The organism is Flavimobilis marinus (assembly GCF_900113055.1).
Taxonomy (GTDB): domain Bacteria; phylum Actinomycetota; class Actinomycetes; order Actinomycetales; family Cellulomonadaceae; genus Flavimobilis; species Flavimobilis marinus.
The window spans coordinates 399,006-456,425 of sequence record NZ_FONZ01000001.1; the positions used below are offsets into that span (position 1 = coordinate 399,006).

Annotated in this window: 52 protein-coding genes and 3 tRNA genes (2 of these 55 running past the window's edge); 39 read left to right on the forward strand and 16 right to left on the reverse strand. The window is 69.5% G+C overall.

Features of this window, described 5'->3' with window-relative positions:
- From BMZ30_RS01785 to BMZ30_RS01795, 3 genes are all read left to right on the forward strand, one after another.
- A protein-coding gene (locus tag BMZ30_RS01785) for a type I restriction endonuclease subunit R (RefSeq protein ID WP_093374508.1) crosses the window boundary here: on the forward strand, positions 1 to 713 show its 3' end. Its footprint begins 2,476 nt before the window's first position; only the last 713 of its 3,189 coding nucleotides appear in the window; its start codon lies off the left edge, out of view; the stop codon is at positions 711 to 713.
- Positions 714 to 812: 99 nt separating this feature from the next.
- Positions 813 to 1,883: a hypothetical protein gene (locus tag BMZ30_RS01790; RefSeq protein WP_093374510.1), complete on the forward strand. Its 1,071-nt coding sequence runs from the start codon at positions 813 to 815 to the stop codon at positions 1,881 to 1,883.
- A gap of 77 nt (positions 1,884 to 1,960) precedes the next feature.
- Positions 1,961 to 2,335: a hypothetical protein gene (locus BMZ30_RS01795; RefSeq protein WP_143073106.1), complete on the forward strand. Its 375-nt coding sequence runs from the start codon at positions 1,961 to 1,963 to the stop codon at positions 2,333 to 2,335.
- A gap of 218 nt (positions 2,336 to 2,553) precedes the next feature.
- Here the strand turns inward: BMZ30_RS01795 and BMZ30_RS13980 are convergent, their stop codons facing one another.
- Together BMZ30_RS13980 and BMZ30_RS13985 are read right to left on the reverse strand one after the other, a co-directional pair.
- Positions 2,554 to 2,724 carry a fibronectin type III-like domain-contianing protein gene (locus BMZ30_RS13980; protein WP_373296810.1) on the reverse strand — a complete coding sequence of 57 codons (171 nt, stop codon included), beginning with the start codon at positions 2,722 to 2,724 and terminating at the stop codon, positions 2,554 to 2,556.
- 6 nt (positions 2,725 to 2,730) lie between these two features.
- The gene (locus BMZ30_RS13985) at positions 2,731 to 2,877 is read right to left on the reverse strand and encodes a hypothetical protein (RefSeq protein WP_373296809.1); all 147 of its coding nucleotides are present in this window, start codon (positions 2,875 to 2,877) and stop codon (positions 2,731 to 2,733) included.
- A gap of 80 nt (positions 2,878 to 2,957) precedes the next feature.
- On the opposite strand from BMZ30_RS13985, the gene BMZ30_RS13990 reads away from it, so the two are divergent.
- A complete protein-coding gene (locus tag BMZ30_RS13990; RefSeq protein WP_177191246.1) occupies positions 2,958 to 3,095 on the forward strand; it encodes a hypothetical protein in 138 nt (45 codons plus the stop codon).
- 3 nt (positions 3,096 to 3,098) lie between these two features.
- Here the strand turns inward: BMZ30_RS13990 and BMZ30_RS01805 are convergent, their stop codons facing one another.
- Positions 3,099 to 3,290 (reverse strand): HepT-like ribonuclease domain-containing protein, encoded by a 192-nt coding sequence (locus BMZ30_RS01805; protein WP_093374514.1) that lies wholly within the window; start codon positions 3,288 to 3,290, stop codon positions 3,099 to 3,101.
- Complete coding sequence (locus BMZ30_RS01810; RefSeq protein WP_219810169.1) at positions 3,287 to 3,796, reverse strand: helix-turn-helix domain-containing protein; 510 nt, start codon at positions 3,794 to 3,796, stop codon at positions 3,287 to 3,289. Before BMZ30_RS01810 ends, BMZ30_RS01805 begins: the two co-directional genes overlap by 4 nt.
- A gap of 65 nt (positions 3,797 to 3,861) precedes the next feature.
- Here BMZ30_RS01810 and BMZ30_RS01815 point away from each other — a divergent pair, with 65 nt between their 5' ends.
- Together BMZ30_RS01815 and BMZ30_RS01820 are read left to right on the forward strand one after the other, a co-directional pair.
- Positions 3,862 to 4,632, forward strand: a complete 771-nt coding sequence (locus tag BMZ30_RS01815) for a DsbA family oxidoreductase (protein ID WP_093374516.1) — start codon at positions 3,862 to 3,864, stop codon at positions 4,630 to 4,632.
- Between the two features lie 71 nt (positions 4,633 to 4,703).
- A complete protein-coding gene (locus BMZ30_RS01820) occupies positions 4,704 to 8,072 on the forward strand; it encodes a DEAD/DEAH box helicase (protein WP_177191247.1) in 3,369 nt (1,122 codons plus the stop codon).
- A gap of 101 nt (positions 8,073 to 8,173) precedes the next feature.
- Here BMZ30_RS01820 and BMZ30_RS01825 read toward each other — a convergent pair whose 3' ends face one another.
- Positions 8,174 to 8,926, reverse strand: coding sequence for a glycosyltransferase family 2 protein (locus tag BMZ30_RS01825; RefSeq protein ID WP_229828319.1), 753 nt, complete (start codon positions 8,924 to 8,926; stop codon positions 8,174 to 8,176).
- 72 nt (positions 8,927 to 8,998) lie between these two features.
- Here BMZ30_RS01825 and BMZ30_RS01830 point away from each other — a divergent pair, with 72 nt between their 5' ends.
- From BMZ30_RS01830 to BMZ30_RS01860, 7 genes are all read left to right on the forward strand, one after another.
- Complete coding sequence (locus BMZ30_RS01830) at positions 8,999 to 10,687, forward strand: long-chain-fatty-acid--CoA ligase (protein WP_093374520.1); 1,689 nt, start codon at positions 8,999 to 9,001, stop codon at positions 10,685 to 10,687.
- A gap of 61 nt (positions 10,688 to 10,748) precedes the next feature.
- Positions 10,749 to 11,615 (forward strand): MYG1 family protein, encoded by an 867-nt coding sequence (locus tag BMZ30_RS01835; RefSeq protein ID WP_093374522.1) that lies wholly within the window; start codon positions 10,749 to 10,751, stop codon positions 11,613 to 11,615.
- Between the two features lie 95 nt (positions 11,616 to 11,710).
- A tRNA-Thr gene (locus BMZ30_RS01840) sits at positions 11,711 to 11,782 on the forward strand.
- Between the two features lie 87 nt (positions 11,783 to 11,869).
- Positions 11,870 to 11,946: transfer RNA gene (locus tag BMZ30_RS01845), tRNA-Met, on the forward strand.
- An 87-nt stretch (positions 11,947 to 12,033) separates the two neighbouring features.
- Positions 12,034 to 12,204, forward strand: coding sequence for a 50S ribosomal protein L33 (rpmG, locus tag BMZ30_RS01850; protein ID WP_093374524.1), 171 nt, complete (start codon positions 12,034 to 12,036; stop codon positions 12,202 to 12,204).
- 22 nt (positions 12,205 to 12,226) lie between these two features.
- Positions 12,227 to 12,721, forward strand: a complete 495-nt coding sequence (locus BMZ30_RS01855) for an FAS1-like dehydratase domain-containing protein (RefSeq protein WP_093374526.1) — start codon at positions 12,227 to 12,229, stop codon at positions 12,719 to 12,721.
- Entirely contained in the window at positions 12,718 to 13,155 is a 438-nt protein-coding gene (locus BMZ30_RS01860) for a MaoC/PaaZ C-terminal domain-containing protein (protein WP_093374528.1), read from the forward strand. Before BMZ30_RS01855 ends, BMZ30_RS01860 begins: the two co-directional genes overlap by 4 nt.
- Before the next feature lie 22 nt (positions 13,156 to 13,177).
- Here BMZ30_RS01860 and BMZ30_RS01865 read toward each other — a convergent pair whose 3' ends face one another.
- Complete coding sequence (locus tag BMZ30_RS01865) at positions 13,178 to 14,236, reverse strand: LacI family DNA-binding transcriptional regulator (RefSeq protein WP_093374530.1); 1,059 nt, start codon at positions 14,234 to 14,236, stop codon at positions 13,178 to 13,180.
- Positions 14,237 to 14,337: 101 nt separating this feature from the next.
- Here BMZ30_RS01865 and BMZ30_RS01870 point away from each other — a divergent pair, with 101 nt between their 5' ends.
- From BMZ30_RS01870 to BMZ30_RS01885, 4 genes are read left to right on the forward strand one after another with little or no spacing between them, the layout of a single operon-like run.
- Positions 14,338 to 15,660, forward strand: a complete 1,323-nt coding sequence (locus tag BMZ30_RS01870; protein ID WP_093374532.1) for an MFS transporter — start codon at positions 14,338 to 14,340, stop codon at positions 15,658 to 15,660.
- Positions 15,657 to 16,871 carry an MFS transporter gene (locus tag BMZ30_RS01875; RefSeq protein ID WP_093374534.1) on the forward strand — a complete coding sequence of 405 codons (1,215 nt, stop codon included), beginning with the start codon at positions 15,657 to 15,659 and terminating at the stop codon, positions 16,869 to 16,871. The genes BMZ30_RS01870 and BMZ30_RS01875 overlap by 4 nt, the downstream gene beginning before the upstream one ends.
- Positions 16,868 to 18,013 carry a UDP-N-acetylmuramate dehydrogenase gene (locus BMZ30_RS01880; RefSeq protein ID WP_093374536.1) on the forward strand — a complete coding sequence of 382 codons (1,146 nt, stop codon included), beginning with the start codon at positions 16,868 to 16,870 and terminating at the stop codon, positions 18,011 to 18,013. The genes BMZ30_RS01875 and BMZ30_RS01880 overlap by 4 nt, the downstream gene beginning before the upstream one ends.
- Before the next feature lie 47 nt (positions 18,014 to 18,060).
- Entirely contained in the window at positions 18,061 to 19,323 is a 1,263-nt protein-coding gene (locus BMZ30_RS01885; protein ID WP_143073107.1) for a phosphotransferase, read from the forward strand.
- Positions 19,324 to 19,549: 226 nt separating this feature from the next.
- Here BMZ30_RS01885 and BMZ30_RS01890 read toward each other — a convergent pair whose 3' ends face one another.
- From BMZ30_RS01890 to BMZ30_RS01900, 3 genes are read right to left on the reverse strand one after another with little or no spacing between them, the layout of a single operon-like run.
- Positions 19,550 to 20,221 (reverse strand): response regulator transcription factor, encoded by a 672-nt coding sequence (locus tag BMZ30_RS01890; protein ID WP_093374540.1) that lies wholly within the window; start codon positions 20,219 to 20,221, stop codon positions 19,550 to 19,552.
- The gene (locus BMZ30_RS01895; RefSeq protein ID WP_093374542.1) at positions 20,206 to 21,756 is read right to left on the reverse strand and encodes a sensor histidine kinase; all 1,551 of its coding nucleotides are present in this window, start codon (positions 21,754 to 21,756) and stop codon (positions 20,206 to 20,208) included. The genes BMZ30_RS01890 and BMZ30_RS01895 overlap by 16 nt, the downstream gene beginning before the upstream one ends.
- Positions 21,753 to 22,796, reverse strand: coding sequence for an adenosine deaminase (locus tag BMZ30_RS01900; RefSeq protein WP_177191248.1), 1,044 nt, complete (start codon positions 22,794 to 22,796; stop codon positions 21,753 to 21,755). Before BMZ30_RS01900 ends, BMZ30_RS01895 begins: the two co-directional genes overlap by 4 nt.
- Before the next feature lie 208 nt (positions 22,797 to 23,004).
- Here BMZ30_RS01900 and BMZ30_RS01905 point away from each other — a divergent pair.
- The 8 genes from BMZ30_RS01905 to rplL all read left to right on the forward strand — a co-directional run bounded on the left by BMZ30_RS01905 (position 23,005) and on the right by rplL (position 27,968).
- Positions 23,005 to 23,077: transfer RNA gene (locus tag BMZ30_RS01905), tRNA-Trp, on the forward strand.
- 109 nt (positions 23,078 to 23,186) lie between these two features.
- On the forward strand, positions 23,187 to 23,459 hold the full coding sequence (gene secE / locus BMZ30_RS01910) for a preprotein translocase subunit SecE (RefSeq protein WP_093375651.1): 273 nt from the start codon (positions 23,187 to 23,189) through the stop codon (positions 23,457 to 23,459).
- A gap of 62 nt (positions 23,460 to 23,521) precedes the next feature.
- Positions 23,522 to 24,259, forward strand: a complete 738-nt coding sequence (nusG, locus tag BMZ30_RS01915) for a transcription termination/antitermination protein NusG (RefSeq protein ID WP_093374546.1) — start codon at positions 23,522 to 23,524, stop codon at positions 24,257 to 24,259.
- 72 nt (positions 24,260 to 24,331) lie between these two features.
- Complete coding sequence (gene rplK, locus BMZ30_RS01920) at positions 24,332 to 24,763, forward strand: 50S ribosomal protein L11 (RefSeq protein ID WP_093374548.1); 432 nt, start codon at positions 24,332 to 24,334, stop codon at positions 24,761 to 24,763.
- 92 nt (positions 24,764 to 24,855) lie between these two features.
- A complete protein-coding gene (gene rplA / locus BMZ30_RS01925; protein WP_093374550.1) occupies positions 24,856 to 25,572 on the forward strand; it encodes a 50S ribosomal protein L1 in 717 nt (238 codons plus the stop codon).
- A gap of 326 nt (positions 25,573 to 25,898) precedes the next feature.
- Positions 25,899 to 26,666, forward strand: a complete 768-nt coding sequence (locus BMZ30_RS01930; protein ID WP_093374552.1) for a hypothetical protein — start codon at positions 25,899 to 25,901, stop codon at positions 26,664 to 26,666.
- 308 nt (positions 26,667 to 26,974) lie between these two features.
- The gene (gene rplJ, locus BMZ30_RS01935) at positions 26,975 to 27,505 is read left to right on the forward strand and encodes a 50S ribosomal protein L10 (protein WP_093374554.1); all 531 of its coding nucleotides are present in this window, start codon (positions 26,975 to 26,977) and stop codon (positions 27,503 to 27,505) included.
- A 73-nt stretch (positions 27,506 to 27,578) separates the two neighbouring features.
- On the forward strand, positions 27,579 to 27,968 hold the full coding sequence (gene rplL, locus BMZ30_RS01940; protein WP_093374556.1) for a 50S ribosomal protein L7/L12: 390 nt from the start codon (positions 27,579 to 27,581) through the stop codon (positions 27,966 to 27,968).
- A gap of 536 nt (positions 27,969 to 28,504) precedes the next feature.
- On the opposite strand, the gene BMZ30_RS01945 is transcribed toward rplL, so the two are convergent.
- From BMZ30_RS01945 to BMZ30_RS13845, 7 genes are read right to left on the reverse strand one after another with little or no spacing between them, the layout of a single operon-like run.
- Positions 28,505 to 29,599, reverse strand: a complete 1,095-nt coding sequence (locus tag BMZ30_RS01945; RefSeq protein ID WP_093374558.1) for a hypothetical protein — start codon at positions 29,597 to 29,599, stop codon at positions 28,505 to 28,507.
- Positions 29,600 to 29,654: 55 nt separating this feature from the next.
- Entirely contained in the window at positions 29,655 to 30,734 is a 1,080-nt protein-coding gene (locus BMZ30_RS01950; RefSeq protein WP_093374560.1) for a TFIIB-type zinc ribbon-containing protein, read from the reverse strand.
- 43 nt (positions 30,735 to 30,777) lie between these two features.
- The gene (locus tag BMZ30_RS01955) at positions 30,778 to 31,869 is read right to left on the reverse strand and encodes a hypothetical protein (protein WP_093374562.1); all 1,092 of its coding nucleotides are present in this window, start codon (positions 31,867 to 31,869) and stop codon (positions 30,778 to 30,780) included.
- 49 nt (positions 31,870 to 31,918) lie between these two features.
- Positions 31,919 to 32,788, reverse strand: coding sequence for a type II secretion system F family protein (locus BMZ30_RS01960; protein WP_093374564.1), 870 nt, complete (start codon positions 32,786 to 32,788; stop codon positions 31,919 to 31,921).
- 7 nt (positions 32,789 to 32,795) lie between these two features.
- Positions 32,796 to 33,644 carry a type II secretion system F family protein gene (locus BMZ30_RS01965; RefSeq protein WP_093374566.1) on the reverse strand — a complete coding sequence of 283 codons (849 nt, stop codon included), beginning with the start codon at positions 33,642 to 33,644 and terminating at the stop codon, positions 32,796 to 32,798.
- 10 nt (positions 33,645 to 33,654) lie between these two features.
- Positions 33,655 to 34,893 (reverse strand): TadA family conjugal transfer-associated ATPase, encoded by a 1,239-nt coding sequence (locus BMZ30_RS13840; protein WP_093374568.1) that lies wholly within the window; start codon positions 34,891 to 34,893, stop codon positions 33,655 to 33,657.
- Positions 34,890 to 35,981: a P-loop NTPase family protein gene (locus BMZ30_RS13845; protein WP_093374570.1), complete on the reverse strand. Its 1,092-nt coding sequence runs from the start codon at positions 35,979 to 35,981 to the stop codon at positions 34,890 to 34,892. Before BMZ30_RS13845 ends, BMZ30_RS13840 begins: the two co-directional genes overlap by 4 nt.
- 187 nt (positions 35,982 to 36,168) lie before the next feature.
- On the opposite strand from BMZ30_RS13845, the gene BMZ30_RS01980 reads away from it, so the two are divergent.
- The 14 genes from BMZ30_RS01980 to tuf form a co-directional block, all read left to right on the forward strand.
- Entirely contained in the window at positions 36,169 to 37,062 is an 894-nt protein-coding gene (locus tag BMZ30_RS01980) for a hypothetical protein (protein WP_143073108.1), read from the forward strand.
- 91 nt (positions 37,063 to 37,153) lie between these two features.
- Positions 37,154 to 37,375, forward strand: coding sequence for a Flp1 family type IVb pilin (locus BMZ30_RS01985; protein WP_093374574.1), 222 nt, complete (start codon positions 37,154 to 37,156; stop codon positions 37,373 to 37,375).
- A gap of 29 nt (positions 37,376 to 37,404) precedes the next feature.
- Complete coding sequence (locus tag BMZ30_RS01990) at positions 37,405 to 38,106, forward strand: TadE family protein (protein WP_143073109.1); 702 nt, start codon at positions 37,405 to 37,407, stop codon at positions 38,104 to 38,106.
- Between the two features lie 4 nt (positions 38,107 to 38,110).
- Positions 38,111 to 40,756, forward strand: a complete 2,646-nt coding sequence (locus BMZ30_RS01995; protein ID WP_143073110.1) for a hypothetical protein — start codon at positions 38,111 to 38,113, stop codon at positions 40,754 to 40,756.
- A complete protein-coding gene (locus tag BMZ30_RS02000; protein WP_093374580.1) occupies positions 40,756 to 41,376 on the forward strand; it encodes a hypothetical protein in 621 nt (206 codons plus the stop codon). Before BMZ30_RS01995 ends, BMZ30_RS02000 begins: the two co-directional genes overlap by 1 nt.
- Positions 41,373 to 42,170 carry an A24 family peptidase gene (locus BMZ30_RS02005; protein ID WP_093374582.1) on the forward strand — a complete coding sequence of 266 codons (798 nt, stop codon included), beginning with the start codon at positions 41,373 to 41,375 and terminating at the stop codon, positions 42,168 to 42,170. The genes BMZ30_RS02000 and BMZ30_RS02005 overlap by 4 nt, the downstream gene beginning before the upstream one ends.
- Positions 42,170 to 43,495 carry a WG repeat-containing protein gene (locus BMZ30_RS02010; protein WP_093374584.1) on the forward strand — a complete coding sequence of 442 codons (1,326 nt, stop codon included), beginning with the start codon at positions 42,170 to 42,172 and terminating at the stop codon, positions 43,493 to 43,495. Before BMZ30_RS02005 ends, BMZ30_RS02010 begins: the two co-directional genes overlap by 1 nt.
- 8 nt (positions 43,496 to 43,503) lie before the next feature.
- The gene (locus BMZ30_RS02015) at positions 43,504 to 44,937 is read left to right on the forward strand and encodes an FHA domain-containing protein (protein ID WP_177191249.1); all 1,434 of its coding nucleotides are present in this window, start codon (positions 43,504 to 43,506) and stop codon (positions 44,935 to 44,937) included.
- Between the two features lie 186 nt (positions 44,938 to 45,123).
- Entirely contained in the window at positions 45,124 to 48,633 is a 3,510-nt protein-coding gene (gene rpoB / locus BMZ30_RS02020; protein ID WP_093374588.1) for a DNA-directed RNA polymerase subunit beta, read from the forward strand.
- Between the two features lie 125 nt (positions 48,634 to 48,758).
- A complete protein-coding gene (locus BMZ30_RS02025; protein WP_093374590.1) occupies positions 48,759 to 52,640 on the forward strand; it encodes a DNA-directed RNA polymerase subunit beta' in 3,882 nt (1,293 codons plus the stop codon).
- 442 nt (positions 52,641 to 53,082) lie between these two features.
- The gene (rpsL, locus tag BMZ30_RS02030; RefSeq protein WP_093374592.1) at positions 53,083 to 53,457 is read left to right on the forward strand and encodes a 30S ribosomal protein S12; all 375 of its coding nucleotides are present in this window, start codon (positions 53,083 to 53,085) and stop codon (positions 53,455 to 53,457) included.
- Positions 53,457 to 53,927, forward strand: a complete 471-nt coding sequence (rpsG, locus tag BMZ30_RS02035) for a 30S ribosomal protein S7 (RefSeq protein ID WP_093374594.1) — start codon at positions 53,457 to 53,459, stop codon at positions 53,925 to 53,927. The genes rpsL and rpsG overlap by 1 nt, the downstream gene beginning before the upstream one ends.
- Before the next feature lie 89 nt (positions 53,928 to 54,016).
- Entirely contained in the window at positions 54,017 to 56,119 is a 2,103-nt protein-coding gene (gene fusA, locus BMZ30_RS02040) for an elongation factor G (RefSeq protein WP_093374596.1), read from the forward strand.
- A 132-nt stretch (positions 56,120 to 56,251) separates the two neighbouring features.
- On the forward strand, positions 56,252 to 57,420 hold the 5' portion of the coding sequence (tuf, locus tag BMZ30_RS02045; RefSeq protein WP_093374598.1) for an elongation factor Tu. It continues 22 nt past the right edge of the window; 1,169 of the gene's 1,191 nt are visible here — the first part of the coding sequence; its start codon is at positions 56,252 to 56,254; its stop codon lies beyond the right edge, outside the window.

The following is a 57,420-nucleotide window of genomic DNA, read 5'->3' on the forward strand; positions in this document are numbered from 1 at the left end:
GGATGGGCAAGTGGGACGCCGAGGACCGCCAGGCCCGCGGCGAACCCATCCCCGACGAGGTGCAGCGGCTGCTGAACCAGCTCGTCGCAGGTGCCGTCGTCTCGAGCGAGGTGCTCGACATCTACGGCGCGGCAGGGATGCCCCGGCCGTCCCTCAGCGAGCTCACGCCCGACTTCCTGGCGCGCACCCAGAGCGCCGAGCACCCACACCTAGCGATCGAGGCGCTGCGCAAGCTCGTCATGGAGGAGTCCCGGTCCGTCACGCGGCACAACCTGGTGCGCCAGCGTGCGTTCTCCGACCGGCTGGTCGAGCTGATGACCCGGTACACGAACCAGCAGCTGACCTCCGCAGAAGTCATCGCCGCCATGATCGAGCTCGCCAAGGAGATCGCCCACGAGGCCGACCGCGGCAAGACATTCGACCCACCGCTCGACGAGGACCAGCTCGCCTTCTACGACGCGGTCGCGGCCAACGAGTCCGCGGTCGACGTGCAGGGCACGGACGTGCTCGCGCAGATCGCCCGTGAGCTCGTCGCCGTGATGCGCCGCGACGTCAAGACGGACTGGACGGTCCGCGACGATGTCAAGGCCAAGCTCCGGTCGTCGATCAAGCGCCTGCTCGTGAAGTACGACTACCCGCCGGACAAGCAGCCCGGGGCGATCAAGCTGGTCATGGAGCAGATGGAGACGATGGCGCACCGGATGGTGGCGTGATGAATCAACGGGCGGACGCGGTTGTCGGCCCGCAACTGATCGATGGCCTCGGACGTCGAACGTAACGTCGGCTGAAGGCTCCGAACTTGGAGGAAGACCGTGCAGAACGAATACGTGGTGCCCCGCCTGTACCCTTTCGACCCGGCCCTCGACAGGCTCGACCGCCAAGCGCTCATCTCTCTCGCTGTGACGACCGGGGTGGGCTACGCCCAAGAAGAGCTTCGGGAGTTGACGCGCAACGAGATCATCGACGCCATCATCGGCGCGCGTGTCACAGCCGAAGAAGAGGCCGAAGACGATCCGCAGGCCTACGAGCCGCGACTCGTGGCCTCGCCGACGCTTCCTTCCGGTTTCGAGATGGCCCCAGGGCGTTCGCTCCACGTCGTCTGGCACGACGACTGGCCTCACGCGGCACTGGCTCTCGCTCTGGACGACCCTGACGACAGCCTTGGCGCTGCGGAGCGCGAACGGGACGGTGACGTGGTGATGCGCATACTGGCCTCGAACCCGCCGGTTGTGGCTGCGCTGGAAGCAGGCGATGAGCGCCTCCCACTCGTGCGTCCGCTGTCGTGGCGGCAACTCTGCGAGCGGGCAGACGTGGACCTGCCAGACGGCTCACAGCGCGTCCCGGTGCGCGCGGCGAGAGCACTCCTTGCCGCCCTTGCAGACGAGATTGAGCGGCCCGGCGGGTTCTTTCTCGTTGCCGGGGACTGTCGAGCAGCCGAGCCCGCGACCGCCGTCGATGTTGCGGTGGTGCTGCAGCGCGCAACGCCCGAAGAGGCGCTCACCTGCGCCATGTGTGATGTCGAGTTGGATTCTTGGGAACTGCACTACTTCCGAGGTGAGCTTCGCGACATACAGCTCGATATCCAAGACCAGGTCGACGATGCCGCTGCACTCTGCGTTCGCTGCCACCGGTTGTCGCACAGCACCTCGCTCGAGGACTTCAGGAGAGCGCTGCTGTGGCCGCGGTGCCCGCAGTGCGGATCGGACGACGTGCGCGGCATCCAATACGGACTTCTCACCGTCCCGCCCGACCCAGAACGGTGGGTCATGGGTGGATGCGTCATGGGAGTGGTGAACCCGCGATGGCACTGTGACGGTTGCGAAACCAGGTTCGGGATCTTCGTCGCAGGACCGCTCGGGCCGCAGGACCCGAGGCGGTACTGAGCGGCGTCAGCAGACGCGCACGGTGCGGCGATCGCTCGACCCTGGGCAAATAGTCCGAGCGCTGCCATGCTGGGCCAATGACGTCACTTCGCCCCACGGGCTATCGCAATTACACCGCTGACGGCACCTACTGGACGGTGCGTAAGTCTGGAGACACGTTCTGGGTGCTGCGCATCGACCCCAGCGGCGGCGAATACACGACGGTGGAGGTGTGGGGCGGTTACCACCGAGCCGGAGCCGCCGGCGGCGCTGCAGCACAACTGGCCTACGGGCAGGCGATGCACGACGCGGGTGAGCGGTTTCGCTCGCTGCTTCACGACTCCCTCGAAGATGCAGGGCTCGGGGTGCCTGCCCCGTCGAAGCCGGCAGTTCCCCCCTCGCAGGCTCCCAAGACCGTCCACAGCGACGAAGAGCTCTCCGACGACGACCTGACGGGCGAGACTCCGAACTGACGGACACCCGCGGTGCCCGCGACTTCGTCAGCTGGTGCGCGACTTCGTCGGCTCCAACCGACGAAGTCGCGACCGAACTGACGAAGTCGCGGCCCGGACGCGGCCGGACGCGGCCCGCCCAGCTGGGGTGCTGGGCGGGAGGTCCTCGTCGCGTGACTACGTCACCGTGAAGTCGGCGCGCAGCAGCACCTCGTCTCGGGACGACGGCCGACGAGCAGCTAGAACGCGCCCGGCTCGACGATTCGTCGGCCGGCGGCGTCGACGATCGTGCACGCCGACGCCGGGATCTCGAGCTCGACGTGTACCGACTCGCCCGGAGCGACCGACACCTGGCGGTAGCCCTTGAGCTCCTTGTCCGCCCACCTCACCGACGTGACGACGTCGGACACATATACCTAGATCGTCTCGAGCGCGGGTCGCTCCCCGGTGTTCGTCACCCGCGCACGCCCGTCGTCGGTAGCAGTCACGACCGGTGTCTCGACGACGAGGTCGGAGTACTCGACCGTCGTGTGGGAGCGGCCCTCGCCGAACAGTGCTCCCATTCAACGGTGCCGCGTGGGCGGCCGCTACCGCCGATGCGTACAACGCCGTGAAGCATGCGAACAGGACGCTCCCTGACCCGGTGGATCTAGCGAATCGGTGGCGCGAGAGCGTCCTCGTCTTCCGGATCTGGCTCGCCCTCGAACTGGGCGTCGAGCCGGACGCTCTGAAGGCCAGGGTCGAGCGTGATCGCCAGATCCACCCGTACGTCGCTGGCTAAGCGTCAGCCTTCGAGTTCGCGCCTGATTTGCTCAGCGGCTCCGCGCAGCTGCTCGAGCGGCTCCCCGACAGTGGCCCAGACGATGTCGGCGTCCAGCTTGTAGTGAAGGTGACCGATGAGATCCCTCATGCGCGCGATATTTCGCCACGGGACGTCGTCGTGCACGGCCGTGAGGCCATCCGACAGCGCCTTCACAGCGGCACTGCTTCGGTGAGAGCCCGTGCCGCCACGTGCAGGGCCAGCGCGCTACGCGGGGCGACGTCGACCTTCTCCCGGAGCAGCGTCTCCAGCTCGTCCTGCAGCTCGAGGATCGGCATCAGGCCGCGCGTACGTACGTCGATGTCGACGAGCAGATCGATGTCTGACGTCGGGCCGTCGGTCCCCGCGGCCACCGATCCGAAGACCGCGAGGTTCGCAGCACCGTGCCGGTGCGCTGCGGCGAGAATCGCCCGCCGGTGGCGACGCAGCTTGGCCATGCGTTCGCTCCGTACGTCGAGTGATCTGGCCTGCGGGCGAACTGTCAGTTCGAGGCCGAAGCCCATCGCGGCGAACAGTCGGTCCAGTGTCTCGACGGACGGTGAGGCGACACCTGCTTCGTAGCGAGAGATCGCGGGCTGCGATGTACCTGCGCGACGGGCGAGCGTGCCCTGGCTCATGCCTGCCCGCGATCGGGCGTCCCGAATCAGTGCTGCGGTGTCCATGACACGATCATACTGGTACAGGTATGACGGTGGAATAGGTGTCGTCGCGCAGCGTTGCACCCACCATGAACCCCCGTATCAAGGTCGACGTGTGGTCCGACATCGCCTGCCCGTGGTGCTACATCGGCAAGCGCCGCCTGGAGAAGGCGATCACGCTCACGGAGGCAGACATCGACGTCGAGTACCACTCGTTCGAGCTCGCCCCGGACACCCCGCACGACTTCGAGGGCCCGATCGCCCAGTTCTTCTCGGAGCGCAAGGGGGTCTCTCCGGCGCAGGCCGAGCAGATGTTCGCCCAGGTCACGCAGATCGCCGCGGGCGAGGACCTCGCGTTCGACTACCCGGCGGTCCGGCACACCAAGACCCTCAAGGCTCACGAGCTGCTGCACCACGCCAAGGTCAAGGGGCTGCAGTACGAGATGAAGGAGCGCCTGCTCAAGGCGTACTTCACCGAGGGCGTTCCCGTGGGGCGCCTCGACGAGCTCGTCCGGCTCGCTGAGGAGGTCGGCCTGGACGGCGCCGAGGTCCGCACGGCCCTCGAGGCCGGCGACCACGCCGACGACGTCGCCGCCGACATGGCCCAGGCCCGCGCCTACGGGATCAACGGCGTGCCGTTCTTCGTGATCGACGGCCGCTACGGCGTCTCCGGCGCGCAGGAGCCAAGCGTCCTCGCGTCGGTGTTCGCCCAGGCGCTCGCGGAGCGCGGCTCGCTCGTCACGCCGGAGGCGACCTCGGGCGCTGGGCACGACCACGCGGACCACGCGGAACATGACCACAGCCACGACGTCGACGACGACCTCTGCGCGGACGGCACCTGCGCCGTCCCGTCCCGCTGAGCCCAGCGCCGGGGGCGCCGCACGCACAGCCCGCGCGGGCGGCGTCAGCCGCGGATGCTTGAATGGTCGCCGTGCTCACTCCCGACGACGTCTCCCGCCTCGTCGGACGAGTGACGTTCGAGCGCGGGCTCGAGTACGCGACGCGGGGGAACGTGGCCTCGGTTGCGCACAACGCCGAGGGCTCGACGATCGTCGGCCAGGTGCGCGGCTCGGGCGGCAAGCACTACGTAAGCGTCGTGCACATGACCGGCCCGGGTTCGGACGCCGTACCGCGGTTCGGCCAGTGCTCGTGCCCGGTGCAGCTCGACTGCAAGCACGTCGCGGCGACCCTGCTGTCCTACATCGACCGGCAGACCGCCCGCGCGGGCGGGAACCGGCCCGCGGAGTCGGAGTGGGAGACCGAGCTCTCGGCGCTCCTCGCCCCGGCCGAGGCAGCGCCGGCCCCGACGTCGGACCTCCCGCGGCCCTTCGGGCGCGCCCGCGAGCTCCAGACGACGCCCGTCGCGCTCCAGCTCGAGGTCCTCGCCGCCGCCGAGCCTGGCCGGTACGGGCGGGGCACCCGCGTGGCCGAGGGCCCGCGCCTGGGCATGCGTCCCGTCACGCTCGGCTCCAAGGGCCGCTGGGTGCGCACCGGCATGGGCTGGGACCGCGTGGCCAACCGCTACCACTACGCCGACCGCTTCCCCGAGGCCCACGTCGACCTGCTGCGCACCATCCGCGCGCTCGCCCGCTCGGAGACCGCCTACAGCCAGCCGCGCTACCTGTACGCGGACGACATGCCCGGCACCGCGCTGTTCGGCGTCCTCGACGAGGCCCAGCGCGCCGGCCTGCCGATCGTCGGCTCCGACAAGGACCAGCGCGAGGTGACGTACGTGACCGAGCCGGCCCGGACGCGGCTGGACCTCACGCGCTCGGGCGACGGACTCGCGCTCACGGCGACCGTCGACGTCGGCGGCGGTCTCGCCCTGCGTGACGTGCGCGGGGACGGAATCCTCACGCGCGAGCACCTCTCCCTCCTCGGACCGGCACCCGCGGGCGCGTTCGTCTGGTCGGGCGACGTCGGCCGCGCCGTCGAGAGCCCGATCACCCTCGTGCGGTTCGCCACGCCCCCCGACGCGACGGTCGAGGCGCTGCTGCGGCGCGACGGCCCGCTCGTCGTCCCCGCGCCTGACGAGCAGCGCTTCCTCGTGCGTGCCCTGCCGGCCCTGCGCGGACGCGTCGACGAGCTCCGCATCGACCCGTCGATCGACGCGCCGGCGCCCCCGCGTCCGGTGCTCTGGCTCGCCGTCGCTCGCGAGGCCGGCCACCGTACGCACCTGGCCTGGCAGTGGCGCTACGTCGCAGCCGAGGGCGATGAGCCCCTGCTCACCGTCCCCCTCGGCAGCCCGACCGACGACCTCCTGCGCGACACCGCCGCAGAGCGAGCGCTGCTGGCGCGCGTGTCCGACGACGTGCCGCGCCTGCGCGACGCGCTCACCTCGGGTCGGGCACGACTGACGCTCGAAGGGCTCGACACCGCGGCGTTTTTCACCGACGAGCTCCCCGCGCTGCAGGCCCTCGCCGACGCCGGCCCGGACCTCGGCGTCACTGTGACGGTCGCCGACGACGCCCCGGACGACGTCGAGTACCGCCTCGTCGAGGACATCGAGGTCAGCGTCTCCACCCTCGCGCGCGAGGGTGACCGCGACTGGTTCGACCTCGCCGTCACCGTGCGCTCGGGCGAGCAGACCATCCCGTTCGGCGAGATCTTCCGCGCCCTCGCGCGCGGCGAGACGTACCTGCTGCTGGTCGACGGGCGCCACTTCTCCCTCGAGGACGAGCGCTTCACGCGCCTGCGCGAGCTCATCGAGGAGGCTCGCGCCCTGCAGGACACGATGGGCGGCACGCTGCGCGTCAACCGGTTCCAGGCGGGCCTGTTCGACGAGCTCGAGGGCCTGGGCCTCGTCGGGTCGCAGGCCGACGACTGGCGGTCCGCGGTCGGTGCGCTCGCGGGCGGCGGGACGGTCGCCTCCGTGCCGCAGCCACCGAGCCTGCGCGCCGAGCTGCGCCCCTACCAGCAGACCGGCTTCGACTGGCTCGCGTTCCTGCACGCCCACCGACTCGGCGGGGTCCTCGCGGACGACATGGGCCTGGGCAAGACCCTGCAGGGCCTCGCGCTGATCCAGCACACCCGCGACCAGGCGCTCGCGGAGGGACGCGTGGCCGCGCCGGTGCTCGTCGTCGCGCCGACGAGCGTCGTCGGGAACTGGGTCGCCGAGGCCAAGGTCTTCACCCCGGACCTGGCCGCGACAGCGATCGCCGAGACCCGGGCGCGCCGCCGGACCCCGCTCGCCGACGCCGTGCGGGGCGCCGACGTCGTCGTCACGTCGTATGCGCTGTTCAGGCTCGAGTTCGACGCCTACGCAGAGCTCGAGTGGTCCACGCTGATCCTCGACGAGGCGCAGTTCGTGAAGAACCACCAGTCGGTCGCGTACCAGTGCGCGCGCCGCCTGGACGCGCCGGTGAAGATCGCGATGACCGGCACGCCGCTCGAGAACAACCTGATGGAGCTGTGGTCGATCCTCTCGATCACCAGTCCCGGCCTGTTCCCGAGCCCGCGACGGTTCGCGGACTACTACGCCAAGCCGATCGAGAAGGAGCACGACGACGCCCGGCTCGACCAGCTCCGTCGTCGGATCGCGCCGTTCATGGTGCGCCGGACCAAGGAGGAGGTCGCCACCGACCTCCCGGTCAAGCAGGAGCAGGTCACCGAGGTCACGCTGAACTCGCGGCACCGCAAGATCTACGACCAGTACCTGCAGCGCGAGCGGACCAAGGTGCTCGGCATCATGGACGAGTTCGCGGACCGCCGGTTCGAGGTGTTCCGGTCGCTGTCGGTGCTGCGGCAGGCGAGCCTCGACGTGAGTCTGGTCGACGAGGCCCACGCGGGGGTGCCGTCGTCGAAGATCGACGTGCTGTTCGAGATGCTCGAGGACATCCTCGCCGAGGGCCACAGCGTGCTGATCTTCTCCCAGTTCACGCAGTTCCTGAAGCGCGTGCGGGACCGGCTGGACGCCGACGCCGTCGGGTACGCCTACCTGGACGGGCGCACCCGCAAGCGCGCCGAGGCGATCGCGCGCTTCACGTCGGGCGAGGCCAACGTGTTCCTCATCAGCCTCAAGGCCGGCGGGTTCGGGCTCAACCTCACCGCGGCGGACTACTGCATCCTGCTGGACCCGTGGTGGAACCCGGCTGCCGAGGCGCAGGCGGTCGACCGCGCCCACCGGATCGGCCAGAAGCGCAACGTCATGGTCTACCGCATGGTCGCGACGCAGACGATCGAGGAGAAGGTCATGGCGCTCAAGGCCTCCAAGTCGGCCCTCTTCTCGAGCGTGCTCGACGGCGGCGCGGCGGGCGGCGCAGGCCTCACGGCAGAAGACGTCACCCAGCTCCTGACCTGACCCCCGCACACCCCGCTGAGTGCGTGATTTTGGCGGTGTCTCGGGCCGAAAACACCGCCAGAGTCACGCACTCACCGGGGGGGCGAGGTGCGCGGCGGCGATCAGGCCGGGCGGCGCCCGGAGGAGAGCGCCGTCTGCCACCGCTCCCACGGGGGCGAGACCGCCCAACCGAGCCGCAGCGTCCGGAACGCGCGCCGGAACCGCCTCCGGGTCTGGGCCCACCCGCGCAAGCACCGCCCCGAGGCGCCGACGGCGAGGCTCCGGTCGAGCACCGTGCGTCGCCGCGGGCCCAGGGCGAAGGACAGGGCGAGGTCGTCGTGCACCTCGGGGTCCTCGCGGTGGACCTGGTCGCGAACCTGCGCCCAGACCTCCCTGCGGACAGCCATCGCCGAGCCCCACAGCGCCGGGTGCCCCAGCGCGGCATGGCAGAGCACGAAGTAGGAGCCGAGGTAGAGCGCGGCCAGGGGACGCCCCAGCCCGCGCGGCAGGTCGTAGAAGTGCCCGACGCCGGTCACGGCGTCCACGGTCGGGTCCGCCATCGCGCGGCTCACCTTCGCGACCCAGTCGGGAGGGACGAGCGAGTCGGCGTCGAGGCGCGCGATCACGTCACCGCGGGCCGCGTCGTACCCGGTCGACGCGGCCGCCGGGATGCCCACCTGGTCCTCGCGGACCACCCGTGCCCCGTGGCGCAGCGCGACGGCGGCCGTGTCGTCGGTCGAGGCGTTGTCGACGACGACCACCTCGAACGGAGGCTGCGTCTGCGCCGCCAGCGCCCGCAGGCACGCGTCGAGCGCGGGGGCGTCGTCGCGCGCCGGGATGACCACCGAGACGGTGGGCGCTGGGGTCGGGATCACGGCCTCCTCCTTCGTCCTGCGCGACGCTACCGGTCCCACCGGGCGCCGGCTCGCAGGGTGGAAGATGGACCCATGACGCAGACCGAGCAGCAGCCCTGGGTGAAGAACTACCAGCCGGGAGTCCCGGCCGAGATCGAGCTCCCGACCGAGTCCCTCGTCGCGATGTTCGAGCACGCCGTGGCCGAGGGTGGCAGCCATCCCGCGACGGAGTTCTTCGGGCGTCGCACCACGTACACGGATCTCGGCGACCAGGTGGCTCGCGCGGCCGAGGGGCTGCGGCGGCTCGGCGTGCGCGCGGGGGACCGCGTGGCGCTGATCCTGCCCAACTGCCCGCAGCACGTGGTGGCCTTCTACGCGGTGCTGCGCCTGGGCGCCGTCGTCGTCGAGCACAACCCGCTGTACACCTCCCGCGAGCTGCGGCACCAGTTCGAGGACCACCAGGCCCGCGTCGTCATAACCTGGGACAAGGCGGCGGCCGCGGTGCAGGCCTTCCCCGCGGACGTCAAGCTGGACCACGTCGTCTCGGTGAACCTGCTCAAGGCGTTCCCCGCCGCCAAGCGGATCGCGCTCGGCCTGCCGATCAAGAAGCTGCGCGAGACCCGGGCGTCCCTGACGTCGAGCGCACCCGGCACGGTCCCGTGGGAGACGCTGCTCGACCACGCTCCGCTGCCGACGAGCCACCCGCGGCCGGGCGTCGACGACCTCGCGGTCATCCAGTACACCTCGGGCACCACGGGCCGCCCCAAGGGCGCCATGCTCACGCACTACAACCTCTACGCGAACGCCCTGCAGGGCGAGGCGTGGATGCACGGCGCGGAGTACCGCAAGGAGATCTTCTACGCGATCCTGCCGATGTTCCACGCCTTCGGCATGACGCTCTACCTCACGTACGGCATCCACAAGCAGGGCCTGCTCGTGCTGTTCCCCAAGTTCGAGCCCGGCATGATCCTCGACGCGATGAAGAAGTCCCCGGCCACCGTGTACTGCGCCGTGCCGCCCATCTACGAGCGCACCGCGCTCGCGGCCAAGGAGCGGGGCGTGTCGTTGAAGTCCTGCCGGTTCTGCATCTCCGGCGCGATGAACCTGCCCGACCACGTCGTCGAGCTGTGGGAGTCGATGTCCGGCGGCCTGCTCGTCGAGGGGTACGGCATGACCGAGTCCTCGCCGGTCGCGCTCGGCAACCCGTTCCACCCCACGCGTCGCAACGGCACGATCGGCGTCCCCTTCCCCTCGACGCTGATGAAGGTCGTCGACGTCGACGACCCGACCCGCGAGGTGGCCCCGGGCGAGCCCGGCGAGCTGCTGCTGCACGGGCCGCAGGTGTTCCAGGGCTACTGGAAGAACCCCGAGGAGACCGCCAAGACCTTGCTGCCCGACGGCTGGCTGCGCACGGGCGACATCGTCACCGTCGACGCCCACGGCTTCACCACGATCGTGGACCGCGCCAAGGAGCTCATCATCACCGGCGGCTTCAACGTCTCCCCGTCGGAGGTCGAGTCGGTGCTGCGGCAGCACCCCGACGTCGTCGACGCGGCCGTCGTGGGCAAGCCGCTCGAGCGCGGCGGCGAGATGGTGGTCGCCGCGGTCGAGCTGGAGCCCGGCACGACGCTCGACGAGGACGCCGTCCGTGAGCACTGCCGGGCGCTCCTGGCGGCGTACAAGGTGCCGCGCCGGGTGGTCGTGATCGACGACATGCCGCGGTCGCTGCTCGGCAAGATCCTGCGGAAGCAGGTCCGCGACGAGGTGCTGCCGCGGCTGTGACGGACCCCTCGCGGGCGGCGGCGATTCTGCCCGCCCGCGTTCGGGTGCGTACGCTCGAGGCGTGAAGATCGCAACGCACGACGGCAAGTTCCACGCCGACGACGTCTTCGGCGTCGCCCTGACCCGGCACCTGTTCCCGGACGCGGAGGTCGTGCGCACGCGCGACCCGGGGGTGCTCGCGGAGGCTGACCTCGTGCTCGACGTCGGGGGCGTCTACGACGTCGCGGCGCTCCGGTTCGACCACCACCAGCTCTCGTCCGGGGCGCGCCCCAACGGCATCCTGTTCTCGGCCTTCGGCCTGCTCTGGCAGCACTACGGCCTCGAGTACTGCGACGGCGACAAGGACGTGTGGACCAAGATCGACGCGCGCCTCGTCTCGGCGATCGACGCGGTCGACAACGGCCAGTCCCTCGCGCAGACGACCGACTTCCGGGTCGCCCCCATCGACATCTCGCAGGTCCTCGGGCTCCTCAACCCGATCGGCGACGGCGAGGACTTCGACGAGCAGTTCTTCCACGCGGTGGACCTCGCGACGATCCTGCTCGCGCGGTACAAGGCGCGGTACGCGGCCGAGATCGCTGCGGAGAAGGAGTTCGTCCGCCTCTACGGCGAGAGCCCGGACAAGCGCAGCGTGGTGCTCGACAAGTTCCTGCCGCACGGCGGAGCCGCGACGGCCCAGCCGGAGCTGCTGTTCACGGTGTTCCCCGGCGCGACGGGCAACTGGAACCTGCAGACGGTCCGGCCGTCTGGCTCCGAGTTCGGCTCGCGCAAGCTCCTGCCCGAGGCCTGGCGCGGGCGGACGGGCGCCGAGCTCGCGGAGCTCACGGGCGTCGCCGACGCGGTCTTCTGCCACAAGGGTGGGTTCATCGCCGCCGCGCAGTCGCGCGAGGGTGCCCAGGAGCTGCTCCGGCAGGCGCTCGAGGCCTGACCGGGCGGCGTCGCTGACGCCGCCAAGGGCCCGGGAGCCGCACCAGGGTGCCGATTTCGTAACTCCGGCACTCAGCAGGTAAAGTTCTCGGCGCTGCCCCCGTAGCTCAGTGGTAGAGCGCAGTCTTGGTAAGACTGAGGTCATGGGTCCGATTCCCATCGGGGGCTCTGTTGGTGCGCGACGCCGGGTCGTGCGAGGATACTTCTCGCGCGTCTCGACGCGACATCGATGCGATGCCGTCAGGCATCGAACGCGGCGGGGTAGCTCAGCTGGTCAGAGCGCACGACTCATAATCGTGAGGTCGCGGGTTCGAGCCCCGCCTCCGCTACCAAGAACGACATTCGTCACGCACGTCGGCCGGCGGCGTGCTCACACAGTAGGCAATGCGCCCCCGGCGGGCGCGAGAGGTGGCAAGACCGTGGCTAGCAAGTCGCAGGACGTCCGTCCGAAGATCACGCTCGCATGCGTGGACTGCAAGGAGCGGAACTACATCACCAAGAAGAACCGCCGCAACGACCCGGACCGTCTCGAGCTCGCGAAGTTCTGCCCGCGCTGCGGCAAGCAGACCTCGCACCGCGAGACCCGCTGATCCAGCTCCGCACTCGCTGATCGTGCCGCTGAACGCCGCCTACGCGGGCCGTCAGTATGCTCCGGACGCCCCGTACGTCGTGGGGCGCGAGAAGATCCGCGAGTTCGCCGATGCCGTCGGCTCCACCCACCCCGCGCACCACGATGTGGCCCATGCGCGGGGTTTGGGCTATCCGGACGTCGTCGCACCCCCGACCTTCGCTGTCGTGATCGCGCAGCGCACCGAGGCGCAGCTCATCACGGACCCGGACGCCGGGATCGACTTCTCGCGGGTCGTCCACGCCGACGAGCGCTTCACGCACCACCGGCCGCTGGTCGCCGGCGACCGGATCACCACGGTGCTGCACGTGGACCGCGTGATCGAGCGCTCGGGTCTGGCCATGGTCACCACCCGCTGCGAGCTCTACGCGCTCCCTGCGGAGCTGCCCGACGACGTCGCGCCCGTGGACGTGACGTCGCTCACCGACCACGTCGCCACGGTCACCTCGACGCTGGCGATCCGGGGGGCCGACGCATGAGCCGCCCCGAGCTCGCCGACCTCGTCGTCGGCCAGCAGATCGGTACGCACGAGGTCCGTCTCGACCGCGCGCGCCTGGTCCGGTACGCCGGGGCGAGCGGCGACCTCAACCCCATCCACTGGGACGAGGCGTTCGCCACCCGCGTCGGGCTGCCCGGCGTCATCGCCCACGGGATGCTCACGATGGGCGCCGTCGTCACGAGCGTCGTCGACTGGGTGGGGGACCCGGGCGCTGTGCTGGACTACCAGACCCGCTTCTCCGCGCCGGTGCCCGTTCCCGCTGCCGGGGACGTCACGGTCGCCGTGACGGCGACGGTCGGCGCGCTCGAGCCGGCGGACGACGAGGCCGCACACGGCGTCGCCCGCATCGACCTGCTCGCGACGTGCGACGGGCAGCGCGTGCTGACCAAGGCGCAGGTGCGCGTCCGCCTCTAGGCCTCCGCGACGCCGGGTGCGATCAGGGTGCCGGTGGCGCCGTGGTGGTCCCGAGCACGAGCTCCACCGGCAGCACGACGCTCTCGGGTGTCTCCCCGGCGAGCAGCGCCTGCACGGCGCGCGCGATGGCCGCGCCCTTCTCGGCGAGCGGCTGGCGGACCGTGGTGAGCCGGTCGCTGCCCAGCCAGGGCAGGTCGAGCCCGTCGAAGCCGGCGACGGAGAGGTCCTCGGGCACGCGCACGCCGCGTTCCCGCGCGGCGAGGATCGCGCCCGCGGCCAGGAGGTCGGACTGGGCGACGACGGCGGTGGGGCGGGTCGCGGGGTCCGGGAAACGCTCGAGGAGGGCGAGCATCGCGGCGTGGCCGTTCTCGACGAGCGACGCCTCCGTCTCGTAGGTCGCGACGACGTCGACGCCCGCGTCCTCGAGCCCCTCGAGGCGATGCTTGGTCGGCGTCCAGTCCGCCATCGCGCGGCGCTCGGTGTCGACCCAGCCGGAGCACCGGTGCGAGCTCAGCGGCAGCGTGATGGTGGCGAAGCGTCGGTGCCCGAGGTTCGCGAGGTGCCGGGCGAGCTCGGCGACGCCGGCACGGTCGTCGATGCCGACCACGGGAGCGTCGTCGAGCTGGATCCCCTCGCCGACGACGAACGGCGTGCCGCGCCGGCGCAGGGTGGCCACGCGGGGGTCGTCGCGGTGGGTGCCCCAGATGAGCACCGCGACGTCCATCACGGCGGTCTCGAGCAGGGGGTCGACGATCTGCGAGCCGGCGCTCGGCACGAGCAGGACGCCGAGCGAGGCGGCGCCGAGCGTCGAGACCAGCCCGTCGAGCACCTGCACGGAGACGGGGTCGCGGAAGCTGCGCTTGAGGTGATCGCCGACGACGACGCCGATGATGCCGGAGCGCCCGGACCTCAGCTGCCGGCCCAGCGGGTTGGGCCCGGCATAGCCGAGCTCGGCGGCGGCGGTGTGGACCCGCGCGCGCGTGGCCTCGGCGATCGGCCCGGCGCCCGAGAAGGCGAGGGACGCCGTCGATACGGAGACACCAGCGTGGCGCGCGACGTCGGACAACGTGGGCCGGGTCATATCGCCTCCCTGGGATTGACTGCCGGGCCAGCCTACCGGCAGACTTGGCACGCTCGGTCGAATCGATTCGAGAACCCCCCGCACCTTCTCCTGGAGCCGCTATGTCCCTGGACACGCACCGCCGGTCGACGGACCCGCACGGCGCCGTCGACGCCGCGACCCTCGCCCGGGCGCGCTGGACGCTGATGGGGCTGTTCGGGCTGCTGGGGATCGTCGTCTCGAGCTGGCTGTCCCGGCTGCCTTCCGTGCGCGAGCAGCTGGGCCTCGACACGGGCGAGCTCGGCGTGGTCCTGCTCGTCGGCGCGTGCGGGTCGCTCGTGACCGTCACGCTCGCGGGGCCCGCCCTCGCGCGGTTCGGCGGGCTGCGCACGCTGCACGCCGCGACCGTCGGCTTCGTCGCCGCCTTCGCGCTGCTGAGCGTCGGCGTGGCCCTGGGTTCGCTCCCGCTCGTGGCCGCGGGGATCTTTCTCAACGGCGCGTCGTTCGCGCTGAACAACGTCCCGCTGAACGTCGAGTCCGCGGGCATCGAGCGGCGCATGGGCCGGACCGTCATCCCGCAGTTCCACGCCTGCTTCAGCATCGGGGCCCTCGCCGGCACGCTGGTCGGCGCGGCGTGCTCCTGGGGCGGCGTCTCGGCGGCCGCCCAGTACGCGGCGAGCATCGTCGTCATCCTCGTGTGGCGGCTCGTCGCCGTGCCCCACGTCGTGCTCGACACGCGCCTGAGCCCGGCAGGCCCCACCGACGTCGTCGAGCGCGTGAGCGCGCGACTGCGGCTGCGCTCGGCACTCAGCGCATGGCGGGAGCGGCGCACCCTCATGCTCGGTCTCGTCGTCATGTCCGCCGCCCTGTCCGAGGGGGCGGCGAACGACTGGCTCGCGATCGCGGTCGTCGACGGGTTCGGCCGCACCGAGGCGGTCGGTGCCCTCGTCTTCGGGGTGTTCGTCGGCTCGATGACCGTCTTCCGGATCGCGGGAACCGGCCTCATCGACAAGCACGGGCGCGTCCGCGTGCTGCGCTGGTCGGGCCTCGTCTCGATCCTCGGGCTGGCGCTGTTCGGCCTCGCCCCGCGTCTCGAGCTTGCCGCCGTCGGCGTCGCCCTGTGGGGCTTCGGCGCCGCCCTCGCGATCCCGATCGGCATCGCGGCGGCCTCGGACGACCCCCTCCGCGCCGCGGGACGCGTCTCGGTCGTCTCGGCGTTCTCGTCGATGGCGTCCCTCGCGGCGCCGCCCCTGCTCGGCCTCGTCGCGGAGGTCGTCGGAGCCCGTACCGCCCTGACGCTGATCATCGCCGGCCTCGTCGTGAGCGTCGCCGTCGCCGGGCAGGCCGAGCGAGAGCCGGTCGTCCGCACGGGACGGGCACGCAGCGACGACGACGGCGGTCACGACGTGCCCGCGCAGCGACACCTCGAAGGAGCCCCCGCATGACGAGCACGGCCGCTCTCCCGCACGCCCGGATCCAGACCGCGGCCTGGGCCGTGTTCGCGATCTTCGTCCTTAACGGGTTCAACTTCGCCTCGTGGGCGTCGCGGCTGCCCGCCCTGCGGGATGCGCTGCAGTTCTCGGAGTCCGCGATGGGCGTGCTGCTGCTCTCGCTCGCGGTCGGGTCCATGGTCGCGCTGCCGATGTCCGGCTGGATCATGCAGCGCCTCGGCGCGCGCCGCACGGTCCTCGTGTTCGCCGCCGTGAACGTGGTCGGTTACCTCGCCGCCGCGACGGCGATCGAGCAGGACTCCACGCTCGCGCTGCGGATCGCTCTGTTCCTCGCGGGCGCCGGTACCGGCGTGTGGGACGCGGCGATGAACCTCGAGGGCGCCGTCGTCGAGCAGCGGCTGGGCCGCTCGATCATGCCACGGCTGCACGCCGGGTTCTCGCTCGGCACGATCATCGGCGCCGGGGCCGGCGCGGCGATGGCGTGGCTCGAGGTCCCGCTCACGCTCCACCTCGCCGTGGCCGTCGTCGCGAGCTTCGTGGGCGTCGTCGTCTCCGTGCGCCGCTTTCTGCCCGAGGAGGTCGTGCTCCCGTCGGCGCAGCCCGGCGAGGACCGGGAGCGCACGAGCGTGTTCAGCGCGTGGCTCGAGCCCCGGACCTTGCTCATCGGCCTGGTGGTGCTCGCCGCAGCGCTCACCGAGGGCGCCGCCAACGACTGGATCTCGCTCGCGGTGGTCGACGGGCTCGACCAGGACAACGCCGTCGGCGCCGTCGGGCTGACGGTCTTCCTCGTGGCGATGACCGGAACCCGGCTCGTCGGCACCGCCGTGCTCGACCGCCTCGGCCGCGTCGCGGTGCTGCGACTGGCCGGCGGCCTCGCGTTCGTCGGGCTCGCCCTGTTCGCGCTCGTGCCGAACCTGCCGCTCGCGCTCGTGGGCGTCGTGCTCTGGGGCATGGGCGCGGCGCTCGGCTTCCCGGTCGGGATGTCCGCCGCCTCCGACGACCCCGTGCGCGCGGCCGGTCGTGTGAGCGTGGTCTCCACAGTCGGCTACACCGCGTTCTTCGTCGGTCCGCCCTTGATCGGGCTGCTGGCCGAGCACGTGGGCTACCGCCACGCCCTCCTCGTGATCCTCGTGCCCATCGCGCTCGGGCTGCTCGTCGCGGGCGCCGCCCGCGAGCAGGCGGGCCCGGCTACGGTGGACCGGTGACCGACACCGCCGCACCGCACGACACCGCCACCACGTTCGCCGACCTCACGACGCTGCGCGTCGGTGGCCCGGCGCGCCAGCTCGTCCGTGCCGCGACGGAGGCGGAGCTCGTCGACGCGGTGCGCACCGCGGACGCGGCCGGCGAGCCGGTGCTCGTCCTCGGAGGCGGCTCGAACCTGCTGGTCTCGGACGACGGCTTCGACGGCGTCGTGGTCCAGGACGCCCGCACGGGGGTGCGCGTCGAGGCGCAGGACTCGTGCGGCGGAGCGAGCCTCTCCGTCGTCGCCGGGCACTCCTGGGACGAGCTCGTCGCCGAGGCCGTCGAGAACGGTTGGGTCGGGCTCGAGGCGCTCTCGGGCATCCCCGGGACCGTCGGGGCGTCGCCGGTGCAGAACGTCGGCGCGTATGGCCAGGAGGTCTCGGGCGTCATCTCGTCCGTCCGGGTGTACGACCGTGCGGAGGGCCGTACCCGTCTCCTGGCCCTCACCGAGCTCGGGTTCGGCTACCGCACCTCGGTGCTCAAGCGCAGCACCCACGTCGCCGACGACGAGGGCCGCACCTGGCGCCCGACGCCCCGCTACGTGGTGCTCGAGGTCGCGTTCCAGGCGCGGCTGGGCTCGCTCTCCGCGCCGGTCGGGTACGCCGAGCTCGCCCGGACCCTGGGCGTCGACCTGGGTGCGCGTGCCCCCATGTCGCAGGTGCGCGAGGCCGTCCTCGCGCTGCGCGGCAGCAAGGGCATGGTGCTCGACGCCGACGACCTCGACACCTGGAGCGCGGGCTCGTTCTTCACCAACCCGGTCGTCCCCGCAGCCACCGTGCTGCCCGACGGCGCGCCCCGGTACCCGGTGCGCGGCGTGCGCCCGGAGACGACGACCGGCCCCAGCCTGGGCGCGGTGGACGAGTCTGTGGTGAAGACGAGCGCCGCCTGGCTGATCGAGCAGGCCGGCTTCACGCGGGGCTATGCGGTCGACGCCGCCGCACGGGCCGCGCTCTCGTCCAAGCACACCCTCGCCCTCACCAACCGCGGGGGAGCGCGCGCGTCCGACCTCGTCGCGCTGGCGCGAACGGTGCGGGACGGCGTGCGGGACAGGTTCGGCGTGACCCTGGTGCCGGAGCCCGTGCTCGTCGGCGTCGAGCTGTAGGCGCGGAAGATCGCCCGCGCCGGTGCTGGTGAGAAGGGCTGCGCCCGGTGTCTACTGAGCGGGTGGAGATGACGGGGGAGCGCCAGCGCGACCGGCGGGAGGTCGCGCGCGCCCAGCAGGAGAGCGCGGACATCGCGTGGTTGTCGGGGCCGGAGGCTCACGACGCGCTCGACGCTGCCCTGCGCACCAGCAGCGCGCGGCTCGCCGCGGCCGACGTGCACGAGGTGCACCACCGGCCCGGTGCCGGCGTCACGATCGGCTACGACGCCCGGGTGCGGGGCCCCGGCGGCGAGGAGCAGGCCGAGTACCTCCTGGCGACGACGGCGCACGTCGCCCCGGAGCTGCTGCGGGAGGGAGTGGTCCGCCTCGAGCGCGGCGACCGGGTGCTGCACGTGTGGCGCCACCCGGAGGACCCCGTGCTCCCCGGCCTCGCGCTCGCGTCCGACGTCGACGTGGCGACGGCCCGGACCGGACTCGACGCGGACCCCGGTGACGTCGTGCTCGAGCTCATCGGGTACCGGCCGATGCGTCGCGCGGTGCTCTCGGTGTCCAGCGGGCAGCGCCGCCTCTACCTGAAGGTCGTGCGGCCCGACCAGTTGGAAGGGCTGCGCGCGCGGAACCGTTTCGCCGAGCCCGCCGGCGCCCCGCCTGTGCTGGACGTCTGGCCGGAGTCGGTCCTCGTCTTCCCGCAGGCCGAGGGCGAGCCGCTGCCGGAGCTGCTCGCACGCGACGGCGCAGCGGAGATCGATCCGCGTGATCTGCTGCGCACGCTCGACGCGATCGAGCCCGGAGCGCTCGAGCTGCCGCTGCGGCGGCCGTGGGCAGAGAGGTCACGTCACTACGCCGACGCGGCGTGCAACGTGCTGCCGGGGGAGGTCCCGCGCATCAGGGCGCTGCAGCGCGACGTCGAGCGGGCTGTGAACGGCCTGGCGGCGGGGCCGATGGTCCCGACCCACGGGGACTTTCACGCGGCGAACGTCCTGACGGCGAACGGCACCGTCTCGGCGCTCCTGGACGTGGACACGATCGGTCCGGGTCGCCGCGTGGACGACCTCGCGTGCCTCATCGGCCACCTCACGGTCCTGCCGTGCCTCGCGCCCGAGGTCTACCCTCGCGTCCCTGCGACGATCACGGCCTGGCTCGCGGTTTTCGACAAGGTCGTGCCGCCCCGGGCGCTGCGCGCGCGCGCCGCGGGGGTGGTGCTCTCGCTGCTGGCGAGCATGCCGATCCCGGACGGTGAGCGTGGCATGAAGGACGCCCTCGGGCGCCTGGCGGTGGCCGAGGCGCTCATGGCGGACGCCACCCGGTGACGAGGATCACCGGCCCTCGCGGCCACGTGAGAGGACTCTCATCCAGGTTGGCTCGCACAGGTCCCGTCAGCCGATAAGAATAGAGACAGTCGCCGGCCACGGTCGGTACAGAGACTGCCCCCGGTTCCCCTGGCCGTGCGGGCATCAAGGGCCCGCAGCTTCCCCCGAGCAGCGGGCCCTTGGACTGTCCCGGCCCTTCTCGTGCCCGGCGCGAGCGGCCCGAAGCTCAGACCTCGTCGGGTGCCGCGAGCCGGTAGCCCATGCCGCGGACCGTGACGAAGTGCTCAGCGCCGAGCTTCTGGCGCAGGTAGCGCACGTAGACGTCGACGACGTTCGAGCCCGGGTCGAAGTCGTAGCCCCACACCCGCGACAGCAGCTGCTCGCGGCTCAGCACCTGGTCGGGGTTGCGGAGGAACGTCTCGGCGAGCGCGAACTCGCGGGCCGAGAGGTCGACCTCCTTGGTTCCGTTACCGGCACGCCGTGTGCGCAGGTCCAGGGTGAGCCGCCCGTGCGCGAGGACCGTGGACGGGCCCGCGGGCTCGGACCGCAGCCGCAGCCGGATCCGGGCGAGCAGCTCGTCGAAGCCGAACGGCTTGGCCATGTAGTCGTCCGCGCCGCCCTCGAGCCCGGCCACCGTGTCCTGCGCAGAGCTGCGTGCCGTCAGGATGATGACGGGCATCACGGAACCGGACGCGCGCAGGTCGGTCAGGACGGAGAAGCCGTCGGCGTCCGGCAGGCCGAGGTCGAGGACCATGAGGTCGAACTCGCCGCTCGTCGCGTGCTCGAGCCCTTCGCGCGCCGTGCCCACGGCGAGGCTCGCGAAGCCCGCGGCCGCGAGCCCTTTGGTGATGAAGGACGCGATCCGTGCCTCGTCCTCCACGATCAGGATCTGGGCCACTGCTCGTTCCTCTCCTCGCCGGCGTCGTGCTCGGTCCCACTATGCTCGCCGTCCGCGGGCCCCGCCTGGGGGAGCGGCGCGGGGCGCGTCGCGGCGGGCAGGTCGATCGTGAACGTCGAGCCCACGCCCTGCACCGACTCCACCCAGGCTCGACCTCCGTGCGCCTGGGCGATCGCCGTCACGATCGCGAGGCCGAGGCCCGCGCCGTCGTGGGTGCCGCGGCCACGGTCGCCTCGCACGAACCGCTCGAACACGCGCGGCACCTCGTCGGACGCGATGCCGACACCCTCGTCGCGCACCCAGAACCGGAGCCGACCGTCCTGGACAGCGCTGCCGACGGCGATGGTCGAGCCCTCGGCCGAGTACCGGACCGCGTTCGCCGCAAGCTGGACGAGTGCCTGGGTGATCCGCTGGGCATCGACGAGCAGCGTGCTCGTGGCGCGCGCGTCCACCACCCAGCGTCGTGGCGCGAGCGGCCGAAGCACGTCGAGGACGTCGTCCGTGAGCCGCCCGACGTCGGTGGGGGTGGGGCGCACGAAGTCGGGATGGGCGACCGTCGCGAGCGTCATGAGGTCGTCGACGAGCCGCTGCATCCGGAGCAGCTCGCCCATCGCGATGTCTCGCGTGGTGCGCGCGTCGTCCGGGTCGTCCGGGTCCATGAGCTCCAGGTGGCCGCGCACGATCGTCACGGGCGTGCGCAGCTCGTGGCCGACGTCGTCGAGAAGCTGACGCTGGGAGACGAACGCGTCCTCGAGGCGGTCGAGCATGGCGTTAACGGTCCGGGCGAGCTCGGACAGGTCGTCGTTGCCCGTCACGGCGATGCGTCGCGACAGGTCGCTCTCGGTGATGACCTGCGCGGTCTCCCGTAGCGCGGTGATCGGGCGCAGCGCGCGGCTCGAGATCCAGGCGCCGGCGAGCGCGACAACGGCGATCGCGCCCAGGGCGACGTAGGCGTAGACGCGGAAGACCTGGTTGAAGCGGGCATGCTCGGCGTCCTGGTCGAACCCAGTCACGAGAGCGCCGTCGGCTCCGCCGCGCTCGACGTGCACCGGGATCACCGCGAACCGGTAGGTGCGCTGGGCCGTGGTGAGCGTGCGCAGCACGATCCGCTCGCCCTGGCTGGCCCCGGCGAGCGCGGCGACGAGCTCGGGGTCGTCCTCGAGGCGCAGCTGGACGGCGGGCGGGGCGGTGAGCGCGATGCGGTCACCGATGATCCCGATCATGCCCTCGTTGGTCGTCGGGATGGAGAGCTGCATCGTCGCGTAGATGAGGGTGCGGGCGTCCGTGAAGCTGGTGCCCGTCTCGGGGTCGGTGCCCTCCGCGGCCAGCTGCTGAAACTCGCTGACCGTCTGGTTGAGCGCCTGGTCGATCTGCGCGTCGACGGCACGACTCTGGGCGACGAACGCGAGCAGCCCGGCGAGCAGCAGCCCGAGCGCCGACAGCGAGACGACGACGAGCAGCACCCGTGCGCGCACGCCGAGCCGGCTGCCGGACCCGACCGGCCGGCTGCGGTCCCGGGCGGCGGGGGTCGTCACGTCTTCTCCGGGGTGGCGTTCTCCGGGGCGGCGAGCCACGCGTCGACCTCGGCGAGCACGCGCGCGCGGGTGGACTCGCTGGCGCGACTGGCGCGGACGGAGCCGCGCGCCAGCTCGGCGAGCTCGGTGTCGGAGAAGCCGAGCACCTCGCGGGCGGTGCGGTACTGGTCCACGAGCCGGCTGCCGAACAGCAGGGGGTCGTCCGCGCTGAGCGCGACCGTCGCGCCCGCGTCGACCAGGGTCCGGAGGGGGACCTCGTGCTCGTCGCTGTAGACGCCCAGGCTGACGTTGGACCCGGGGCACACCTCGAACGCGGTCCCGCGGTCCACGAGCTGCCCGAGCAGGCGAGGGTCCTCGCTGGCGCGCACCCCGTGGCCGAGCCGGTCGGGGTGCAGGTGCGCGACGACGTCGTGCACGTGCGTGGGACCGAGGAGCTCGCCGCCGTGCGGCACGGCGGCGAGGCCGGCGCGGCGGGCGATCGCGAAGGCGGGAGCAAACTCAACCGTGTCCCCGCGCCGCTCGTCGTTGCTGAGCCCGAACCCGACGACCTCTCCGGGGCCCTCGCCGGCGTAGCGCGCCGCGAGCCGCGCCAGCGTGCGCGCCTCGAACGGGTGGCGCATGCGCGAGGAGGCGACGACGACGGCGACCTCGACACCGGTGCGCGCCGACGCCGCGCGTGCCTCGTCGAGGACGATCTCCAGGGCGGGCGTGATGCCGCCGACGAAGGGCGCGTAGGACGTGGGGTCGACCTGGATCTCCAGGCGGCGCGACCCCTCGGCCGCGTCGTCGAGCGCGGCCTCGGCGACGATGCGTCGCATGTCCGCCTCGGAGCGCACGCACGCGCGTGCGGCGTCGTACAGCCGCTGGAACCGGAACCAACCGCGTGCGGTGGCCGGGAGGCGCAGCGGGTCGTGGTCCTGGAGCGCGCCGGGCAGCCGCGCCCCGACGGACCGGGCGAGCTCCTCAAGCGTCTGGGGGCGCAGGGAGCCCGTGAAGTGCAGGTGGAGGTGCGCCTTGGGCAGCGTGCTCAGATCCCGCATCGGGCCAGTCTGCCTCAGCGGGCCGCCCAGGACATCCCGCCGCGCGCGGGCCCGTCGGTGCGGGCCAGGCGGGTACGGCCGTTAGGACTTCCCTGGGCGATTGGGTACAGTGTCCTGTCGGTGCTTGATGTCCGCCCGGATCACCCGGTGGTCGAGCCTGCCCTTGCGAGGACTCGCGAGGACGGGTGGTGGCGGTCGCAGTTGCCGAAGGGTAGTGGCGCAATTGGTAGCGCAGCGGTCTCCAAAACCGCAGGTTGCAGGTTCGAGTCCTGTCTACCCTGCGCAGCACGTCCCGGTCGGTCCAGGCCGGGGTGGTGTCGCAGGACAATCCGGTTGGTCCAGGCGAGTGGTGGCAAAGACACACCGCCGAGCAGACATAGGGACGTGGACGTGAGCGAATCCGCCTCAGAGGCGACGAACGCTGGTGCCGTGCGCCCTGAGGCGGGCAAGGTCGGGCCTGACGGCAAGAAGCGTTCCTTCTTCGCTCGGGTCGTGCTCTTCGTCCGTCAGGTGATCGCCGAGCTCAAGAAGGTCGTTACCCCGACGCGCTCGGAGCTCATGACGTACACGCTCGTCGTCATCGCGTTCGTGGCCGTGGTCATGGTGTTCATCACCATCGTCGACTTCGGGATCGGCAAGGTCGTCCTGTGGATGTTCGGCTGACCTGAGTCGCCGCCCGCCCCGCACCGCAGCCCCCGCCACCGCAGCAGAAAGCAGGTCCGCACGTGTCCCAGGAATCGCTGGAGCCGACGGAAGAGATCGCCGAGGCCGACGTCCAGGCCGCCGAGAGCGCCGACGCTGAGACCGCGGTGCCCGTCGAGGGCGCCGACGCCGACCTGTCGGCCGAGACCCCGGACGGGTACGACGACGTCGACCCGGTCGAGGCCTTCCGCAAGGAGCTGCGCTCGCAGCCCGGTGACTGGTACGTCATCCACTCTTACGCGGGCTACGAGAACCGCGTGAAGGCGAACCTCGAGAACCGCACCCAGAGCCTCAACATGGAGGACTACATCTTCCAGGTCGAGGTGCCCATGGAGGAGGTGACCGAGATCAAGAACACGCAGAAGAAGATCGTCCGACGCGTGCGCATCCCCGGTTACGTCCTGGTGCGCATGGACCTCACGGACGAGTCCTGGGGCGCCGTGCGGCACACTCCGGGCGTCACGGGCTTCGTGGGCCACACCCACCAGCCCGTCCCGCTGACGTTCGACGAGGTCTACTCCATGCTCGCCCCGTCGATGGCTCCCAAGCCCGAGGCCGCCAAGTCGGCCTCGCCCAGCCGCGAGCTCCTCGTGGACTTCGAGGTCGGCGAGTCGGTCACGGTCACGGACGGCCCGTTCGAGACCCTGCCTGCCACCATCTCCGAGATCAACGTCGAGTCGCAGAAGCTCAAGGTCCTGGTCTCCATCTTCGGCCGGGAGACCCCGGTCGAGCTCGCGTTCAACCAGGTCGCCAAGATCTGACCCTGCGCACGAGCGCTGCAACCGGGTCATCGCCCACGGCGTCGGCCCACTCAACAAGAAGGAAGTACCCGCATGCCCCCGAAGAAGAAGGTCTCTGGCCTCATCAAGCTCCAGATCAACGCTGGCGCGGCCAACCCCGCGCCGCCGATCGGCCCCGCGCTCGGTCAGCACGGCGTGAACATCATGGAGTTCTGCAAGGCGTACAACGCGGCCACCGAGTCGCAGCGCGGCAACGTGATCCCCGTCGAGATCACCGTCTACGAGGACCGCTCGTTCACGTTCATCCTCAAGACGCCGCCGGCCGCCGAGCTGATCAAGAAGGCCGCTGGGGTCGACAAGGGCTCCGCGACGCCGCACACGGTCAAGGTCGCCAAGATCACCGCCGACCAGGTCCGTGAGATCGCCCAGACCAAGATGGACGACCTCAACGCCAACGACATCGAGGCTGCCGCCAAGATCGTCGCCGGCACCGCCCGCTCCATGGGCATCACCGTCGAGGGCTGACGCCCTCCGGCCCGTCCGGGCCAATCCGTACCACGAGTGGCAGGGTCCGCGCGGACCCACCGACCACGACTGCTCGATCGAAGGAGAAGCAGATGGCAACGCGCAGCAAGGCGTACCGTAACGCCGCAGAGAAGATCGACCGCGAGAACCTGTACCACCCCCTCGAGGCCGTGCGCCTCGCCAAGGAGACCGCTGTCGCCAAGTTCGACTCGACCGTCGAGGTCGCGTTCCGGCTCGGCGTCGACCCGCGCAAGGCGGACCAGATGGTCCGTGGCACGGTCAACCTCCCGCACGGCACCGGCAAGACCGCCCGCGTCATCGTGTTCGCGAACGGTGAGAAGGCCGACGCGGCCCGTGCCGCCGGCGCGGACGAGGTCGGCGGTGACGACCTCATCGAGAAGGTCGCCGCTGGCTACACGGACTTCGACGCCGCGGTCGCGACGCCGGACCTCATGGGCAAGGTCGGTCGACTCGGCAAGGTCCTCGGTCCGCGTGGGCTGATGCCGAACCCGAAGACGGGCACCGTGACCATGGACGTCGCGAAGGCCGTCGAGGACATCAAGGGCGGAAAGATCGAGTTCCGCGTCGACAAGCACGCGAACCTGCACTTCATCATCGGCAAGGTGTCCTTCTCGGAGACCCAGCTGGTGGAGAACTACGCCGCAGCGATTGACGAGGTCCTGCGTCTGAAGCCGTCCTCCTCCAAGGGGCGCTACATCACCAAGGCGACCATGTCGACGACGAACGGCCCGGGCATCCCGCTCGACCAGAGCAAGACCACCAAGCTGCTCGAGTCCGACGAGGCCTGAGCCAGCCGGGTCTTTACGCCCCGAAGATGCGTCATGGAGACGGTCGTCCCCCACGGGGGCGGCCGTCTTCGGCGTCCGGGTGGGCAACGCCACATCAGGTGCGGCCGAGGTCCCGGCCTGGCACCCGTAGGCGCCGGTAGAGTGGAACCGCGACCTGGTGCCCCGAGCCCCGTGATCGCGCACCGGCCCCAGGTCCGGATGCGCCCCGGTGAGCAGGCACCGCCATCGCTCCCGCCCACCGGCTCCACACGACGGCTCAGCGCCGTCCTCTCGACGTGCCCGGTGCGCCCGGTCCTCGGCGCGGGAGCCGTAGAGAGAGAAGCACTGTGAACAAGACTCACGCGACTGCGCTCGGAGCGCTCGTGCTCATCGCCACGGCCGTGTCAGGCTGCGCCAGCGAGGAGATTCCCGCACCAGCTGCGCCGACGGCCGCGCCGACCACGACAGAGCCCACGCACGAGACCGCGTTCGAGGACTTCCTGATCCTCGGCGACGCGCCGGAGTCCGGCTCCGCGCGCGCCCTGTGGGCGGGCAAGCTCGACTCGCTCGCCTACTACGTGCGCCCCTCGGAGGAGTTCAAGGACACGTTCTCGGGCGAGGACATGTTCGCGTTCAACCAGCTCGCGGGACAGTACTTCGTCGAGCAGGTCGTGGACTCCGAGGTGATCGACGTCAAGGACACCGACGCGATCCAGGAGCACGCCACGGGGCTCAGCGACCTGCTCACGGCCGAGCTGGCCGCCGAGCTCGCCGCAGCAGAGCCGACGTGGGACGACGTGCTGTTCCCGAGCGCCCTCGGGGCGCACGGGATGACGGCGGACCCTGACCGCGAGACGGTGTCGGGCACCCGGTTCGCTTCGGTGGACCTCACGCTCGCCGAGCTGGACGTCACCGAGGACGGCGAGCGTCCAGTCCTCGTCTACCAGGCCGACACCGTCCGTCCGGTCCTCGACGCGTCCGGAACGCCGCTCGACGAGCACCGCACGACCCGCGGCACCTTCGAGGTCGACGACGTCGACGGCCAGTGGCGCATCAGCAGCATCGACACCGAGCTCACGGTCGCCACGACGGAGCCCGGCGAGCCGTTGAGCTGAGCCAGCCCGCACGCACGAGCCCCGGTCTGACGGACCGGGGCTCGTGCGCGTCGGAGGGCGATTTGGCCGTCCGTGCCTGCGTGCCCTACAGTTGCGGAGTTACCAAAGACCGCTGGTCGTCGCGCGCTGCCCTGACGGGTGGCAACCGACCGAAGCTCCGTTCAGGCGGGGTCCAGCGCAGGTGAGAGATCATGACGGCCTCCGGGTCGACCACGAGCCTCGCGCCTGCGCGAGGCTCTTTTTCTTTGCGGAGGGACGGCCCGCCCCCCGGGGTGGACGACGGCGGGACCACCATCGGAAGGATTGCCATGGCGAGGCCGGACAAGGCAGCCGCAGTCGCAGAGCTCACGGACCTGTTCCGCGAGTCGAACGCTGCCGTGCTGACCGAGTACCGCGGGCTCACCGTCGCCCAGCTCAAGCAGCTGCGGCGGTCGCTCAGCGGCAACGCAACCTACGCCGTGGTGAAGAACACGCTGACCGCAATCGCGGCCAAGGAGGCCGGCGTCCAGCTCGACGACGCCGACCTCGCTGGACCGTCGGCAATCGCCTTCGTGACCGGGGACCCGGTCGAGGCTGCCAAGGGTCTGCGTGACTTCGCCAAGGCGAACCCCCAGCTGGTCATCAAGGCTGGTGTCCTCGACGGACGCCCGCTGACCGCTGAGGAGATCAACAAGCTCGCGGACCTGGAGTCGCGCGAGGTGCTGCTGGCGAAGGCTGCCGGCGCGTTCAAGGCGTCGCTCTTCGGTGCGGCGTACCTCTTCACGGCCCCCGCATCGAAGGCCGTGCGCACGATCGACGCCCTGCGCGAGAAGCAGGCTTCGCAGGAAAGCGCGGCCTGAGCCTCACCGCTCAGCACCACGCCACCACCCCACACTCTGCTTCACGCAGGACAACTAGGAAGGAACGCCGCTCATGGCGAAGCTCAGCACCGAAGAGCTCATCGAGGCTTTCAAGGAACTGACCCTCATCGAGCTCTCCGAGTTCGTGAAGGCATTTGAGGAGACCTTCGAGGTCACCGCTGCGGCTCCGGCCGCCGTTGCCGTCGCCGGCCCCGCCGGTGGCGCTGCCGCCGCTGAGGCCGAGGAGGAGAAGGACGAGTTCGACGTCGTCCTCGAGGCCGCTGGCGACAAGAAGATCCAGGTCATCAAGGAGGTGCGTGCCCTCACGAGCCTCGGCCTGAAGGAGGCCAAGGACCTCGTTGACGGCGCTCCCAAGAACGTCCTCGAGGGCGTCAACAAGGAGACCGCGGAGAAGGCCAAGGCGGCGCTCGAGGGCGCTGGCGCGACCATCACCCTCAAGTGATCGCTGCCCCTCGGGGCGCTTGATCGCTGACGAAGCCCGTACCCCTGGTGGGTGCGGGCTTCGTCGCGTCCGGGGAGGGTGCGGCCGACTGGCGCGACCCGGGGTAGCCTCGCCGCTGGAAAGCGACCGGACGACGGTCGGACACGGAGACCCATGGCAAGCAGTGGCGCACTGTCCTGGCGGGTGCAGTTCTCCTGGGGGCGCTCGGAGCGTGCTCCGAGCCCGCGACGGAGCCCACGGTCGACGACCGTTGGTGCGGAGGGCGAGGTGGTCGACCAGCTCGAGGTCACGTTCGGAGAGATCGGGATGAAGTGCCGCCAGGTGCTCCCAAGGTGGAGCACGTGGCTATGAGCCGATCCCGGACGGCGAGACGCAGACGTTCGCAGCGCCCCTGGGCGATGGGAGCTCGGCGAGCGCGGAGAACCGCAACCAAGCACCCGTGAGCGTCCTCGACGACGTGGTCGCGTGGGAGGTCGGGATGCTCCAGCCGACCTTCACCGAGATCTCGAGGGACTACTCCTTCTGACGCAGCGTCGCTAGATGCTGTCGAGGATCGTCGGGAGGGAGATCAGCGCGACGAACCCCAGCACGAAGATCGCGATCCACTTGAACACCAGCAGCGTGAACTTCACGCGGTCGATCGGGTACTCACCCTCGACCTGACCTGTCCGACCGTCGACGAGCACCATCCATGTCTTGCCGCCCGCGATGTAGGTGAGCACCCACAGTGGTGCGAGCAGCAGCGCGAAACGGACGTCGGAGTAAGTCGTCGTGGTCGACTCGATCCTGGTCTCGTCGCCGCCGATGTCGTCGCGGACGTCGTTGCGGACGCGCTTCTTCTCGACCTTGCGTCGCACCTCGTCGAAGGCGGCCGCGGGATCGACGTCGTACCGCGTGGCGGTGTGACCTGCGAGGTACTCCGGCTGGAACGGCACCGTGGCCGTGAGGTCGAGCTTGCGCACGATCCGGCTCTGACCGATCCCGAGGTCCCGGCCCTCGACCACGTGGCTGGCGACGGGAGTGTCGACGGAGCCGCTCACGTCGTGCCAGTCGGCGCGCAGCTCGACGCGCCCGTCGTCGAGCCGGACGGCCTTGCGGATGCCGCGCTGGCCCTCGTAGGCCGTGGTGGCCGTGGCAGAGAACGTCCACAGGGGCAGGTAGGTGCTGGTGAAGGACTCTGCGGCGTTGACGTTCTTGAGCTCGTCGACCCCGACGTCGCGGTCGTTGACCCACGCGACGAACGCGTCCGCTGCTTGGCGACGGTCGATCAGGAAGGGCAGCACGCCTGACGGGGGCACGACGCCGTCGGGCTGGGTGACGGGCACGAGGTGCCCCCGGCAGAACTGGCAGATGCTGGCGAGTGCTGCGCTCTCCGTGGTGGCGTGGCAGCCCTCGCACGTCATGACCACCCCGCCGAGGCTCGAGACCTGCCGGCCGTCGTTGTCGCGCTCCCACTCGTCGAACGGCTGCTCGACCAGAGCGGGACCGGTCCGCACCTCGATCGCGGTGGTGGTGCCGCAGCGGACACAGGTGAGGTGGGTGGTGCCTGGTGCGAAGCGGACCTGCGACGCGCACGTCGGGCACGCGAGCTCGAGCGTGCTCGGGGGCTCGGGTGAGTTGGCCGCAGGCATCACAGTGGTCCTCTGATCGTCGATCGTACGGGCGGGCGGGCGGGCGGGACTGTGGCTAGGCGCGCATCTTCATGAAGAGGAGCGTGGCGATGATGACGACGGCGAACATCGCTGCGACCGTGAGCACCATCTTGACGCGGTTGACGGGGAACTTTCCGTACACGGCGCCGGTTTGGCCGCTGATGACGATGGGCCACCGCTTGCCGGCGAACATGAAGGTCATCATCCACACGGGCACCAGGACGAGCCGGAACGTGATCGCGGAGTACGCGGTCTGCAGGTGCTCGATCTTCTGCCGGTCTCCGCCGATCGCCCGCGTGACGTCTCCCCGGATCTGCCCGGCTACCCTGCCCTGGGCGCTCTCGACGGCATCGGTGGGATCGATGTCGTAGCGGGCGGTGGAGAACCCCGCCAGGTACTCGGGCTGGTAGGCCACGAGATCGTCCGTCTTGAGCGTGGAGAACGCGACGGTGAGGTCGAGGTCCTGCTCCTTGCCCGGCACGAACGTGTCGTCGAACCTGCGGGTGAGAGTGCCGGACTGGTCGGACCAGTTGGTGGTCGTCTCTGTCCCGCCGTTCGGCCGGCGCTCCTCGTGGTCGACACCGCGCTTGCCCGCCCACTGGGTCTCGGTGTCGGTGCTGACGCTCCAGTAGGGCAGGTACGTCCCCACGAGGGACTCCTCGGCGTTCACCTTCTTGAGCGCCTTGACCCCGAAGAACTGGTGGCCGACCCAGCGCCGGAACTTCTCCTTCGCGGCGGCGGCGGTGACCGCGAACGGGAGCACGGCGTCGGGCATCACCATGCCGGGTGCGGCGGAGAGCGCGACGAGGTGCGACGCGCAGAACTGACACGTCGTTGCCACGGAGTCACTGTCGGTGAGAGCGCCGCAGCCCTCGCACTGCATGGTGACGGTGGCGGGCCTGGTCGCTGCGCCGGCAGCGTGCTCAGCCGCCCACGCGTTGTACGCCCGACCCGCGGCGATGTCGGCCTCCTCGAACACCAGGTTGGTCCCGCAACTGCCGCACTGCAGCGATGTCGTGCCCGGCACGTAGGCGAGCTGGGCGCTGCACGTCGGGCAGCGCGTCATCAGGTGGTCGGCTGACGGGTCGGGGGAGGCTGCGTCGGGGAGGGTCATGGTCCAACCTCCTTCGGATGGCGGGCAGATCGGTGGAGCAACCTCAGAGGTTGAGCTTGTCCAGTAGCCAGATGAATGCACAGAAACCGAGCACGAAGACGGCGATCCACTTGAACACCAGCAGGGTGAACTTCACGCGATCGACCGGGTACTCACCCTCGACCTGGCCGGTTTGCCCGTCGACGAGGACCATCCAGGTCTTGCCTGCCGCGACGTACGTGAGCACCCACAGCGGTGCGAGCAGCAGCGCGAAGCGGACGTGCGAGTAGGTGGTGGTGGTCGACCCGATCCGCGTCTCGTCGCCGCCGATGTCGTCGCGGACGTCGTTGCGGATGCGCTTCTTCTCGACCTTGCGACGTACTTCGTCGAACGCGGCTGCGGGATCGACGTCGTACCGCGTGGCGGTGTGCCCCGCGAGGTACTCCGGCTGGAACGGCACCGTGGCCGTGAGGTCGAGCTTGCGCACGATCCGGCTCTGGCCGATTCCCAGGTCCCGGCCCTCGACCACGTGGCTGGTGATCGGGGTGTCGACCGAGCCGCTCACGTCGTGCCAGTCGGCGCGCAGCTCGACGCGTCCGTCATCGAGACGGACGGCCTTGCGGATACCACGCTGGCCCTCGTAGGCCGTGGTGGCCGTCGCGGAGAAGGTCCACAGGGGCAGGTACGTGCTCGTGAAGGACTCAGCCGCATTGACGTTCTTGAGCTCGTCGAGACCGACCTCCTGGTCGGTCACCCACGCGACGAACGCGTCTGCTGCTCGGCGGCGGTCGATGAGGAAGGGCAGCACCCCCGAGGGGGGGACGACGCCGTCGGGTTGGGCGACGGGGACGAGGTGACCCCGGCAGAACTGGCAGATGCTGGCGAGGGCGGCGCTCTCGGTCGTGGCGTGGCACCCCTCGCACGTCATGACCACCCCGCCGAGGCTCGAGACCTGGCGGCCGGCGTTGTCGCGCTCCCACTCGTCGTACGGCTGCTCGACCAGAGCAGGACCGGTCCGAACCTCGATCGCGCTCGTCGTGCCACAGCGCACACACGTGAGGTGCGTCGTGCCTGGCGCGAAACGAAGCTGCGATGCGCACGTCGGGCAGCTGAGCTCGAGGATCGCGGGCTGCTCGGAGTTCTCGCCTGTGGTCATCTGTTCGCGCTCCTCGGTTGGACGATCTGGGGGCTGGAGAAGGTGTGGGTCAGAAGCCCACGCCGGAGAACATCGGGACGAGAACCATGAGCAGGATCCCTGCGAACATGAGCATCATCGGCGCGAGCAGCTTCGTGCCGGCCTTGTTGGACTGCCGCTGGACGATCTGCTTCTTGGCCTGCCACGCCTCGGAGCTCTGCTGGGTCAGCATGGCAGGCAGGTCCGCGCCACCTCGCTGGATGCTCTGGATCAGCAGCGCGGCCAGCTTCTTGACCTGGGGCAGCGTGCTGCGCGTGCCGAAGTCCTGGATCGCGACGACGTCGGACTCACCGTTCTCCATCTGCTCGACCGACCGGCGCATCTCCTCGTATATCGCCGAGTCACCGCCGCGGCTCGTCTGCAGCCAGGCCTCGCGCAGGATCATCCCGGCACTCGTCAGGAGCGCGAGCGTCGAGACTACCTCGCTAAAGTCGCGAACCATCTCGGCGTTACGCTCGCGCACCTGCGTCTTGAGCCGCTCGGAGAAGTAGTAGGCGGCAAGGAAGGCTGCGACCAGCATGAGCGCGAGGATCTGGACGTCGTTCGTGAGCCCATAGATGCCGATGGCGGCAATGGCACCCGTGAGGGCGGTGACGACTTGCTGCGCCCGGACGGTGCGGAGGTAGAACTCGCTGTACCGGGCACCGAAGATGATCTCCATGAGCTGGCGCAGCTGGACGTCGGCGCGGGTCCGGTAGCCATAGCCGACCCGCTCGAGCAGCTCGAAGCCGATCGGGTAGAGCTCCTTGAAGGGATAGGCCTTGGCGTCGAGATTCTCGAACAGGGCGGCGTGGCGTCGGCCTCGGACGAACAGGACGATCCACGCGCCGAGCAGCACGGTCCCCGTGCCCATGATGATGATCTGTGGGGCGGTCAGCATGGTCGCCTCAAATCTTGATGGTCATGATGCGGCGGGCGAGCGCGTACGCGCCGAGGAACATGGAGACCGCGACGAGCGTGCACAGCACCCCTACCGGCGAACGGAGGCCCTCGGCGAAGGTGCCGCCGCCGGTCTTGAGCAGCGCGACGAGGATCACCGGGATCACGACCATGATGAAGGACTCGTTCTTGCTGGCCACGAGGCCGGTCTCGATGTCTGCACTGATCTGCATCTTCTCGGTGAGGATCTGGTGGCAGTTCTTCACGGCGAGCTTCATGTCGGCACCGCGGAGGTAGGCGATCTTGAACACGTTGGCGAAGGACTCGATGTCGGCGCTCGCGCTGCGCTCGCCGAGGTCGTGCAGCATGTCCTCGATGCGGATGTTGTTGTGGAACCCTGCGATCAGGAGGTTGAGCTCCTGGACGATCGGCGCGTCGGGCGAGTGCTGGCGCTCGAGGTCGTCGCGAGCCAGCTGGAACCCCTGGATGACGGTGCCTCCGGCGCTCAGCGAGCCCACGAGGCTGTCGAGCATGTCGCGGAACTGGGTCTGCAGCACCTGTGCCCGTGCCTGCCGGATCTGCTCGCTGCGCAACCGGAGGAACGCCCGTGCTGCGACAAGGGCTGGCACGCCGACGACGATCGCGTCGAGCACGCGGGTCACCGTCGTCGGTTCGCCCTCGGGCGTCATGCCGAGACCACCGAAGAAGAGGTACCCGACGAATCCGCCCACGGCCATCGCCAGTGCGGCGTATCCGAGCCGTTCGGCGATGCTTAGGTGGTAGACGCCGTAGTCGTAGGCCGGGACGTTGATCAGGGAAGGCCGGTGCTGCGGTCGGCGCGGCTGTTTCGCGGTCATGGTCCTCGCCTCAGATCTCGACCTGGTAGCCCGCGAGCTGCAGCTTCGCGGCGCCCAGGAACGGGTTGTCGGTGCGTTCCAGGCGGCCCGAAACCCGGCGCTGGGTGCTGGCCGCGTCCTCCCGGAACTCGAACAGCGGGTTGAGCACGATCTTGCCGTCCTGATAGCCCACGACCTCGGAGATCGCCATGGTGCGGCGCGAGTGGTCGCGCAGCCGCGACAGGTGGATGATGATGTCGAGCGCGGAGGCGATCTGCTGACGGATGGCCTCCAGCGGCAGGGTCGCCGAGGCCTGCAGCACCATCGTCTCGAGTCGGCTCAGCATGTCCGAGGTCGAGTTGGCGTGGCCGGTCGACAGCGAGCCGTCGTGGCCCGTGTTCATCGCCTGGAGCATGTCGAGCGCCTCGGCACCACGGACCTCGCCCACCACGATGCGCTCGGGCCGCATGCGGAGCGACGAGCGGATGAGGTCGCGGATCGTGACCTCGCCGGTTCCCGCGACGTTTGCGTTGCGCGTCTCAAGGCGCACGAGGTTGGTCACGTTCTCGATTTGGAGCTCGGCCGAGTCCTCGATCGTGATGATGCGCTCGTCGGAGCCGATGAAGTTGCTGAGGGCGTTCAGGAACGTCGTCTTGCCGGAACCTGTGCCGCCGCTGATGAAGATGTTGTACTTCGCCTGGACCAGGAGCCGCAGGAACTCGGCGACGTCCTCGGTGAGCGAGCCGTAGCCGACCAGCCTCCGGATGGTCATCGGGTCCCGGGAGAACTTGCGGATGGTCACGGTGGGTCCGTCGAGCGCAACCGGAGGCAGCACCACGTTGACGCGAGACCCGTCGGCCAGCCGGGTGTCGACGATCGGGTTCGCCTGGTTGACCTCGCGGCCCGCCATGCCGACGATGCGCTGGATGATGTCCTCCAGACGGCGCTCGCTCTCGAACCCGCCGGGGACCTTCTGGATGCGCCCGGAGCGTTCGACGAAGACGTTGTCGGGGCCGTTGACCATGACCTCAGTGACGGTCTCGTCAGAGAGCAGGCTGTCGAGCAGGCCGAGCCCGCGGATGGACCCGTACACCTGCTGGACGATCTGCACCTTCTCGCTGATCGAGAGGTAGCGGTCGGCGGTGCGGCTCTCCAGGAGCTGGCGCACGTGGTCCTCGAGCTCGTCGTCGCCGAGCCGGACCAGGGCGGGATCGAGCAGGACGTGGGCGCGCAGCTCGTCAGCGATCGTGCGGAGCTCGTCGCTGTTCACGGTGACACCGCAGAGACCAGCGAACCGAGCGCGCCGGCGGCGTAGATGTGCTCGAGCACGTCGGCCTCCGTGGCGCCCTCGTAGCGAGCCACGACCGCGACGGACGGCAGCGGGCTCTCTGGGTCTACCTGTGACCGGGACGCGCTGGCGCGGTTGTAGACGACGGTCGACCTCGACGTCACGCTCGTCTCGTGAGTCTGGTCGAGGCGTTCGAGGATCCTCGAGGCACGCCGTACCTTGAGGTTGGGGGTCGGCCGGCCGTCGGTCACGAGCACGAGTCGCGCCGATCTCTCGACGTGGTTCCAGATCTCCTCGAGCCGGTCGAAGCCGACGTCGAGCACGACACAGTCGAAGACGTCCGACGGCAGGAGGGCATCGAGGAGCACCACGACGTCCTCGTCGTCCATGTCGAGCAGGTCGGCGGGGTCGACCGCGGTGGGGAAGTGGTGGACGCCGTAGGCGTCCGGCCGGGAGAGCGTGTCGAGCTGGAGCTGCAGGTTGCCTCGGCGCCGCTTGACGGCATAGACGACGTCGCTGAACGTCGGGCCGCCGTTCGCCACGACCCCGGTGATCTGGCTCGTGTCGGAACAGCGGTCGAGGTCGAGGTAGAGCACGCGACGGCGCTCTGCCTGCATGGCCAGCGTGCGAGCCAGGGTGAGGGCCACGGTGGACGTGCCGACCCCGCCTGCCGGGGACGAGACCGTCACCAGCCGTGTCGATCCGCCGCCGTGGTGACGGCGAAGCTCGACGGAGCCGCTGGTCGCGTCCATCAGCTGCACGATGTGTCGGAAGAGCTCGTCGAGCCGGCTGTACCGGGGCACCGCGAGCACGCCGTCCACGGCAGCGACGGCCGGCGAGTCGACGAGCCAGCCCATCGAGCAGCGGGCGGGAAGCTGGTCGGCCGTGATGCCGAACGAGGCGTCGGCGAGGAACACGTGGGCACGGACGTCCGGGGCGGCGCGGAGGGCCAGGTGCGCGTCGGTGAAGCCGTGGACGTCGATCCGTCCGGGATACGCGCTCATCAGCCGGGGAGCCAGCCGTTCGAGGTAGTCCTGGTCCGGATCGAGCACGATGAGCTGGATACGCATAAGTCCTGTCCCCGGGGATAACGTGAGCCGCGACACTTCGACCGCGCCAGTAGCGTAGCGGTCGAACGCGCACGTGCGAGCGAGAGGTCCGCATGGTGCCAAGCGATTGCAGGGCTGTGTCCTGACCGTTAGTGTTCGACCCGCCTGCCATAGCCGTGGCGGTGGTCGACCGAGAAGGGTGTGTCGAATGGTCAGCAGGACGACCAGTCCAGTGGTCCGGAGTCTCGTGACCGGCGCGGCGCTCGTGCTCATGCTCGGAGCGTGCAGCGACAGCGGTGAGTCTCCGGCTCCGACGGGATCGGCCTCCGTGCCGTCGGCGAGCTCCTCCGCGTCCCCTGAGTCCCCTGCTCCGGATCTGTGTCCGGACCAGGACACGATCACCGATGCCGGCGAGATCGCCACCTTCGCGGTCGTCGGCGAGGCCACCGCGGCGCAGGACGAGGCCGCGGAGTTCCACGGACAGACGTGGCGCAGATTCCTGCCGCTCACGGTGACGAACCCGTTGGACTTCACGTGCAAGATCAACGTCGTCGTGTCCGTGACGGGCAGTGACGACGGCTACGTCGACGGCGGCGGAACGGTCGTCCTCGGTCCGGGCGAGACCGCGGAGCTGCAGATCTTCGACCTCGACTCGACCTTCGAGTTCGAGGGCGACACCGAGGATGCTGCGCCCGCCGAGACCCTCACCCCGACCGTGCACCAGGTCAGCACCGGGCCGGTGTACGACTACTACGACGCCGAGTTCGAGTTTGGTGAGATCACGGGCGAGGGCGCCGAGGCCGTGCTCCCCGTGACCGTGACGAAGAACGCGATCCGGGACGGCGTTCCCGAGGCGGCCGGGCTCAAGTCGCGGGACGTGCTCTACATCGACGGGCTCGATGCCTCGGGTGCGGCTGTGGCGCGCTTCATGGTGACTGCCGAACCCGCGCCCGAGGTCGGCAGCTCGCAGACGTACGAGGTGCCGGCCACGATCGCTGGCAACTACGACAATGCCGGTCGCGCGTTCCAACCGCTCAGCGCGACCGAGAACATCGTCGAGTACCGCGTGTCGGCCTTCCAGCCGCTGCTGATCGAGAAGTAGGACCGACCGCACAGTGTTTCGCGTTGCTCGCACGAGCGCGCCTGGATCTGCCGGGCCCGTCTGGACCCGGACCAACTCACAAGGGGATCTCATGAAGACCATCGCCCACGCCTGGCACCTCTGGCTCTCGGACGTCCGGGAGAACATGCGTGACGACCGAGGCGAGGTCAACATCGTCGCTACGGTCCTGCTGATCGTCATCGCCGTGACGCTAGTCATCTTCTTCCGCGACGCCATCGAGGGGTGGATCAAGGACCTCGTCGATACGATCAGCGGGGGCGTGGACGCCAACAACAACACGAACATGGGGTAGCAGGCACCGGGAACGGCCTGGGAACGGTCGTGAACCAGACTGCTACCGGACCCCGCGGAGCCAAGGGCCTCGTCGTGGTCGAGGCCGTGTTCATCTATCCCGTGGTGTTCATGCTGCTCGTGTTCGTCATGTTTCTCGGCGACACGTTCTACCAGCGCGCCCGCGTCGAGGCGGCGGTCCTCGACGCGGCCGTGATGGGTGGCGCCGAGATCGGGTCGGCGAGCCTGCCGCACATCGACGTCACCGAGGACGGATCGGCGACCCTCGACCCCTCGGGGATCGACAACGACCCGTACCGGTTCCTGTTCAACGGCCCGGCGGGCACGGGCACCGAGGCAGTGACCTCGACGATCAAACAGAACGTCGACTCGATGCTCTCGGCGCAGGACGCCAGCATCTTCGGTCTCGCGCCACGCCTAGGGGAAGGCGGCGCACAGGTCGACTACAGCTCGCGGATCGTGCAGGGAGAGTTCTCCGTCTCGATGAGCTACGGCCTCTCCGTCCCGGTCAGCTCCTACCTGCTGCCCGACGGCAAGATCGACCTCGCCCTGGACGCGAGCGCGTCGACGACCGTGACGCCGATGGGTGAGTTCGTGCGGACGGTGGACATGATGGACGACCTGCACGAGGCGAACGGCGGGGCCGAGCTCGCGGACTCGGTGCGCACCATCGTGGACGCGATCTCTGGCTTCATCGGAATCATCAAGTCGATCTTCGGACAGGACGCATGATCTCGTGAGCACTAGACAGACGAAGAACCCGCGCGGAGACGGACCACGGGGCTCGGTGACGGTGGTCCTGGCGATGGTCCTGGTCCCGATCATGGTCGTGACCGGCCTGTTCGTAGACGGCAGCCGCGGTGTCCTCGCGCGTTCCGTGGTGCGCTCCGCCCAGCAGGTGGCGATGAACGACGTGCTGGCCAACCACGACGAGATGCTGCGCAAGACCTTCGGCCTGCTCGCAGTGATCGACAGCGAGAACCTTGACGTCGCCGCTCAGCAGGTGCTCGCGTCGTCCACGTCGGTCGAGGGCGGCGGGGACATCCTCCGACTCGAGTTCTCGAGCGCGGAGTTCGGTGACGTCGAGGTGGTCGCGAACGCGAACCTCGCCGAGCCCGACGTCCTGACCAACCAGATCGTCGAGTACATGAAGTACCGCGCGCCCGTCGAGTTCATGAGCTCGCTGGCGGAGTCCATCAACTGGCTCGTCAACCTCGAGAAGAAGATCACGCTCGTCAAGAAGCGCGTCGACGGCATCAACAAGCTGGCGAAGGTCGTGGACGAGGCCGAGAAGCTGATCGATGAGGTCGCGGCGATCAAGACTGACCTCATCGCGGCGTACGACGCGCTGAAGAAGGTCGAAGACCTCGTGGCGGAGAGCGGCGCAGACTCGATCGAGCAACGCTTCGCCGACCTCGCCAGCGCCTACTTCGCGCGCGAGCTCGACTCCACCGCGCAGACGCGCCAGGCGTACGACGATGCGCTCGACCGTGTGCTGGCGATCTGGACACTGATCCGGGACGCCGCCGACAAGTCGTCCGACGCCTCGACGAAGCTCCTCGCCGTGGATCCGACTGATCTCGTCACGGCCGCCAGCGACCTCATCACGTTCGTGGACGAGGAGCTGACGCCTGCCGCCGAGGCCGATGCCGCCGCCTCCCAGGGGGCCGACGACGACGCGGCCGACGCTCAGGAGGACGCCTCGTTCCTCAAGTCCACGGGCCAGAAGATCAAGAAGGCGATCACGGACGAGTTCTCCGCTGAGGACCGCAAGGAGATCACCGACGCTCTCGACCGGTTCGTCCGCGACTCGAAGACAATCCTGGCCAAGGAGTACACGAGGTCGAAGATCACGAGCATGATCTCGACTGCCGTCGGCGACGCGCGCACGGCGTACGAGGAGGCGAACGAGGACGAGGACGGCGAGGACCCTAGCGCCGCCGCCGTCACGTCGATCCTTGAGGATGCCCGGGACGCGATCATGAAGATCGTGGTCCAGGACCTCAACGGTCCGCTGCGCGAGCTGACCGACACCATGATGCTGTCGGGGCTCAAGTCGTTCGCCGAGACCAAGCTCCAGAAGGTCGCCAAGGCCTTGGATGAGGCCGTCAAGAAGGGTTTGGCCGAGGAGGCCACGGGCCAGGCGAAGTCGTCGGTCACGACGATGCTCAAGGCGATGAAGGACCGGGCGCTGTCGTACAAGGAACTGCTTGATGCGGTCAAGGATCAGCGCGCGACAACATACTCGGGCTCGGACGATCGCTGGGCGACCCGTCCCAGCGTCGGCGGGACGACAGACGGTGCTGAGGCCGCCCAAGAGCTCGCAGGGTTCTCGGACACCGACGAGGAGGATGTCGACGCCTTCTCGGACGACTCCGGTGGCTTGCTCGACGCCGTGCTCGGTCTGGTCGGTGGCCTCCTTGACGCCGCCGAGAACGTTCGAGACGGCATCTTCTTCACCGAGTACGTCACGGGCATGTTCACCTACTCGACGCTCGACAACGTCTCGGTGACGGCGTCGCAGAACGAGGACCAGAACTGCCTGTGGAGCTCCGCGTGCGCCGCGGGGAAGAAGGCCTCGGCCGACAAGAAGACGGCGGGCGACGCGAGCAAGCCGGACGCGCCTCCGGAGAGCGGGCCGGTGTCGGACAACGACCCGGGCAAGCGGCTGTCGCAGGAGGCGTATCCCGAGTGCTGGGAGGTGGGGTGCGCGAGCGAGGTCGAGTACGTCCTCACCGGCTTCGACCGACCCGCCGCCGTCTACGGCATGATCTCGTTGATGCGCTACGGCATCAATCTCGTCGTGGCGTTCTCGGACAAGCTGGTGACGGTGATCCGCTCGGTCGTCGCGACGATACCGTTCCTCGGCTGGCTCGCTGCGGCTGTGCCTTTCGTCGCGGCGTTGATGCAGACGTTCGACGACATGGCGCGCCTGCGCAACGGGGAACTCGTGACGTTCATCCCCACGGAGCTGACAGTGCTACGCGCCGGCTTCGACCTGTCGGACGAGGCTCGAAAGATCGGTGTAGTGGACGATGAGTGGGCGGCGACGCCCGAGTCCCGAGAGACCAGCGGCAAGCGGCGCGAGCTCGGCGAGGTCGAGCTCGGCTACATCCACTACCTGAAGATCTTCATGATCGTCCGCTGGATGGGGGACCGCGAGGGCATGGTGCGTCGTGCCGGGGACGTCGTCGACTTCAACATGGGCTACCTCGGCCAGGACGACTTCCGTCTGACCAAGGCGGGAACCGCGTTCACCGTGACGTCCGGATACGAGGTGCAACCGTTCATCAGCACGCTCTTCCGAGGGACGGGGCCGGCCGACTCGCTGTTCGAGGGAGACAGCGGCCGCTTCCACCTGACCACGGTGGGCGGCTTCTGATGGCGCGGCTCGTGCTGCGCGCGTCCGACTGCGCGCCCTCGAGCTCGGGGCGGCGGCCAGCGGGCGCGAGGGGCTACCTGATCGTCGAGGCCGCCATGGCGCTCCCGGTGTACCTGCTGTTCATGCTCCTCGTCATGAAGCTCTCCGCGGTCGCCGTCGCTCAGGCGAAGGTCACGGTCGCCGTGAACCAGGCAGCGATCGCGCTGTCCCAGGCCTCGTACGTGCGCAGCGCCGCGGTGACCTCGGATGCGGCCGACGTGATCGACCTCGTCGAGGACCTGGTCGGCAGGCTCGGGTCGAACGACGACGTGTTCGGTCTCAACGGATCCGACAACGCGCTCGCGCTGATGGTGAACGACCTCCCCGAGGCCGAGCTGGCGAGCCGTGCGGTCGCAGGCCAGCTCGAGTCGCAGGACGCGCTGTTGAAGGCGCTCGGCGTGGTGGAGGGGGCCGAGGGAGTGACCTTCGACCCGGCCACGGTCTCGGTCGTGACCGGGGACCGCGTCGTGCTCGACGCCCAGTACGACGTGCGGCTCTGGTTCTTCGGTGACCACTCGCTCGCCATGCGTGCGCACGCGGAGTCGACTCGGTGGGGCACGGTCGGGGCGGGGGACGAGTGACCGAGGTGCTCGTGGCCGGCGTCATCGTGATCCTCGTGTCGGCCGCCGTGACGTTGTTGGGCGTCCGCTACGTGGCGTCGTTCGCGCCCGGACGCCCAAGCGGTGGGACCCCGTCTCCACGCGACCTGCCGAGCGCGGACGCAGGCGGCGCGGCCGAGGGCGAGCAGGAGGACGGCGGGCAGGTCTCGGTCAAGATCGTCGAGCCCGACGCCGCCGCCCCGGCCGCTCGGGACGACGTGCTCGACCGTTCGCTCGTCGTCTACGCCCCGTGGGCGGTCCTGGCTGCGGTGGTCGCGCTCGCCGTCGGGTGGGGCGTCGCCGAGGTCCCGCTGTCCTATCAGCTGCGCGTCGCGCTCACCCTCGTGCTGCTGGTGCCGGTCGCCGCGCTGGACGTACGGTACGGCGTCGTCGCTGCCCCGGCGCTCGGCGCGCTCCTGCTGGTGCGCGCCGTGAGTCTCGCGATCGAGGTGACCGAGGGCGGCCCGAGCTGGTCCAGCGTCGGGCAGGAGGCCGCAGCGGCCGCCATGATCGGCGCCGTGTTCGGCCTCGTGCGGCTGACCAGCAGGGCCGGCCTCGGTGGCGGCGACGTCTTGCTGTTCCTGCTCTTCCCGCTGCTTCTGGGCACCCGGCTCGCGGTCACGGCGGTGTTCGTGTCGTTCATCGTCGCCTTCGCCTACTCGGCTTGGGCTCTCGCCGCTCACCGTGCGACGCGCAAGGACGCGTTCCCCCTCTGCCCCGCCGTTCTCGTCGGCACCGTTGCGACGGTGCTCTTCGTCTCTCTGTCTGGAGTCTGATGGCCAGCTGGTACCGCTACGTCGTCCTCAGCGTCCTCGTCGCGCTCGTCGGCGGCGGGTGGGTGAGCCTCGTGCGCGGGAACGCAGCGGACGAGGCCGCGTACGAGCAACATCTCACCGACGCGCGCGCCGCCGCGGAGCGCGGCGTGAACCACGAGGTGATCGCCTCGTACGAGGCCGCGCTCGCGCTCCGGCCCTCGCGGGCCGTGGCCTGGGAGGTCACCGAGTACCTGGCGGAGAACGGAACCGAGGCGCAGCGCGACGAGCACCTGTGGGCGATCGCGACCACGTACGACGACCCGCAGGCGTACGCGGACCTCATCGAGGCGGCCGTCGCGCAGGACGACTTCGAGACCGCGTTCGAGGTCGTGCGCGCCGCCGAGGCGGCCGAGGTGGCCAGCGACCGGCTGACCGCGGTGACCGACGCCATCGCGTACGAGTATGAGCTCGGCTCGAGCGGGTTCGCGAGCGTCACGCCGTTCCTCGGGGACGTCGCAGCCGTGGACACCGGAGACGGGTGGCGCGCCGTGGACGCGGAGGGGAAGGGCGTCGGAAAGACCTATGCGCAGGTCGGCCCCCACGTCGGTGGCAGGATCCCGGTGGTCGACGACGAGGGCACCCCGTTCTTCATCGACGGCGAGGGGGAACCGGTCCTCGTGGCGACCAAGGTCGACTACACGTCCTATGGTGCGCTCGGCGACGGCCTGATCCCCGCCCGCACCCGGGACGGCGGTGTCGTCTACGTCGACACGTCGTTCGTGCCAGCGCTGGGCGGCACGAGGTACGCGGACGGGACGGCGTTCTCCGGCGGGATCGCTGCGGTCTTTGACGGCACGACGTGGTCCGTGATCGACACCGCGGGCCGGGCCGTGGTGACCGGGCTCGCGTCGGTCGTCCGGGACGACCGCGGTGCCCTGGCGGCCCAGGGTCGGTTCTTCGCGACGGCGGACGGCAAGGTCCGCTTGTACACGACTGAGGGTTCTGTGGTGGGGGAGGAGACATTCCTCGCCGCCCGTGCGTTCGTCGACGGTGCCGCGGCGGTCCAGACCGCCGCAGGGTGGGGGTTCATCGCCACCGACGGGTCGTGGGTCGTCAAGCCGCAGTTCGCCGACGCGCGCTCGTACACCCACGGTCTCGCGCCGGTCAAGGTGGGAGACGCGTGGGGCTACGTCAACTCGGCGGGCCGCATCGTGGTCGAGCCCGTGTTCGGCGATGCCACGATGTTCGCCTCGACGGGGGCCGCGCTCGTGCGGCTCGCGGACGAGCCCGACCGGACCGAGCCTCGTTGGGTCCTGCTCCAGCTGCTGCGTTACAAGGAGAACTGACCGTGACCATGATCGAGCGAACTGTGGACGGTCGTCAGGTCGTCGTGACCCTCGGGCCCGACGACGTCTTCGACGCGATGGTCTGGGGGATGATCTCGCACAACGACGTCCCCCGGGTCGCCGCGGCCTCCCGCGCGACGATCGACGGCACCACCGTGGTGCGCTACGACGTCGAGGGGGCGGTCCCGCTCCTTGCGCTGGCTGACCGTGCGCTGCGCCGCGAGCAGGTCCTGACGCTCGTGGCCGGCGTGATCGACACCCTGCTCGAGGGCGACCGCTACATGATCGACCGCGAGCACTTCGTCGTGACGAGGGAGCACCTGTACGTCGACCCGGAGACGTGCGAGCCGGTCGTGCTGTGCCTGCCCGTGCGCGGGCGTGAGCCCGACGACGTCGCGACCGTCCTTCGGGAGAGCCTGCTCCAGCTCTGGTACGACCGCGAGCAGGACCGGGCCTACGTCGGTGAGCTCGTCGGCGCGTTGACCGCGACGAGCGCGGCGGATCTCGCCGGGCTGTCGCGGGCCATCAAGAATATCGATACACCCCGGCAGGGTGCTGGTGCGCCGTTCGCCCGCGAGGGCGCGCACGGGGGTCCGGTCCGCGCCGTGGATCCCACCGTGGGCGAGGTGCCGGTCACGTACGGCATCGTGCCGGAGGCGGCGGGTCCCGCGGGCCCCGCGGCGCCTCCGGTCGGCTACGGCTATGCCGTGCCCGGCAGCCCGGGAGCGCCTCAGCCCGTGGCGGCGGCACCGTCGGCGCAGGTCGCGCCAGCGGCCTCGACCGCTGACGCGGCCGGGGCACCGACCGGGGCACCGACCAGCGCCTCGACCGGAGCGCCGACCGGGGCGCCGGTAGCGCCACCGAACGGCGAGAAGCCGATGACCCTGCTGTACCTCCTGCAGCACTACTCGCAGGAGAACAAGGCGACCTACGACCGACAGCGCAAGGAGCGTGGCCGACCGGCGAAGGACGGCGCGACGGTCGTGGCCACCGCGCCCGCCGTGCTCCCCCCGGGGTTCCCGAGCGGCCGCGCCGCCGACGCGCCGTTCGACCAGACCTTCCAAGTCGGGTCGGAGGGTATCCGCGCGCACGTCGAGGGCCTCGCCGGGTCCTCTGCGGCGAGCCCGGAGCTCGTCCCCGCGGCGCTGCGTCGGCAGAGCACGGGGGAGGAGCTGCCACTGAACCAGACCGTCATGGTGATCGGACGGCGCCGCTCGCGCGTCGACATCGCGATCAGTGGTGAGACCGTCAGCAAGAATCACGCGACCGTCCTGGGCGACGCTGCCGGCTGGTCGATCACGGACAACGGATCGACCAATGGTGTCGACATCAACGGCTCCTCGATCACTCCCCTCGAGCCGGTGCGGCTGGAAGACGGCGACACGATCGAGATCGGCGACGAGCTCCTGACGTTCGTCGTGCGGCACCCGGCAGGATGGTAGCCAGCGAGCCTTGCCACGGGTCGCCGGGTCGGTTATGCTAGCGCTTTGCGCTGGCCTGTGCCTGCGACCCCGTATAACCCGCGGCACCCGACGTCGTCCCTAGAGCGATGGTCGGGCCTGCGAGGCCGGGGGGTCGCACTCGCCGGGTCGGCTGCAGCTCTCACGAACCGCAGGGAAGGACCCCCCTTGGCTGCCTCGCGCATCCCTACCGCTCCGTCCGCCGATGCGATCGCCAACCGCACCGCGTCCAGGCGTCTCTCCTTCGCCAAGATCCACGAGCCTCTCGAGGTCCCGGACCTCCTCGGTCTGCAGACCGAGAGCTTCGACTGGCTGCTCGGCAACGAGCGCTGGCAGGGCCGCGTCGCGGCCGCGAAGGAGACGGGGCGTCGCGACGTCCCCGAGGCCTCGGGTCTCGAGGAGATCTTCGAAGAGATCTCGCCCATCGAGGACTTCGGTTCCTCGATGTCGCTCTCGTTCTCCAACCACCGCTTCGAGCCGCCCAAGTACTCGGCCGACGAGTGCAAGGAGAAGGACTTCACCTTCGCCGCGCCGCTGTTCGTGACGGCGGAGTTCGTCAACTACAACACCGGTGAGATCAAGAGCCAGACGGTCTTCATGGGCGACTTCCCGCTCATGACGGAGCGCGGCACGTTCATCATCAACGGCACCGAGCGCGTCGTCGTCTCGCAGCTCGTGCGTTCCCCGGGCGTGTACTTCGAGCGGGTGCCGGACAAGACGAGCGACAAGGACATCTTCTCCGCGAAGATCATCCCCTCGCGCGGCGCCTGGCTCGAGTTCGAGATCGACAAGCGCGACGCCGTCGGCGTGCGTGTCGACCGCAAGCGCAAGCAGTCCGTGACCGTCCTGCTCAAGGCCCTCGGCCTGACGGAGTCAGAGATCCGCGAGGAGTTCAAGGACTTCCCCGCCGTGCTCGACACGCTCGAGAAGGACGTCCCGCAGACGCAGGACGAGGCGCTGGTCGACCTCTACCGCAAGATCCGTCCGGGCGAGCCGCCCACGGTCGAGGCCGGTCGCAACCTGCTCGACAACTTCTACTTCAACTCCAAGCGCTACGACCTCGCGAAGGTCGGCCGCTACAAGCTGAACAAGAAGCTCGGCCGCGACGCGGAGCTCTCCGACTCCGTGCTGGGTGTCAGCGACGTCGTCGCGACCATCAAGTACCTCGCCGCGCTGCACGCCGACGTCACGACCCTCCCGGGCACCGCAAACGGTGAGGCCGTCGACGTCCGCGTCGAGACCGACGACATCGACCACTTCGGCAACCGCCGCATCCGCGCCGTGGGCGAGCTCATCCAGAATCAGGTCCGCACGGGCCTGTCCCGGATGGAGCGCGTCGTGCGCGAGCGCATGACGACCCAGGACGTCGAGGCGATCACCCCGCAGACCCTGATCAACATCCGCCCCGTGGTGGCGTCGATCAAGGAGTTCTTCGGCACGTCGCAGCTCTCGCAGTTCATGGACCAGAACAACCCGCTCGCGGGCCTGACGCACAAGCGTCGCCTGTCCGCGCTCGGCCCGGGTGGTCTCTCCCGCGACCGCGCCGGCATGGAGGTCCGTGACGTCCACCCGTCGCACTACGGCCGCATGTGCCCGATCGAGACCCCGGAAGGCCCGAACATCGGCCTGATCGGCTCGCTCGCGTCGTTCGGGCGGATCAACCCGTTCGGCTTCATCGAGACGCCGTACCGCAAGGTCGTCGCCGGCAAGGTGACCGACGAGGTCGTCTACCTCACGGCCGACGACGAGGACCGCTACGTCATCGCCCAGGCGAACCAGTCGCTCAAGGCTGACGGCGGCTTCGCCGACGACCGCGTCCTGGTCCGCACCAAGGGCGGAGAGATCGACTACGTCACCGGCACCGCCGTCGACTACATGGACGTCTCCCCGCGCCAGATGGTCTCCGTGGCCACCGCGCTCATCCCGTTCCTCGAGCACGACGACGCGAACCGCGCCCTCATGGGCGCGAACATGCAGCGTCAGGCCGTCCCGCTGGTCCGCAGCGAGGCGCCGCTGGTCGGCACGGGCATGGAGTGGCGCGCCGCCGTCGACGCCGGTGACGTGGTCGTGGCCACCAAGCCGGGTGTCATCACGGACGTCTCGGCCGACCTCGTGGTCGTCGCCAACGACGACGCGACGACGACGAGCTACCGGATCGCCAAGTTCCGCCGCTCCAACCAGGGCACGAGCTACAACCAGCGCGTGGTGGTCGACGCCGGCCAGCGCGTCGAGGTCGGCTCGGTCCTGGCCGACGGCCCCGCGACGGACGAGGGCGAGCTCGCGCTCGGCCGGAACCTCCTCGTGGCGTTCATGTCCTGGGAGGGCCACAACTACGAGGACGCGATCATCCTGTCGCAGCGCCTCGTGCAGGACGACGTCCTGTCCTCGATCCACATCGAGGAGCACGAGGTCGACGCCCGCGACACGAAGCTCGGCCCTGAGGAGATCACCCGGGACATCCCGAACGTCTCCGAGGAGGTCCTCGCAGACCTGGACGAGCGCGGCATCATCCGCATCGGTGCCGAGGTCGGCGCCGGCGACGTGCTGGTCGGCAAGGTCACGCCCAAGGGTGAGACCGAGCTGACCCCGGAGGAGCGCCTGCTGCGCGCCATCTTCGGCGAGAAGGCCCGCGAGGTCCGCGACACGTCGCTCAAGGTCCCGCACGGCGAGTCCGGCACGGTCATCGGCGTCAAGGAGTTCCGTCGCGAGGACGGCGACGAGCTGCCCGCCGGCGTGAACGAGCTCGTGCGCGTCTACATCGCGCAGCGACGCAAGATCACCGCGGGCGACAAGCTCGCCGGTCGCCACGGCAACAAGGGCGTCATCTCGACGATCCTGCCCGTCGAGGACATGCCCTTCCTCCCGGACGGCACACCGGTGGACATCGTCCTCAACCCGATGGGTGTCCCGGGGCGCATGAACGTCGGTCAGGTGCTCGAGATCCACCTCGGGTGGATCGCGAAGCAGGGCTACGACGTCAAGCTCGCCGAGGGTGACCTCTCGTGGACGAAGTCGATCCCCGAGATCGCCCTCGCGTCCGAGCCCGGCCGCCCGCTGGCGACCCCGGTGTTCGACGGCGTCGAGGAGTCCGCGCTGAACGGCCTCATGGGCGCGACGGTGCCGAACCGTGACGGCGAGCGCATGGTTGGCATGGACGGCAAGGCGCGGCTGTTCGACGGGCGCTCCGGCGAGCCGTTCCCGGACCCCGTGTCGGTCGGCTACATGTACATCCTGAAGCTGCACCACCTGGTCGACGACAAGATCCACGCGCGCTCGACCGGCCCGTACTCGATGATCACCCAGCAGCCGCTCGGTGGTAAGGCGCAGTTCGGTGGTCAGCGGTTCGGTGAGATGGAGGTGTGGGCGCTCGAGGCTTATGGCGCGGCCTACACGCTGCAGGAGCTTCTCACCATCAAGTCGGACGACGTCCCGGGCCGCGTGAAGGTCTACGAGGCCATCGTCAAGGGGGAGAACATCCCCGACTCGGGCATCCCGGAGTCCTTCAAGGTGCTCCTCAAGGAGATGCAGTCGCTGTGCCTGAACGTCGAGGTGCTGTCCAGCGACGGCGTGTCCATCGAGATGCGTGAGTCCGACGACGAGGTGTACCGCGCCGCGGAGGAGCTCGGCATCGACCTGTCCCGCCGCCCCAACGCAGCATCCAGCATCGACGAGATCTGATCTCGGGCCGGCCGCCCACCACGCACCAGCGACGTGGGCGGCCCGGACTGACACCCAGGAGAACTCCACCGCGCCGGCAGGCGGGACCATGATCCCGACCGGCGAACGAAGGAAGTAGGACCACCTTGCTCGACGTCAACGTCTTCGATGAGCTGCGCATCGGCCTGGCCACCGCAGAAGACATCCGCTCTTGGTCACACGGTGAGGTCAAGAAGCCCGAGACCATCAACTACCGCACGCTCAAGCCCGAGAAGGACGGACTCTTCTGCGAGAAGATCTTCGGCCCCACCCGGGATTGGGAGTGCTACTGCGGCAAGTACAAGCGCGTGCGCTTCAAGGGGATCGTCTGCGAGCGTTGTGGCGTGGAGGTCACGCGCTCCAAGGTCCGTCGTGAGCGCATGGGCCACATCGAGCTCGCCGCGCCCGTCACGCACATCTGGTTCTTCAAGGGTGTGCCCTCGCGCCTCGGCTACCTGCTCGACCTCGCCCCGAAGGACCTCGAGAAGGTCATCTACTTCGCGGCGTACATGATCACGTCGGTCGACGAAGCGGGCCGCGCCGAGGACCTCCCCAACCTCCAGAACGAGATCGACCTGGAGAAGAAGGAGATCACCGACCGTCGCGACAACGAGATCGAGACGCGCGCGAAGAAGCTCGAGGAGGACCTCGCCCAGCTCGAGACCGAGGGCGCCCGCGCCGACGCTCGCCGCAAGGTGCGCGACTCCGCGGAGCGCGAGATGGCTCAGCTGCGCAAGCGTGCCGACGCCGAGCTCGACCGCCTCGAGAACGTCTGGGACCGCTTCAAGAACCTCAAGGTCGCTGACCTCGAGGGCGACGAGATGCTGTACCGACAGCTGCAGGACCGCTTCGGCAACTACTTCGAGGGCTCCATGGGTGCCGCTGCGATCCAGCGCCGGCTCCAGGACTTCGACCTCGTCCAGGAGTCCGCGGACCTGCGCGAGATCATCCGCTCGGGCAAGGGCCAGAAGAAGACCCGCGCGCTCAAGCGCCTCAAGGTCGTCAACGCGTTCCTCACCACGACGAACTCGCCGACCGGCATGGTGCTCGACGCCGTGCCCGTGATCCCGCCGGACCTGCGTCCGATGGTCCAGCTCGACGGTGGCCGCTTCGCCACCTCGGACCTGAACGACCTCTACCGCCGCGTGATCAACCGCAACAACCGCCTCAAGCGGCTGCTCGACCTGGGCGCACCCGAGATCATCGTCAACAACGAGAAGCGGATGCTCCAGGAGGCCGTGGACGCACTGTTCGACAACGGTCGTCGTGGACGTCCGGTCACGGGACCGGGCAACCGCCCGCTCAAGTCGATCTCCGACATGCTCAAGGGCAAGCAGGGGCGCTTCCGCCAGAACCTGCTCGGCAAGCGCGTCGACTACTCGGGCCGTTCGGTCATCGTGGTCGGCCCGCAGCTCAAGCTGCACCAGTGCGGTCTGCCCAAGCAGATGGCGCTCGAGCTGTTCAAGCCGTTCGTGATGAAGCGCCTCGTGGACCTGAACCACGCGCAGAACATCAAGAGCGCCAAGCGGATGGTCGAGCGCGCGCGCCCGGTCGTGTGGGACGTGCTCGAAGAGGTCATCACCGAGCACCCCGTGCTGCTCAACCGTGCACCCACGCTGCACCGTCTGGGCATCCAGGCGTTCGAGCCGCAGCTCGTCGAGGGCAAGGCCATCCACCTGCACCCGCTCGTCTGCGCGGCGTTCAACGCGGACTTCGACGGTGACCAGATGGCTGTGCACCTGCCGCTCTCGGCGGAGGCGCAGGCCGAGGCCCGCATCCTGATGCTCTCGAGCAACAACATCCTCAAGCCGTCGGACGGTCGTCCGGTGACCATGCCCTCGCAGGACATGATCATCGGTCTGTACCACCTGACGTCGGACCGCGAGGACGCGCTCGGCGAGGGCCGGAGCTTCTCGTCGGTGTCCGAGGCGATCATGGCGTTCGACCAGGGGTCGCTCGACCTCAACGCGAAGGTCAAGATCCGCATGGACTCCGACTGGGTCCCGCCGGTCGGCTTCGACGCGCCCGAGGGCTGGAGCGAGGGGAAGACCCTGAGCTTCGACACCACGCTCGGCCGTGCGCTGTTCAACGAGACGCTGCCGATCGACTTCCCGTACGAGAACGGCGTCGTCGACAAGAAGCGGCTCTCCGCGATCGTCAACGAGCTGGCGGAGAAGTACCCGAAGGTCGAGGTCGCCGAGTCGCTCGACGCACTCAAGTCCGCGGGCTTCCGCTGGGCGACGCGTTCGGGCGTGACCATCGCGATCTCGGACGTCAACACGCCCGTGGAGAAGGCCGCCATCCTCGAGGAGCACGAGGGTCGCGCTCTCAAGGTTCAGCAGCAGTACGACAAGGGTCTGATCACCGACGACGAGCGCCGTCAGGAGCTCATCGAGATCTGGACCCAGGCCACCGACAAGGTCGCCAAGGTCATGCGCGAGAACTTCGAGTCGCACGCCCGCAACACGGTCTACCGGATGGTCGGTTCGGGTGCCCGTGGTAACTGGATGCAGGTCCGTCAGATCGCCGGTATGCGCGGTCTCGTGGCGAACCCGAAGGGCGAGATCATCCCGCGCCCGATCAAGTCCAACTACCGCGAGGGCCTGTCCGTCCTCGAGTACTTCATCGCGACGCACGGCGCCCGCAAGGGACTGGCGGACACCGCGCTGCGGACCGCCGACTCCGGCTACCTGACCCGTCGTCTGGTGGACGTGTCGCAGGACGTCATCATCCGCGAGGAAGACTGCGGCACGGAGCGCGGTCTGCTCCTGCCCGTGGCCGAGTCCGCGTCGGACGGCAGCCTGTTCCGTCACGACAAGGTCGAGACGAGCATCTACTCGCGTTCCCTGGCCACCACGGTCGAGGTCGACGGTACGGTGCTCGGTCAGCCGGGCGAGGACGTCGGCGACGTCATGATCGACGCGCTCCTGGCCGCGGGCGTCACGGAGGTCAAGGTCCGCTCGGTCCTGACCTGCGAGTCCCGCGTGGGCACGTGCGCCAAGTGCTACGGACGGTCGCTCGCGACCGGCAAGCTCGTCGACATCGGTGAGGCGGTCGGCATCATCGCCGCCCAGTCCATCGGTGAGCCGGGCACGCAGCTGACCATGCGTACGTTCCACACCGGTGGTGTGGCCTCCGCGGACGACATCACGCAGGGTCTGCCCCGCGTGACGGAGCTCTTCGAGGCCCGCACCCCCAAGGGCGAGGCCCCGATCGCGGAGTTCTCCGGGAAGATCAAGATCGAGGACAGCGAGCGTTCGCGTCGCCTCATCCTCGAGCCGGACGACGGCTCGGAGGAGATCCCGTACCAGGTCACCAAGCGCGCGCGTCTGCTCGTCGCGGACGGCGAGCACGTCGAGGTGGGCACCCAGCTCGTCCAGGGCGCCGTGGACCCCAAGAAGGTCCTGCGCATCCTCGGGCGTCGGGAGACCCAGAAGCACCTCGTCGACCAGGTTCAGGAGACCTACAAGTCGCAGGGTGTGGACATCCACGACAAGCACATCGAGGTCATCGTGCGTCAGATGCTTCGCCGCATCACGGTGCTCGACTCGGGTGACACGGGTCTGCTGCCCGGCGAGCTCGCCGAGCAAGGCCGGTTCGAGGACGCCAACCGCCGTGCGGTCGCCGAGGGCGGTCAGCCGGCCTCGGGTCGTCCGGAGCTCATGGGCATCACGAAGGCGTCGCTCGCGACCGACTCGTGGCTGTCCGCGGCCTCCTTCCAGGAGACCACCCGCGTGCTCACGGAGGCTGCCATGAGCGGCCGTCGTGACCCGCTGCTGGGCCTGAAGGAGAACGTCATCCTCGGTAAGCTCATCCCCGCCGGAACCGGTATGCCGCGCTACCGCGACGTGCAGGTCGAGCCGACCGAGCAGGCCAAGGCGGAGCTCTTCCCGAGCTTCGGCTACGACGAGATCGACTTCCCGACCCTGGGCATGGGCTCGGGCGACGCGATCCGTCTGGACGACATCGACTTCGGCGACTACCGCTGACGTCGCGCCCGCGAGGCCCGCGTCCTGCTCCGGCAGGGCGCGGGCCTCGCGCGTTCGGGCGCGACGCACGTCACGTGCGCCGGTGCCCCAGCTCCTTTGACTCACCCCCGTACGGCGAGTAGCCTAGGAAACTGTGCCCGCGCCGTCGGACACTGCCGTGCTCGATATGTACGTCGTTCGTTCGACGCCACGCATCGCGCGGTGCACGTGCAGCCCTCCCCGGGCAGTCCGTGCGGACGACGGCCGGCGGGTATTCCAGCGAGATCGTCCCTGCCTCACCGCCGGGAGGACCGACCTGGACCATCGAGCCGGTGGTAGTTGGCGCTCTCGCACGCATCGTCGTGCGAGGTTCTCGCGCCGATGCTGGCGGCCCGAGACAGACCACACAACCGGGGGTCGAGCACGACAGGCCCCGACAGCTCGAGTAGACAACGGAGACGCAGTGCCCACGATCCAGCAGCTCGTCCGCAAGGGGCGGACGTCCAAGGTCGGGAAGTCCAAGACCCCGGCCCTCAAGGGCTCCCCGCAGCGACGCGGTGTGTGCACCCGCGTCTACACCACCACCCCCAAGAAGCCGAACTCGGCGCTGCGCAAGGTCGCCCGTGTGCGCCTGTCCAGCCAGATCGAGGTCACGGCGTACATCCCCGGCGTCGGCCACAACCTGCAGGAGCACTCGATCGTGCTCGTGCGCGGCGGTCGTGTGAAGGACCTCCCGGGTGTGCGCTACAAGATCGTCCGCGGCGCTCTCGACACCCAGGGTGTCAAGAACCGCAAGCAGGCTCGCAGCCGCTACGGTGCGAAGAAGGAGAAGCGCTAATGCCTCGCAAGGGTCCGGCCCCGAAGCGGCCGCTCATCGTCGACCCGGTCTACGGATCGCCCGTCGTCACGCAGCTCATCAACAAGGTCCTCCTCGACGGCAAGAAGTCGACGGCCGAGGCGATCGTCTACGGCGCCCTCGAGGGCGTCCGCGCCAAGGTCGACGGTGACCCCGTGGCCGTCCTGAAGCGCGCGCTGGACAACGTCCGCCCCGCGCTCGAGGTCCGTTCGCGCCGCGTCGGCGGTGCCACGTACCAGGTGCCCGTCGAGGTTCGCCCGACCCGCTCGCAGACCCTCGCGCTGCGCTGGCTCACCGACTTCTCGCGCGCCCGCCGCGAGAAGACGATGACCGAGCGCCTCATGAACGAGATCCTCGACGCCTCCAACGGCCTCGGTGCCGCGGTCAAGCGCCGTGAGGACATGCACAAGATGGCCGAGTCGAACAAGGCCTTCGCGCACTACCGCTGGTAGTACCGCTCCGGTGCCCCGCCTCACCGGCGGGGCACCGCCCGGGCGCGAGCCCGACTCTCTTGCTTCCCACCACCCAAAGGGGATAACCCGTGGCACTTGACGTGCTGACCGACCTGAACAAGGTCCGCAACATCGGCATCATGGCCCACATCGATGCCGGCAAGACGACGACCACCGAGCGGATCCTGTTCTACACCGGGGTCAACTACAAGATCGGTGAGACGCACGACGGCGCCTCCACGATGGACTGGATGGAGCAGGAGCAGGAGCGCGGCATCACCATCACGTCCGCCGCGACGACGTGCTACTGGCACGACAACCAGATCAACATCATCGACACCCCCGGCCACGTGGACTTCACGGTCGAGGTCGAGCGCTCGCTGCGCGTCCTCGACGGCGCCGTCGCCGTCTTCGACGGCAAGGAGGGCGTCGAGCCCCAGTCGGAGACCGTCTGGCGCCAGGCCGACAAGTACAACGTCCCCCGCATCTGCTTCGTCAACAAGATGGACAAGCTCGGCGCGGACTTCTACTTCACGGTCGACACGATCATCAACCGCCTCAAGGCCAAGCCGCTGGTCATCCAGCTCCCCATCGGCTCGGAGAGCGAGTTCACCGGTGTCGTGGACCTGCTCGAGCAGAAGGCCCTCGTCTGGCACGGCGAGACCAAGCTCGGCGAGGCCTATGACGTCGAGGAGATCCCGGCCGACCTGGTCGAGAAGGCCGCGCAGTACCGCGCCGAGCTGATCGAGGCCGTCTCCGAGGCCGACGACGAGCTGCTCGAGAAGTACCTTGCGGGCGAAGAGCTGACGATCGCCGAGATCAAGGCCGGCATCCGCAAGCTCGTCATCGCGGGCGAGGCGTTCCCGGTCCTGTGCGGCTCGGCGTTCAAGAACAAGGGCGTCCAGCCCATGCTCGACGCCGTCATCGACTACCTCCCGTCGCCGCTCGACGTCCCCTCGATCGAGGGCCTCGACGTCAAGGACGAGTCGATCACGATCGAGCGTCACCCCGACTCGACCGAGCCGTTCTCCGCGCTCGCGTTCAAGGTCGCGACGCACCCGTTCTTCGGCAAGCTGACGTACGTACGCGTGTACTCCGGCAAGGTCGCGCAGGGCGCGCAGGTGCTCAACTCGACCAAGGGCAAGAAGGAGCGCATCGGCAAGCTGTTCCAGATGCACTCCAACAAGGAGAACCCGGTCGACGACGCCACCGCCGGACACATCTACGCCTTCATCGGCCTCAAGGACGTCACCACGGGTGACACCCTGTGCGACCCGGCCAACCCGGTCGTCCTGGAGTCGATGACCTTCCCCGAGCCCGTCATCGACGTGGCCATCGAGCCCAAGACGAAGGCCGACCAGGAGAAGCTCTCGGTCGCCATCCAGAAGCTCGCTGAGGAAGACCCGACGTTCCGTGTCAAGCTCGACGAGGAGACCGGCCAGACCGTCATCGGCGGCATGGGCGAGCTCCACCTCGACATCCTCGTCGACCGCATGCGGCGCGAGTTCAAGGTCGAGGCGAACGTCGGCAAGCCGCAGGTGGCCTACCGCGAGACGATCCGCCGCGCTGCGGAGAAGATCGACTACACGCACAAGAAGCAGACCGGTGGTTCGGGTCAGTTCGCCAAGGTCCAGGTGACCTTCGAGCCGCTCGACACGTCCGAGGGCGAGCTCTACGAGTTCGTCAACGCCGTCACCGGTGGTCGTATCCCGCGTGAGTACATCCCCAGCGTCGACGCGGGCATCCAGTCCGCGATGCAGCTCGGTGTCGTCGCCGGCTTCCCCCTCGTGGGCGTCAAGGCGACGCTCATCGACGGCGCCTACCACGACGTCGACTCCTCGGAGATGGCGTTCAAGATTGCCGGCTCGATGGTCCTCAAGGAGGGCATCAAGCGGGCAGACCCGGTTATCCTCGAGCCGGTGATGGCGGTTGAGGTGCGTACGCCCGAGGAGTACATGGGCGACGTCATCGGCGACATCAACTCACGTCGTGGCATGATCCAGTCCATGGAGGACGCCACGGGTGTGAAGGTTGTTCGCGCTCAAGTACCGTTGTCCGAGATGTTCGGGTACATCGGCGACCTGCGGTCCAAGACCCAGGGCCGTGCTGTGTACTCGATGCAGTTCGACAGCTACTCCGAGGTCCCTCGGAACGTTGCCGAAGAGATCATCAAGAAGACCCGGGGCGAGTGAGTCCCCACAGGTCGACCCCCTAGTAACAACAATCAACCTGTAGCGACCCGCACGCCCGGCAGGTGCTCAGCCCACGCGGTGAGAGCATCCTGCATCGTTCGGCACAACTACCCAAGTCCCAGGAGGACCCCAGTGGCGAAGGCCAAGTTCGAGCGGAACAAGCCGCACGTCAACATCGGCACCATCGGTCACGTCGACCACGGCAAGACGACGCTGACGGCGGCGATCTCCAAGGTGCTGCACGACCGGTTCCCGGACGTGAACCCTGAGTTCAAGTTCGACGAGATCGACAAGGCGCCCGAAGAGAAGCAGCGCGGCATCACGATCAACATCGCGCACATCGAGTACGAGACCGACAAGCGCCACTACGCGCACGTCGACGCGCCCGGTCACGCCGACTACATCAAGAACATGATCACGGGTGCCGCCCAGATGGACGGTGCGATCCTCGTCGTCGCCGCCACCGACGGCCCCATGGCGCAGACGCGCGAGCACGTCCTCCTGGCCCGCCAGGTCGGCGTCCCCTACCTCCTCGTCGCCCTGAACAAGGCCGACATGGTGGAGGACGAGGAAATCCTCGAGCTCGTCGAGATGGAGGTGCGCGAGCTCCTCTCCGCACAGGGCTTCGACGGCGACAACGCGCCCGTCGTGCGCGTCTCGGGCCTCAAGGCGCTCGAGGGCGACGCCCAGTGGACGCAGTCCGTCGCGGACCTCATGGACGCTGTCGACGAGAACGTCCCGGACCCCGTCCGCGACCTCGACAAGCCGTTCCTGATGCCGATCGAGGACGTCTTCACGATCACCGGTCGTGGCACCGTCGTCACCGGCAAGGTCGACCGTGGAACCCTCACGGTCAACTCCGAGGTCGAGATCGTCGGCATCCGTGCCGCGCAGAAGACCACGGTCACGGGCATCGAGACGTTCCACAAGTCGATGGACGAGGCGCAGGCTGGCGACAACACCGGCCTCCTGCTCCGCGGCATCAAGCGCGAGGACGTCGAGCGTGGTCAGGTCGTCGTGAAGCCGGGTTCCATCACCCCGCACACGAACTTCGAGGCTCGCGTCTACATCCTGGCGAAGGACGAGGGTGGGCGTCACAACCCGTTCTACTCGAACTACCGCCCGCAGTTCTACTTCCGCACCACGGACGTCACCGGCGTCATCACGCTGCCCGAGGGCACCGAGATGGTCATGCCCGGCGACAACACGGAGATGTCGGTCGAGCTGATCCAGCCGATCGCCATGGAAGAGGGCCTCGGCTTCGCCATCCGCGAGGGTGGCCGTACGGTCGGATCGGGCCA

Excerpts from the sequence above, each read along its gene's own strand:
- BMZ30_RS01795 (WP_143073106.1), top strand. The coding sequence starts at position 1,961 with ATGACGTCACTTCGCCCCACGGGCTATCGCAATTACACCGCTGACGGC.
- BMZ30_RS13985 (WP_373296809.1), bottom strand. The coding sequence starts at position 2,877 with ATGGGAGCACTGTTCGGCGAGGGCCGCTCCCACACGACGGTCGAGTAC.
- BMZ30_RS01810 (WP_219810169.1), bottom strand. The coding sequence starts at position 3,796 with ATGGACACCGCAGCACTGATTCGGGACGCCCGATCGCGGGCAGGCATG.
- BMZ30_RS01815 (WP_093374516.1), top strand. The coding sequence starts at position 3,862 with ATGAACCCCCGTATCAAGGTCGACGTGTGGTCCGACATCGCCTGCCCG.
- BMZ30_RS01830 (WP_093374520.1), top strand. The coding sequence starts at position 8,999 with ATGACGCAGACCGAGCAGCAGCCCTGGGTGAAGAACTACCAGCCGGGA.
- BMZ30_RS01860 (WP_093374528.1), top strand. The coding sequence starts at position 12,718 with ATGAGCCGCCCCGAGCTCGCCGACCTCGTCGTCGGCCAGCAGATCGGT.
- BMZ30_RS01865 (WP_093374530.1), bottom strand. The coding sequence starts at position 14,236 with ATGACCCGGCCCACGTTGTCCGACGTCGCGCGCCACGCTGGTGTCTCC.
- BMZ30_RS01870 (WP_093374532.1), top strand. The coding sequence starts at position 14,338 with ATGTCCCTGGACACGCACCGCCGGTCGACGGACCCGCACGGCGCCGTC.
- BMZ30_RS01875 (WP_093374534.1), top strand. The coding sequence starts at position 15,657 with ATGACGAGCACGGCCGCTCTCCCGCACGCCCGGATCCAGACCGCGGCC.
- BMZ30_RS01900 (WP_177191248.1), bottom strand. The coding sequence starts at position 22,796 with ATGCGGGATCTGAGCACGCTGCCCAAGGCGCACCTCCACCTGCACTTC.
- rplK (WP_093374548.1), top strand. The coding sequence starts at position 24,332 with ATGCCCCCGAAGAAGAAGGTCTCTGGCCTCATCAAGCTCCAGATCAAC.
- rplA (WP_093374550.1), top strand. The coding sequence starts at position 24,856 with ATGGCAACGCGCAGCAAGGCGTACCGTAACGCCGCAGAGAAGATCGAC.
- rplJ (WP_093374554.1), top strand. The coding sequence starts at position 26,975 with ATGGCGAGGCCGGACAAGGCAGCCGCAGTCGCAGAGCTCACGGACCTG.
- rplL (WP_093374556.1), top strand. The coding sequence starts at position 27,579 with ATGGCGAAGCTCAGCACCGAAGAGCTCATCGAGGCTTTCAAGGAACTG.
- BMZ30_RS01945 (WP_093374558.1), bottom strand. The coding sequence starts at position 29,599 with ATGCCTGCGGCCAACTCACCCGAGCCCCCGAGCACGCTCGAGCTCGCG.
- BMZ30_RS01950 (WP_093374560.1), bottom strand. The coding sequence starts at position 30,734 with ATGACCCTCCCCGACGCAGCCTCCCCCGACCCGTCAGCCGACCACCTG.
- BMZ30_RS01955 (WP_093374562.1), bottom strand. The coding sequence starts at position 31,869 with ATGACCACAGGCGAGAACTCCGAGCAGCCCGCGATCCTCGAGCTCAGC.
- BMZ30_RS01960 (WP_093374564.1), bottom strand. The coding sequence starts at position 32,788 with ATGCTGACCGCCCCACAGATCATCATCATGGGCACGGGGACCGTGCTG.
- BMZ30_RS01965 (WP_093374566.1), bottom strand. The coding sequence starts at position 33,644 with ATGACCGCGAAACAGCCGCGCCGACCGCAGCACCGGCCTTCCCTGATC.
- BMZ30_RS13845 (WP_093374570.1), bottom strand. The coding sequence starts at position 35,981 with ATGCGTATCCAGCTCATCGTGCTCGATCCGGACCAGGACTACCTCGAA.
- BMZ30_RS01980 (WP_143073108.1), top strand. The coding sequence starts at position 36,169 with ATGGTCAGCAGGACGACCAGTCCAGTGGTCCGGAGTCTCGTGACCGGC.
- BMZ30_RS01985 (WP_093374574.1), top strand. The coding sequence starts at position 37,154 with ATGAAGACCATCGCCCACGCCTGGCACCTCTGGCTCTCGGACGTCCGG.
- BMZ30_RS02000 (WP_093374580.1), top strand. The coding sequence starts at position 40,756 with ATGGCGCGGCTCGTGCTGCGCGCGTCCGACTGCGCGCCCTCGAGCTCG.
- BMZ30_RS02010 (WP_093374584.1), top strand. The coding sequence starts at position 42,170 with ATGGCCAGCTGGTACCGCTACGTCGTCCTCAGCGTCCTCGTCGCGCTC.
- BMZ30_RS02015 (WP_177191249.1), top strand. The coding sequence starts at position 43,504 with ATGATCGAGCGAACTGTGGACGGTCGTCAGGTCGTCGTGACCCTCGGG.
- rpsG (WP_093374594.1), top strand. The coding sequence starts at position 53,457 with ATGCCTCGCAAGGGTCCGGCCCCGAAGCGGCCGCTCATCGTCGACCCG.